At 40.8% G+C, this 57,671-nt stretch carries 56 protein-coding genes and 1 other RNA gene (1 of these 57 running past the window's edge); 23 read left to right on the top strand and 34 right to left on the bottom strand.

The window, feature by feature from the left end:
• The first annotated feature begins 13 nt into the window (after positions 1–13).
• Positions 14–202, top strand: coding sequence for a hypothetical protein (locus HG267_RS08670; RefSeq protein ID WP_045872940.1), 189 nt, complete (start codon positions 14–16; stop codon positions 200–202).
• An 80-nt stretch (positions 203–282) separates the two neighbouring features.
• Here the strand turns inward: HG267_RS08670 and ctpC are convergent, their stop codons facing one another.
• The 4 genes from ctpC to HG267_RS08650 all read right to left on the bottom strand — a co-directional run bounded on the left by ctpC (position 283) and on the right by HG267_RS08650 (position 3,654).
• A complete protein-coding gene (ctpC, locus tag HG267_RS08665) occupies positions 283–1,572 on the bottom strand; it encodes a carboxyl-terminal processing protease CtpC (protein WP_045872939.1) in 1,290 nt (429 codons plus the stop codon).
• Between the two features lie 144 nt (positions 1,573–1,716).
• The gene (gene ispG / locus HG267_RS08660; RefSeq protein ID WP_045873028.1) at positions 1,717–2,943 is read right to left on the bottom strand and encodes a (E)-4-hydroxy-3-methylbut-2-enyl-diphosphate synthase; all 1,227 of its coding nucleotides are present in this window, start codon (positions 2,941–2,943) and stop codon (positions 1,717–1,719) included.
• A gap of 413 nt (positions 2,944–3,356) precedes the next feature.
• Entirely contained in the window at positions 3,357–3,497 is a 141-nt protein-coding gene (locus tag HG267_RS08655; protein ID WP_155539508.1) for a hypothetical protein, read from the bottom strand.
• Between the two features lie 31 nt (positions 3,498–3,528).
• The gene (locus HG267_RS08650; RefSeq protein WP_255325306.1) at positions 3,529–3,654 is read right to left on the bottom strand and encodes a hypothetical protein; all 126 of its coding nucleotides are present in this window, start codon (positions 3,652–3,654) and stop codon (positions 3,529–3,531) included.
• A gap of 235 nt (positions 3,655–3,889) precedes the next feature.
• Between HG267_RS08650 and HG267_RS08645 the strand changes: the two genes are divergently transcribed.
• A complete protein-coding gene (locus HG267_RS08645; protein ID WP_045872938.1) occupies positions 3,890–4,927 on the top strand; it encodes an isochorismatase in 1,038 nt (345 codons plus the stop codon).
• Between the two features lie 9 nt (positions 4,928–4,936).
• On the opposite strand, the gene HG267_RS08640 is transcribed toward HG267_RS08645, so the two are convergent.
• Positions 4,937–5,812: a LysM peptidoglycan-binding domain-containing M23 family metallopeptidase gene (locus HG267_RS08640; RefSeq protein ID WP_045872937.1), complete on the bottom strand. Its 876-nt coding sequence runs from the start codon at positions 5,810–5,812 to the stop codon at positions 4,937–4,939.
• Between the two features lie 230 nt (positions 5,813–6,042).
• On the opposite strand from HG267_RS08640, the gene HG267_RS08635 reads away from it, so the two are divergent.
• Positions 6,043–7,251: an HhoA/HhoB/HtrA family serine endopeptidase gene (locus tag HG267_RS08635; protein WP_045872936.1), complete on the top strand. Its 1,209-nt coding sequence runs from the start codon at positions 6,043–6,045 to the stop codon at positions 7,249–7,251.
• Between the two features lie 111 nt (positions 7,252–7,362).
• On the opposite strand, the gene HG267_RS08630 is transcribed toward HG267_RS08635, so the two are convergent.
• The 3 genes from HG267_RS08630 to ispD form a co-directional block, all read right to left on the bottom strand.
• On the bottom strand, positions 7,363–7,707 hold the full coding sequence (locus HG267_RS08630; RefSeq protein WP_045872935.1) for a DUF760 domain-containing protein: 345 nt from the start codon (positions 7,705–7,707) through the stop codon (positions 7,363–7,365).
• Between the two features lie 358 nt (positions 7,708–8,065).
• Positions 8,066–8,608 carry an SMC-Scp complex subunit ScpB gene (scpB, locus tag HG267_RS08625; protein ID WP_045872934.1) on the bottom strand — a complete coding sequence of 181 codons (543 nt, stop codon included), beginning with the start codon at positions 8,606–8,608 and terminating at the stop codon, positions 8,066–8,068.
• Between the two features lie 221 nt (positions 8,609–8,829).
• On the bottom strand, positions 8,830–9,510 hold the full coding sequence (gene ispD / locus HG267_RS08620) for a 2-C-methyl-D-erythritol 4-phosphate cytidylyltransferase (protein ID WP_045872933.1): 681 nt from the start codon (positions 9,508–9,510) through the stop codon (positions 8,830–8,832).
• Between the two features lie 107 nt (positions 9,511–9,617).
• Here ispD and HG267_RS08615 point away from each other — a divergent pair, with 107 nt between their 5' ends.
• The 3 genes from HG267_RS08615 (at position 9,618) to HG267_RS08605 (ending at position 12,575) form a co-directional block, all read left to right on the top strand.
• On the top strand, positions 9,618–9,776 hold the full coding sequence (locus tag HG267_RS08615) for a hypothetical protein (protein WP_155539506.1): 159 nt from the start codon (positions 9,618–9,620) through the stop codon (positions 9,774–9,776).
• A 31-nt stretch (positions 9,777–9,807) separates the two neighbouring features.
• Complete coding sequence (locus HG267_RS08610; RefSeq protein ID WP_045872932.1) at positions 9,808–10,767, top strand: glycosyltransferase family 9 protein; 960 nt, start codon at positions 9,808–9,810, stop codon at positions 10,765–10,767.
• Between the two features lie 1,046 nt (positions 10,768–11,813).
• Positions 11,814–12,575 carry a hypothetical protein gene (locus HG267_RS08605; RefSeq protein WP_045872931.1) on the top strand — a complete coding sequence of 254 codons (762 nt, stop codon included), beginning with the start codon at positions 11,814–11,816 and terminating at the stop codon, positions 12,573–12,575.
• 69 nt (positions 12,576–12,644) lie between these two features.
• Here HG267_RS08605 and HG267_RS08600 read toward each other — a convergent pair whose 3' ends face one another.
• Positions 12,645–13,118, bottom strand: a complete 474-nt coding sequence (locus HG267_RS08600) for a CRR6 family NdhI maturation factor (protein WP_045873027.1) — start codon at positions 13,116–13,118, stop codon at positions 12,645–12,647.
• Positions 13,119–14,452: 1,334 nt separating this feature from the next.
• Here HG267_RS08600 and HG267_RS08595 point away from each other — a divergent pair.
• The 3 genes from HG267_RS08595 to HG267_RS08585 all read left to right on the top strand — a co-directional run bounded on the left by HG267_RS08595 (position 14,453) and on the right by HG267_RS08585 (position 17,751).
• Complete coding sequence (locus tag HG267_RS08595) at positions 14,453–14,899, top strand: Fur family transcriptional regulator (RefSeq protein WP_045872930.1); 447 nt, start codon at positions 14,453–14,455, stop codon at positions 14,897–14,899.
• A 263-nt stretch (positions 14,900–15,162) separates the two neighbouring features.
• Positions 15,163–16,962: a DUF3685 domain-containing protein gene (locus HG267_RS08590; protein ID WP_045872929.1), complete on the top strand. Its 1,800-nt coding sequence runs from the start codon at positions 15,163–15,165 to the stop codon at positions 16,960–16,962.
• 75 nt (positions 16,963–17,037) lie between these two features.
• Entirely contained in the window at positions 17,038–17,751 is a 714-nt protein-coding gene (locus HG267_RS08585; protein ID WP_045872928.1) for a diacylglycerol/polyprenol kinase family protein, read from the top strand.
• Between the two features lie 2 nt (positions 17,752–17,753).
• Here the strand turns inward: HG267_RS08585 and HG267_RS08580 are convergent, their stop codons facing one another.
• From HG267_RS08580 to HG267_RS08565, 4 genes are all read right to left on the bottom strand, one after another.
• Positions 17,754–17,957, bottom strand: coding sequence for a hypothetical protein (locus HG267_RS08580; RefSeq protein ID WP_045872927.1), 204 nt, complete (start codon positions 17,955–17,957; stop codon positions 17,754–17,756).
• Between the two features lie 61 nt (positions 17,958–18,018).
• A complete protein-coding gene (locus HG267_RS08575; protein WP_045872926.1) occupies positions 18,019–19,488 on the bottom strand; it encodes a dihydrolipoyl dehydrogenase family protein in 1,470 nt (489 codons plus the stop codon).
• Between the two features lie 212 nt (positions 19,489–19,700).
• Positions 19,701–20,777, bottom strand: a complete 1,077-nt coding sequence (gene cobD, locus HG267_RS08570) for a threonine-phosphate decarboxylase CobD (protein ID WP_045872925.1) — start codon at positions 20,775–20,777, stop codon at positions 19,701–19,703.
• Positions 20,778–20,803: 26 nt separating this feature from the next.
• On the bottom strand, positions 20,804–21,088 hold the full coding sequence (locus tag HG267_RS08565) for an HU family DNA-binding protein (RefSeq protein WP_009457351.1): 285 nt from the start codon (positions 21,086–21,088) through the stop codon (positions 20,804–20,806).
• 280 nt (positions 21,089–21,368) lie between these two features.
• Here HG267_RS08565 and HG267_RS08560 point away from each other — a divergent pair, with 280 nt between their 5' ends.
• Positions 21,369–21,617 (top strand): hypothetical protein, encoded by a 249-nt coding sequence (locus HG267_RS08560; RefSeq protein ID WP_155539504.1) that lies wholly within the window; start codon positions 21,369–21,371, stop codon positions 21,615–21,617.
• Here the strand turns inward: HG267_RS08560 and HG267_RS08555 are convergent.
• Positions 21,603–22,097 carry a pentapeptide repeat-containing protein gene (locus HG267_RS08555; protein ID WP_045872924.1) on the bottom strand — a complete coding sequence of 165 codons (495 nt, stop codon included), beginning with the start codon at positions 22,095–22,097 and terminating at the stop codon, positions 21,603–21,605. The two genes, HG267_RS08560 and HG267_RS08555, sit on opposite strands and share 15 nt — an antisense overlap.
• 204 nt (positions 22,098–22,301) lie before the next feature.
• On the opposite strand from HG267_RS08555, the gene gcvT reads away from it, so the two are divergent.
• Positions 22,302–23,435 carry a glycine cleavage system aminomethyltransferase GcvT gene (gene gcvT, locus HG267_RS08550; protein ID WP_045872923.1) on the top strand — a complete coding sequence of 378 codons (1,134 nt, stop codon included), beginning with the start codon at positions 22,302–22,304 and terminating at the stop codon, positions 23,433–23,435.
• On the opposite strand, the gene HG267_RS08545 is transcribed toward gcvT, so the two are convergent.
• Entirely contained in the window at positions 23,418–23,555 is a 138-nt protein-coding gene (locus tag HG267_RS08545) for a histidine kinase (RefSeq protein WP_155539502.1), read from the bottom strand. The genes gcvT and HG267_RS08545 overlap by 18 nt on opposite strands.
• Positions 23,556–23,710: 155 nt before the next feature.
• Between HG267_RS08545 and gcvH the strand changes: the two genes are divergently transcribed.
• From gcvH to gcvP, 3 genes are read left to right on the top strand one after another with little or no spacing between them, the layout of a single operon-like run.
• Positions 23,711–24,100: a glycine cleavage system protein GcvH gene (gcvH, locus tag HG267_RS08540; RefSeq protein WP_045872922.1), complete on the top strand. Its 390-nt coding sequence runs from the start codon at positions 23,711–23,713 to the stop codon at positions 24,098–24,100.
• 6 nt (positions 24,101–24,106) lie between these two features.
• The gene (locus tag HG267_RS08535; protein WP_045872921.1) at positions 24,107–24,319 is read left to right on the top strand and encodes a hypothetical protein; all 213 of its coding nucleotides are present in this window, start codon (positions 24,107–24,109) and stop codon (positions 24,317–24,319) included.
• A gap of 25 nt (positions 24,320–24,344) precedes the next feature.
• Entirely contained in the window at positions 24,345–27,263 is a 2,919-nt protein-coding gene (gene gcvP, locus HG267_RS08530) for an aminomethyl-transferring glycine dehydrogenase (protein ID WP_045872920.1), read from the top strand.
• A 271-nt stretch (positions 27,264–27,534) separates the two neighbouring features.
• Here gcvP and HG267_RS08525 read toward each other — a convergent pair whose 3' ends face one another.
• Together HG267_RS08525 and rppA are read right to left on the bottom strand one after the other, a co-directional pair.
• Positions 27,535–28,800 (bottom strand): sensor histidine kinase, encoded by a 1,266-nt coding sequence (locus HG267_RS08525; RefSeq protein ID WP_045872919.1) that lies wholly within the window; start codon positions 28,798–28,800, stop codon positions 27,535–27,537.
• Positions 28,801–28,844: 44 nt separating this feature from the next.
• On the bottom strand, positions 28,845–29,531 hold the full coding sequence (gene rppA / locus HG267_RS08520; protein WP_045872918.1) for a two-component system response regulator RppA: 687 nt from the start codon (positions 29,529–29,531) through the stop codon (positions 28,845–28,847).
• 357 nt (positions 29,532–29,888) lie between these two features.
• Here rppA and HG267_RS08515 point away from each other — a divergent pair, with 357 nt between their 5' ends.
• On the top strand, positions 29,889–30,476 hold the full coding sequence (locus tag HG267_RS08515; protein WP_045872917.1) for a hypothetical protein: 588 nt from the start codon (positions 29,889–29,891) through the stop codon (positions 30,474–30,476).
• Positions 30,477–30,627: 151 nt separating this feature from the next.
• Positions 30,628–30,759 carry a hypothetical protein gene (locus HG267_RS08510; protein WP_263420038.1) on the top strand — a complete coding sequence of 44 codons (132 nt, stop codon included), beginning with the start codon at positions 30,628–30,630 and terminating at the stop codon, positions 30,757–30,759.
• Between the two features lie 112 nt (positions 30,760–30,871).
• On the opposite strand, the gene HG267_RS08505 is transcribed toward HG267_RS08510, so the two are convergent.
• The 3 genes from HG267_RS08505 to HG267_RS08495 all read right to left on the bottom strand — a co-directional run bounded on the left by HG267_RS08505 (position 30,872) and on the right by HG267_RS08495 (position 35,076).
• A complete protein-coding gene (locus HG267_RS08505) occupies positions 30,872–31,165 on the bottom strand; it encodes a hypothetical protein (RefSeq protein WP_045872915.1) in 294 nt (97 codons plus the stop codon).
• A gap of 303 nt (positions 31,166–31,468) precedes the next feature.
• Positions 31,469–32,965 (bottom strand): RtcB family protein, encoded by a 1,497-nt coding sequence (locus HG267_RS08500; protein WP_045872914.1) that lies wholly within the window; start codon positions 32,963–32,965, stop codon positions 31,469–31,471.
• A gap of 797 nt (positions 32,966–33,762) precedes the next feature.
• Positions 33,763–35,076 (bottom strand): dihydrolipoamide acetyltransferase family protein, encoded by a 1,314-nt coding sequence (locus tag HG267_RS08495; RefSeq protein WP_045872913.1) that lies wholly within the window; start codon positions 35,074–35,076, stop codon positions 33,763–33,765.
• A 438-nt stretch (positions 35,077–35,514) separates the two neighbouring features.
• Here HG267_RS08495 and HG267_RS08490 point away from each other — a divergent pair, with 438 nt between their 5' ends.
• Both HG267_RS08490 and pstS read left to right on the top strand, forming a co-directional pair.
• Positions 35,515–36,063 carry a hypothetical protein gene (locus tag HG267_RS08490; protein WP_045872912.1) on the top strand — a complete coding sequence of 183 codons (549 nt, stop codon included), beginning with the start codon at positions 35,515–35,517 and terminating at the stop codon, positions 36,061–36,063.
• A gap of 359 nt (positions 36,064–36,422) precedes the next feature.
• Positions 36,423–37,475 carry a phosphate ABC transporter substrate-binding protein PstS gene (gene pstS / locus HG267_RS08485; protein ID WP_045872911.1) on the top strand — a complete coding sequence of 351 codons (1,053 nt, stop codon included), beginning with the start codon at positions 36,423–36,425 and terminating at the stop codon, positions 37,473–37,475.
• Here pstS and queF read toward each other — a convergent pair.
• The 5 genes from queF to HG267_RS08460 form a co-directional block, all read right to left on the bottom strand.
• Complete coding sequence (queF, locus tag HG267_RS08480) at positions 37,472–37,876, bottom strand: preQ(1) synthase (RefSeq protein ID WP_045872910.1); 405 nt, start codon at positions 37,874–37,876, stop codon at positions 37,472–37,474. The two genes, pstS and queF, sit on opposite strands and share 4 nt — an antisense overlap.
• Before the next feature lie 110 nt (positions 37,877–37,986).
• On the bottom strand, positions 37,987–38,379 hold the full coding sequence (locus tag HG267_RS08475; RefSeq protein ID WP_045872909.1) for a hypothetical protein: 393 nt from the start codon (positions 38,377–38,379) through the stop codon (positions 37,987–37,989).
• 134 nt (positions 38,380–38,513) lie between these two features.
• The gene (locus HG267_RS08470) at positions 38,514–38,906 is read right to left on the bottom strand and encodes a phasin family protein (protein WP_045872908.1); all 393 of its coding nucleotides are present in this window, start codon (positions 38,904–38,906) and stop codon (positions 38,514–38,516) included.
• 25 nt (positions 38,907–38,931) lie between these two features.
• Positions 38,932–39,028: signal recognition particle sRNA small type (ffs, locus tag HG267_RS08465), an RNA gene on the bottom strand.
• A 38-nt stretch (positions 39,029–39,066) separates the two neighbouring features.
• Entirely contained in the window at positions 39,067–39,333 is a 267-nt protein-coding gene (locus tag HG267_RS08460; protein ID WP_045872907.1) for a YciI family protein, read from the bottom strand.
• Between the two features lie 52 nt (positions 39,334–39,385).
• On the opposite strand from HG267_RS08460, the gene HG267_RS08455 reads away from it, so the two are divergent.
• Positions 39,386–39,571, top strand: a complete 186-nt coding sequence (locus HG267_RS08455) for a hypothetical protein (RefSeq protein ID WP_045872906.1) — start codon at positions 39,386–39,388, stop codon at positions 39,569–39,571.
• Positions 39,568–40,113: a 2'-5' RNA ligase family protein gene (locus HG267_RS08450; RefSeq protein ID WP_045872905.1), complete on the top strand. Its 546-nt coding sequence runs from the start codon at positions 39,568–39,570 to the stop codon at positions 40,111–40,113. Before HG267_RS08455 ends, HG267_RS08450 begins: the two co-directional genes overlap by 4 nt.
• Positions 40,114–40,208: 95 nt before the next feature.
• Here HG267_RS08450 and HG267_RS08445 read toward each other — a convergent pair whose 3' ends face one another.
• The 3 genes from HG267_RS08445 to HG267_RS08435 form a co-directional block, all read right to left on the bottom strand.
• Positions 40,209–40,796 carry a Uma2 family endonuclease gene (locus HG267_RS08445; RefSeq protein ID WP_045872904.1) on the bottom strand — a complete coding sequence of 196 codons (588 nt, stop codon included), beginning with the start codon at positions 40,794–40,796 and terminating at the stop codon, positions 40,209–40,211.
• A gap of 128 nt (positions 40,797–40,924) precedes the next feature.
• A complete protein-coding gene (locus tag HG267_RS08440; protein ID WP_096622090.1) occupies positions 40,925–41,491 on the bottom strand; it encodes a hypothetical protein in 567 nt (188 codons plus the stop codon).
• Positions 41,492–41,617: 126 nt separating this feature from the next.
• Entirely contained in the window at positions 41,618–42,256 is a 639-nt protein-coding gene (locus tag HG267_RS08435; RefSeq protein WP_045872902.1) for a PD-(D/E)XK nuclease family protein, read from the bottom strand.
• A 113-nt stretch (positions 42,257–42,369) separates the two neighbouring features.
• Between HG267_RS08435 and HG267_RS08430 the strand changes: the two genes are divergently transcribed.
• Complete coding sequence (locus HG267_RS08430) at positions 42,370–43,764, top strand: 1-acyl-sn-glycerol-3-phosphate acyltransferase (RefSeq protein ID WP_045872901.1); 1,395 nt, start codon at positions 42,370–42,372, stop codon at positions 43,762–43,764.
• A gap of 131 nt (positions 43,765–43,895) precedes the next feature.
• Here the strand turns inward: HG267_RS08430 and HG267_RS08425 are convergent, their stop codons facing one another.
• The 4 genes from HG267_RS08425 to HG267_RS08410 all read right to left on the bottom strand — a co-directional run bounded on the left by HG267_RS08425 (position 43,896) and on the right by HG267_RS08410 (position 46,044).
• Positions 43,896–44,270: a hypothetical protein gene (locus HG267_RS08425; protein ID WP_045872900.1), complete on the bottom strand. Its 375-nt coding sequence runs from the start codon at positions 44,268–44,270 to the stop codon at positions 43,896–43,898.
• 518 nt (positions 44,271–44,788) lie between these two features.
• Positions 44,789–45,223 carry a phycobilisome linker polypeptide gene (locus HG267_RS08420; protein ID WP_052335331.1) on the bottom strand — a complete coding sequence of 145 codons (435 nt, stop codon included), beginning with the start codon at positions 45,221–45,223 and terminating at the stop codon, positions 44,789–44,791.
• 164 nt (positions 45,224–45,387) lie between these two features.
• Positions 45,388–45,867, bottom strand: a complete 480-nt coding sequence (locus HG267_RS08415) for a cupin domain-containing protein (protein WP_045872899.1) — start codon at positions 45,865–45,867, stop codon at positions 45,388–45,390.
• 42 nt (positions 45,868–45,909) lie between these two features.
• Positions 45,910–46,044 (bottom strand): hypothetical protein, encoded by a 135-nt coding sequence (locus HG267_RS08410; protein ID WP_255325303.1) that lies wholly within the window; start codon positions 46,042–46,044, stop codon positions 45,910–45,912.
• Between HG267_RS08410 and HG267_RS08405 the strand changes: the two genes are divergently transcribed.
• The gene (locus HG267_RS08405) at positions 46,043–47,998 is read left to right on the top strand and encodes a response regulator (protein ID WP_045872898.1); all 1,956 of its coding nucleotides are present in this window, start codon (positions 46,043–46,045) and stop codon (positions 47,996–47,998) included. The two genes, HG267_RS08410 and HG267_RS08405, sit on opposite strands and share 2 nt — an antisense overlap.
• Positions 47,999–48,940: 942 nt before the next feature.
• Here HG267_RS08405 and HG267_RS08400 read toward each other — a convergent pair.
• Together HG267_RS08400 and pbpC are read right to left on the bottom strand one after the other, a co-directional pair.
• A complete protein-coding gene (locus HG267_RS08400) occupies positions 48,941–49,108 on the bottom strand; it encodes a hypothetical protein (RefSeq protein ID WP_168161020.1) in 168 nt (55 codons plus the stop codon).
• Positions 49,109–49,574: 466 nt separating this feature from the next.
• The gene (pbpC, locus tag HG267_RS08395; protein ID WP_045872897.1) at positions 49,575–51,908 is read right to left on the bottom strand and encodes a penicillin-binding protein 1C; all 2,334 of its coding nucleotides are present in this window, start codon (positions 51,906–51,908) and stop codon (positions 49,575–49,577) included.
• A 430-nt stretch (positions 51,909–52,338) separates the two neighbouring features.
• Between pbpC and HG267_RS08390 the strand changes: the two genes are divergently transcribed.
• On the top strand, positions 52,339–57,671 hold the 5' portion of the coding sequence (locus HG267_RS08390) for an alpha-2-macroglobulin family protein (RefSeq protein ID WP_045872896.1). Its footprint extends 391 nt past the window's final position; only the first 5,333 of its 5,724 coding nucleotides appear in the window; it begins with the start codon at positions 52,339–52,341; its stop codon lies off the right edge, out of view.

Raw genomic sequence — 57,671 nt, 5'->3', positions numbered from 1 at the left:
TAGTTTGATTTTTATGACTAACTCAACAGAAAATTGGTATGTTGTCAAGCGTCCTGCTGGTAATTGCGAGATAGTCTCTAACTTAGATGCAGGAACTTCCGAGCCAGAAATTATCGAAAAGTGGGGGCCGTTTAGTTCCCAAGGAGATGCGATCGCACGTCGTATAGGATTAATTAGGGCTGGCAAATGCCAACCCCAATAACAGAAAAATGGGGACTGGGGATTAGGTATTGGGAATTACCCAAATCCTGAGGCAATAGCATACCAGTCACAGACAGTTATTTAATTTTTATCAGCACTTGTGGTTGTGGTACCTTTAGCCGCAATTTGTTTGTTTAACACTTCTACAGCTTTGGCATATTGCAAGTCTTCTAAGGTTGCGAGTTTGTCACGTTCGCGGAGCCACAAATCTTGTCTTTGAGCATCGGTCAATTCGACTTTGACATCGGGATCAATGCCGTGTTTGTTAATATCTTTACCACTGGGGGTATGGTACTTAGCAATTGTTACCGCTAATCCCGAGCCATCTTCTAGGGGGCGTACTGATTGTACTAAACCCTTGCCAAAGGTCTGCGTGCCTACCAAAGTAGCGCGCTTGTTGTCTTGTAAGGCACCTGAGAGAATTTCACTAGCACTGGCGGAACCTTTATCGACTAAAACCACCATCGGTTTATCTGTTAAAGCACGCCCATTGGCTACTTCTCGTTCTTGTTCACCTTGGCGGTCGATAGTAGAAACAATTGTTCCTTTATCCAGCCACATCCGGGCAATTTCGACACTGGAGAACAGTAAACCACCTGGATTGCCGCGTAAATCTAATACGTAACCAACAACTTTTTTGGTTTCTAAATCCTTGATGGCTTGTTGCATTTCCTTGCCAGCATTAGCACTGAACTGGTTCAGGCGAATGTAACCAAGGTTACCTGCAGGGCTAGTTTTTTGCGAATATTTAACGGGATGAATTTCTATTCTTGCCCGTGTAATTTCAAAATCTTTAGTTTGACCGCTACGCCTAATAGTTAATTTTACTTTTGTCCCAGCCGCACCTCGAATTAGAGATACAGCTTGGTTAGTATCCATTCCTTGAGTACTTTTACCATCAATTTTGAGAATCTCATCTTTAGATAAAATCCCGGCTTTAAAAGCTGGGGTATCTTCTATAGGCGCAATCACGACTAACTGTTTAGTTTTTTCGTCTTGACTAATTGTGATACCAATACCTGTAAGTTCCCCAGAGGTATCGACTTGCATATTTTTAAATTCATCTGGATCCATAAACCGGGTGTAGGGATCATCTAGCTTTTTGAGCATTTCCCGGATGGACTTATAGGCTTCTTTTTTACTACTGTAAGACTTACTTAAATATTCTTTCCTTACAGCCTGCCAATCTACCTGATTAAAAGTACCGTCTACGTATTGGCGCTGAACAACTTGCCAAACTTCGTCTATCAATTCCTTGGGACTGTTATTTAAAGCCTGACCTCGTGAGTGAATCCCAAGACTTGTAACAGCAATAGTTGAGAGCGTCACTGCCGTAGCACCCAAAACCAGCTTACTTTTTGTAATCACCATAATGACAGCTGCGCCAGAGGAAAATTTGTATAGTCAGTATGCCCAATCTAACACAGGGTATCACTGTAACAGACGAGCATGTATTCTTATTACAGCAAAATACTTGGCAATCCGGCGACCTTTGTGGTCGCCGTTACGCAAATCTTAAGGATCTACCCAACGCCCATCGGATTTGATGAGGTTAATTAATTCCTCTACTCCCTTATCTTCTGGGACTTTTTTGATTTCTTCTCTGCCACGATATAAAGAAATATAACCAGGAGTCTTGCCTACATAGCCATAGTCTGCGTCTGCCATTTCACCGGGGCCATTTACAATACAACCCATCACTGCAATGTCTAAACCGGTTAAGTGTTTGGTTGCTTCTCGAACTTTGTGTAGGACTTCTTCCAAGTTAAATAAAGTACGTCCGCAGGAAGGACAAGCTACGTACTCTACCATAGTTTTTCGCAGGCCTAAGGCTTGCAGTATGCTATAGCAGACCGGAATTTCCTTCTCTGGTGATTCTGTGAGTGAGGCTCGAATTGTGTCGCCAATGCCATCAGCCAGTAATGTGGCAATACCTGCTGTAGACTTGATTCGTCCGTATTCACCATCCCCGGCTTCTGTGACACCTAAATGCAAGGGATAATCCATACCCAGCTCATCCATGCGCTTGGCCATGAGACGATAGGCAGCTACCATGACTGGTACGCGCGAAGCCTTCATGGAAATTACCAAATTGTGGAAGTTGAGAGATTCACAAATACGGATGAATTCTAAAGCTGATTCCACCATCCCCTCTGGGGTATCGCCATAGGTAAATAGCATTCTCTCCGCGAGAGAACCATGATTTACCCCTATTCGCATAGCTTTCCCTTGATCTCTTAAAGAAACCACCAAAGGTTCTAGGGTTTCACGGATTTTGTCACCAATTTCATCAAACTCTGTTTTGGTGTATTCGCCTCTATTAGTATTTGGCTTTTCAAACACATATAAACCGGGATTAATCCGTACTTTTTCGATGTGCTTGGCAACTTCCAAAGCGATTTTCATACCGTTGTGATGTACATCAGCAACTATAGGTACATCTCGGTATGTTTTAATAAGTTTTTGCTTAATTTCCGCTAAAGCTTTGGCGTGAGCCATACTAGGCACAGTAACGCGGACAATTTCGCAACCAATTTCGTGCAAACGACGAATAGCTGCTACTGAACCATCGATATCTAAGGTATCTTCGTTGATCATCGACTGTACTACCACAGGGTAGCCACCCCCAATGATGACATCCCCCACTTTTACCGGACGAGTTTTACGTCGCTTAATTGTGGTATCAAAGTTAGGTTCGCTAGATGTGGTGTTTACAGTTGTAACTGTGGGCAGAGTTTGCATAACCTCATTAGGTAAATTTGCTGTAGCGAAAATATCAAATTTCAAAATCTCTGTTTCTCAGATTGCCACAGCTGGGGCGCTTTTGGTCAATTACTGTGCAAAAAAAAAAGAATGTGAGATAAGACTAGAAATAAAGAAGATTTATCGATTTTTTTTGTCAGGGGAAATAGCCTATTTACTAGCCTTTGCTAGTTGATAGGAATCACTTTATTACTGAGTTATAAATGATAACACTAATGCTAATTAGTTTATTAAATCAGCTTACATAATTTTTATCTATGAGATGCATCAAGCAGCAGCTTTCATTACTACGGCATTTTACGAGTATATAATTAACTCATTCCCCTTCAGAGGATGAAATAAATCAACAAATTACTATTCATTAATAGTTCAAATATTGATATTTATCTCATTTAATATAGATGCTCGACTTCTGGGGGAAAGCCAAATATTTCTGCTTCATCTACATTTTGATATTGCAGAATATCTTTAACTTTATTTTCTGGCATTTTGGGATTACAGAATATAGCATCAGCCCTGTATATCTCACTCAAATCAGTTTCTCTTTCGTCGGTATTGGAGAAATTAGCCTAATTCATCTTGGTTGATCAGGGCGATCGCACAATCTGGCTTTTTATAATACAAATATACTATCAAGACTATGGACGAGCAAAAGACGAAACGCGATCGCAATACTACTCGGTTAAGCATTGTGAACTCAAAATTGGTTTTGGGGAAAAGGTTAAAGGTTAAGGGTTAAAGGTTTTTTCTTTCCCGTTTCCCATTCTCCTTTTTACCCTTAAACGACAAGTATTGAAATGCGATCGCTCTTGGTTAAGTTAATGACAATTATCTACTGCTGAAGTTGTGTAAGTCGGATAAGCTAGGGAGTTACAGAGGCGATCGCTCTCACAAATTGTTACATTAAACTTAATCTAACTTCAATATGAATACTCAAAGCACAACCCAACTGCCAATTCCCCCATACTATCAACCTGAAAAAGTGGGTGAAGTTTGGCGTGTACCCTATCAAGAACGCGCAGCACAGGCTGAAGCATGGGCAAAACAACATCATGTCCAGCCAGCAGCTTTAGATAAGCGTCGTATTTGTCTGCTATTAATTGATGTGCAAAATACTTTCTGCATCCCAGAATTTGAATTATTTGTAGGCGGAAAATCTGGTATGGGAGCAGTAGAAGATAATCAACGCTTATGTGAATTTATTTATTGCAATTTAGGATTCATTACTAAAATTACTCCTACCTTAGATACTCATACAGCTACCCAAATTTTTCACCCGATTTTCTGGATAAATTCGGCTGGAGAACACCCCATACCAGCAGCAACAAATATTACTCTCCAAGATGTAGAGCAAGGTATTTGGCAAGTTAACCCTGCAGTTGCTTACAGTATTACTAGAGGTAATTACGAATTATTAGAAAAGCAGGCTTATCACTATGTGAAACAGCTAAGTCAAAATGGGAAATATCCCCTCACCGTTTGGCCGTATCACTCAATGTTAGGCGGGATTGGTCATGCTTTAGTTTCTGCAGTAGAAGAAGCAATTTTCTTCCATTGCATTGCACGTCAGAGTCAAACGCAATTTGAAATTAAAGGCGAGAATCCCTTAACCGAAAATTATTCGATTTTACGTCCAGAAGTATTAATAGGGTTCGATCAAAATCCTCTGGCGCAAAAGAATACGCATTTAATTCAGCAACTTTTAGAATTTGATGCTGTAATTATTGGTGGTCAAGCTAAAAGCCACTGCGTCGCCTGGACAGTTGACGATTTATTAACAGAAATTCAACAGGTAGATGCTACCCTCAGTCAAAAAGTTTATCTCTTAGAAGATTGCACTTCTCCTGTTGTAGTTCCTGGCATTGTTGATTATACAGAACAAGCTGATGCTGCTTTTAATAAGTTTGCCGCAGCCGGAATGCATATTGTCAAATCTACCGACTCGATCCAATCCTTTTTTTAAAGTACTACTCTATTTTTTTAAATAAGCTTTTGGATCTTGAGCTGTCCAACCAAGAGATGAGCTGGAACGTACTTCAAAATGCAGGTGGGGTTGTTTAGCTGCTGGTTGTCCAGTCGTTCCCACAGTTCCCAGGACATCACCTTTTTTCACTTGCTGACCAGCAGTCACCTTGATGGTGTCAAGATGGGCGTAGCGGCTTTGCAACCCACCACTGTGATTAATAATGACCAACTTGCCATAGCTACCTTGTTCCTTAGCAAAGGCGACAACTCCGGGTGCGATCGCTTCCACGGGTGTACCAACGGCGGCTACCAAGTCTACCCCACTATGGAAAAAGACTTCACCGGAATGAGGATTAATTTGCCAGCCATAAGGTAACGCCACAGTAGTGGCTGCTGATAAAGGATACCCACTTAGTTGGGTAGGCGGCTGATTAGTCTGAGGAGGCGCAGCGACAACGCGATTTGATGCACCATTCACCCCAGGAACAAATACAACTCTAGGGTCTTTTTGACAACCATTGATTTCAAACATAGCATCAGCACGCACTTTGTACTTTGCTGCTACTTGTCGCCAAGTTTGACCTTGAGGCACTTCGACTACAATTCCATTGTAGGGAGGAATCTGAAGTTCACTACCAACCGTCACTGCGCCGTTTTTCACAGATGGGTTCATCACGGCGATAGTTGCTGGAGCTAGTTTATAGAGTTGCGCTATACTCTCTAAGGTTTCGCCACGAGCAACTGTATGGCGCTGGAAACGAGACAAGGCTGGAGTTGGACAACTCTCTACAGCAGATGTGGAGCTTGGTGATGAGAGTATAGATCCTAGCCCCAAAGTGCTGACTAAACTACAGATAAACACTAAACGGTAAGGACGAGTCATGCCTACTAGTTAAAGAGAGTTTTAATTTTTAATTTTAAACTTGGGTATTGGTGAGTAGAAGCTGATGGGAAGCTAGTAGTTCCCTGAAAATGTTGTGGAAGGTAGAAGAATTACTGAAGCTTCTCCGATTTTTTGTTGACTGTTCTGTTAAATTGCTCTGTCCACTCGCTGTTTGCTTGACTAAACTTATAAATTAGTAGCCGCATTGCTATCTTTAGAGCGAAATTATTATGAAGTTATCTTTAAAGCAACTGGCCGTCTACATATCTTTACTGGTAATTGGCGGTGGTGCAGGTTTGTTAGGTAGTGGTTATCTCCTACCAAAGCGTTATTCGTTTCAAGAACTAAAAAATGTTACCGCAGCTTTACCTTCAGAATCAGTAAACCCTCCTGCTTATAGCGGGCCAATTGGGAATACTGGTGGTGATAATGTGAATTTTATTGCTACGGCTGTACAAAAAGTTGGGCCGGCTGTAGTGCGAATTAATGCTACCCGCAAAGTGGCAAATCCCATTTCTGACGCTTTAAAAAATCCTTTGCTGCGCCGCTTTTTTGGTGAGGATGAGCAACCAATGCCAGAAGAAAGAATTGAGCGAGGTACGGGTTCAGGATTTATTTTGACAGAGAATGGTTTATTGCTGACTAATGCTCATGTAGTAGCAGATACCGATACTGTCCAAGTAACCCTCAAGGATGGGCGAACTTTTGAGGGCAAAGTGCAGGGCGTAGATGCAGTTACAGATGTAGCTGTAGTGAAAATCCAAGCAAAAAAATTACCTACAGTCAAGCTAGGTAATTCACAAAATTTGATACCAGGGCAGTGGGCGATCGCAATTGGTAATCCTTTAGGTTTAGATAATACTGTCACTATTGGCATTATCAGCGCTACCGATCGCACTAGCGCTCAAGTTGGCGTACCAGAAAAGCGCGTCAGCTTTATCCAAACTGATGCAGCAATTAATCCCGGTAATTCTGGCGGCCCTTTATTAAACGCCCAAGGTGAAGTTATTGGTGTGAATACAGCAATTCGTGCTGATGCTCAAGGTTTGGGTTTTGCGATCCCCATTGAAACAGCTGCCCGCATCGCTAACGAACTGTTTACCAAAGGGCGTGTAGATCATCCTTTTTTGGGAGTAGAAATGACAGATTTGACTCCCACCAAAAAAGAGCAGATTAATCAAGAAAATAAGCTGAATATTCAACAAGATGCTGGTGTGGTCATTAAAAGTACCCTGGAAAATTCACCAGCAAAACGCGCCGGACTGCTTCCTGGCGACGTGATTCAAAAAATCAATCGTAAACCAGTTAAGACAGCAGCCCAAGTTCAAAGACTAGTCGAGTCTAGTTCTGTAGGAGACACGCTAGAAATTGAAGTTAGCCGCGAAGGTAAAAATCACATCTTCAAAGTACAACCAGGGGCTTATCCGCAAAAGAAGTAGCTAGAGGTAAGGGCTAGGGGCTAGAGGTAAGGACTAGGGGCTAGAAAGTTAGAGAAAAATAATTTAATAACTGATAATTCTAGCGGCCGACTCTTGACCCTTGACTTTTACCTATTGACTAGACAAATGGTCTAACTGCATCCTCTGTTCCATTTGACGCAGGAAATAACCAGTCATCATTGCTGACGCTAAAAGGCCTGCAAGGTTTTCCCTATCTGTTGTGATTTGCACGTTAAAATTTTCCGGGGGTAGCATTCCCACTAGCCCTTGAACATTCTGCGAAATTATTTGTTTAATTTCAGGACTAACGGACTGGGCAACGCGGGCCATAACTTCCGGCGACTGATGCTGTAGATATTTGAGCAACTGATTGGGATTTTCCTCAAAATAGTCGTTTAGAAGCTGGTTAGGGTGTTCCTCAGAGTTGTCATTCAAAAAGTCAGGATTAAACTCCATTGGCAGTTTTTTGTAGCTTAGTTGCTGATTCTACTCTAAACCATAGTCAAAGGGTAATGCATTCCCCACGGGTATAACCTGTTGATTCTACCCTCAGGAAGGCGGCTACCTGATTTCTAGCAGAGCAAGTCCCTGTAATAAGGATTTACAACTATTTTACGCTGAACTTTAGTGGCTAGCGGTGGTTTTGATATTGGTAAATGTTTCAGTATCAGTACCCAATACTGCTCGGTTAAGGATTTTAAACTCTTAATTTGGTTTGGGGAAAAGGTGAAAGGGTAAGGGTTAAAGGTTTATTTCTTGCCCCTTTTCCCCTTCCCCTTTTCCCCTTAACCGACAAGTATTGTATCAGTACCATCTATTCTGCTACTGCTTCTGCTTTCAGTTCTAGATCTAACTCTAGTTGTTGTTCTTGTTGATTTTGGGCAAGTATTTGTGGAAGTTGCTCAATTTGAAAATACTGATGAAATTTAGGTGTTACTTGTAACGAATACGAGCGAGAATCGCTATCTCGGCGCTTGCGAACAAAACCAAGTTCCACAAGTTCCGGGACATGTTGATATACTCCCGAACCCCGTAAGTTAATTAAGTCGCTTTGGAGTATGGGGCTATTGAGGGCGATCGCAGCTAAAGTGCGTAGTGCACCTAAACCTAATTCAACGGGAATTAGCGTTTGCACTAAGTCATGAAAATCAGACCGCAGTTGCAAACTATATCCATTGGGTGTCTCTACGACTTCTAGGGCGCTGTCTCGACGGGCATAATCGTCAATGAGTTCCATCATGCCTTCTTCAACCGTAGCGCGATCGCACGCGGCATACTCGGCGATTTCACCGAGCGACAAGGGCTTACCCTTCAAATAGAGAATTGCTTCTATCTTCGTCGCTGTGGCTGTATTCATTAGTCGTTAGTCATTAGTCATTAGTCATTAGTCATTAGTCATGTGTATTTGACAACTGACACCTGACGCAAGACGAGTTCTAAGTGAGTGGGATGCTATCATAAATATTATGATTTGTCAATAAATATTGGGCATGGGGCATTGGGCATGGGGCATTGGGCATTGGGTAATCAATAATTACTTTTTCCCCCTCATCTTCCCCAGTCCCCAGTCCCCAGTCCCTATTCCCTACCTTTAAGAATAAATTCTGCGATCGCCAAATCTTGGGGAGTGGTGACTTTGAGATTTGTCTCTTCACCCTGAACAATTCGGACTTCAATGCCACATTTTTCAAACAAAGCAGCATCGTCTGTGACTTCCCAACCTTGGCGTACACCTTCGGCGTGGCACTGTTTCAACAGCTTGACATCAAAGCCTTGAGGTGTTTGTGCTGCCCACAATTGACTTCGGTCAGGTGTACTTTGGATAATGCCATTCTCGCCGACGACTTTAATCGTGTCTTTGACTGGTATTGCGGCAATTAACCCAGGACAGTGACGAATAGCTTCCGCACAGGCGTTGAGTAAATCTGGGGTGGCTAAACATCTCGCCCCATCGTGAATTAAAACTTGCTCTGCAGCTTCTGGAAGCGCCTGTAAGCCATTGTAAACAGATTCCTGCCTGGTTGAGCCACCAGCAATTAATTCCACTGGTTTATTGAGCTTTAAATCAGCGAGGATAGCTTTTAAGTCATCCCAGTCAGTGGGTTGGGAAATAATTCCAATCCAACTGATGCTACTAGCTGCCTCTGCAGCTTTGAGAGTCCAAGCAATAATGGGTTGCGATCGCACTGTCAAGAGGAGTTTATTGCGGTCACTCCCCATTCTTTTTCCTAAACCTGCTGCGGGAATTAGTAAATACACAGAACTTCTTAAATCGTAAAACTGGGGATTGGGGACTGGGGACTGGGGACTGGGGACTGGGGATTGGGGACTGGGGAACTCGGGGCCCCCTCTGGGGATAAGGGGTAATGGGGACTAGGGATCGGGGACTGGGGATGAGGGAGATGAGGAAGCAGGGGGAGAAATTTTTATTAACAATTACCCATTACCCATTACCTATTACCTATTACCCAATGCCCCATGCCCAATTCCCAATTCCCGATTCCCTAATACCTATATTCCCCTAAAATAGGGAGCGAGTAAGCGTAAATAAATATTATGCGAGTAGTAGCCCTTGTACCTGGCGGAATTGGCAACCAAATTCTTATGTTTCCGGCTCTAGATGAACTGAAGCGCTATTACCCAAACGCTCAGATAGATGTCGTGGTGGAACCCCGGTCAAAGGCAGCTTACCGGGTTAGTAAGTCGGTGAATGAGGTATTGACCTTTGATTTTAAAGACCGCAACAGTTTGGCGGATTGGGGTAACTTAGTGGGCATTATTCGCGATCGCGAATACGATGTGGCCATTACAGTAGGACAAAGCTGGTTAGTAGGACTGTTTCTGTGGTTAACAGGAATTCCTACCCGGATTGGCTATCAAGGTAAGGGTGCAGTTTTTCTCACTAATACTTTACCTTTCCAGTCATCTCAGTATTTAGCAGTGGGTTATCACAATTTACTGCAACCGTTAAACATTCAAACTCCTTGTCCAGAATTGTCCTTAAATGTCCCCAAACCCGATATTGAGTGGGCACAACAGGAACAAAAACGCTTAGGTGTGAATGAAACGGGCTACATCTTGATTTATGCTGGCTCTAGTCTGTCAGCTTCAGCTAAAAGCCGAAATCCCGTTTATCCTGTAGAAAACTGGCAGCAGATAATACAAGAGTGCCAACGCAAGCAACCAGATTTGCCTATAGTGATTTTTAAAGGCCCTGAAGATGAACAAATAGTGCGATCGCTTTTGGATTCCTGCCCAGATATTAAGGTAACTTCCCCTGATAATATTGGTAAGCTAGCCACGATTGTTACTGGAGCAAGTTTGATGTTGACTACTGACAGCGCACCTCTGCAACTAAGCGTGGCAGTTCAGACTTATACAATTGCGCTGTTTGGCTCTACAGATCCAGCACAAGTGTTACCAAAAAGCGAGAAATTCCTGGCTATTAAGTCTCCTACAGACAAAATTGGCGATATTTCACCCAAAGTAGTGTTAGAGAAAATCTGGAATGGTTAAACCAGCATTTTTCTGAGACGGCGATGGTATATGAGATCCAATTAAGGCAATTCTGTTAATCATGAATCCCTGCAATTAAAGCCTGTTTGTTCGTGATCCACATCTTTTCAATATCTCCCTGCGTTGGCTAATCGCCTGGAAAATTGTCTTCCTAGGCGATTAGCTCCATTAATCTCACGCTGATTGCGTAAATGGTGTTATTCCTAATTAATTAGATTTTTACGTTTAAGCAACTACTGAAGTGCTAGGTAGGATTTAGCTAATTATGACATTTGCTGCAAAGAAAATATGTGGTAGCGGCAAAGGTTTTAATGTTAATAAATTTTAAAAAATTACTTTTTAAAAAAAATAACTTTATTTTTTTTAAAATCGTTAGTTTCAATGTAGTTTTGGGCAAAGTAAAAATTAGATGACTCTAATCATCTGTATTTGACCTAGGCTAGAGCAAATCGAGATTGAATCAATTTCCTTGCTATTAAAGAGGATAAAGAGCAATTAATCGTTAAGGCTGAAGTTTTTACCAAGTCTCTATTGCTCATCAGGTTTTACTCAGTTCCCAATGCCTAGAAAATAAATAGTAACTTTAGGCATTTTGCTTTAATCAAGGAATTTGCAGTTGTGTTACGAAATAAATTACCCACAGTCTAAGATTTACATGAAAACCGAAAAGATTCAGCAACTCAGTAAATAGAACTGAGAATAAGCAATTGCTGGGCGATCCCCGCATTATCATCAGCAACAGATATAGCAGATGTAGTTTGGGCGAAGCGCAGCGCAACCCAACATGAATCTTGAAAGCTTAATCTATATTTTTGTGCTGGGTTTCCTTACCTCAAACACCAGTTGCTACAACGAGGGGAATCGGTGCGTTGCTAGGGTTCCCCAACCTACGTATCTGGTGAGATGGCGATCGCACGGCTGTATGATCACCTAATCTTTTTAGCAGGTAAATATAATTCCCTATATTAGTGTTCCCTAGTGACCGTATTGTCTTGAGGCAGATGCATTTTCCATGACTGACGTTGAGTTATAAAAAGGAAAAATCAATGGCGATTCGATTACATGGCTTTCTTAATAGTTCCAAGCGTTACTTTCAAGTAGAAAGTCAGCCGCATCATATCACTGGAATTTTTAAGAGAATCATGCACTCTCAAAGCTTATATCGCTGCGAATTTACTGATGTCCATAGCGCTTATTATGAAGATGAAGCGGACGGAACTATAACTTTCTACCAAGCAAATCAAGATAAAAACAGTCAGCCAGGTATTTGGACTTATCTTGTTTATGAATGTCTAGAAAGTGAAGAAAAAGTATTTAGTGATACTGTAATTGATACAAGTATCAGCCATTTGCTGGTACTATTAGCTGGTCAAAAGCTACCGCAAGTTACTGTTAATATTTGTGAATATCTTAATTATAAAAATTATGACTGCGAATATTTAGATGTGCAGCTGCCTTCTGAGTTGAATAATCAAACAGGGAGAGAAATTGCTCATCTTTTGTTAGAGGAGATGAAAGCTTTCAAAGCATCATCTATTTTTAAAGAAGATATAGGGAAAAAATACCAGCAAGCTGTATTAGAAGGATTTATGCAAGCTGCACGGGAAATTTTAGCTAAAAATGGTACAGCTAAAGATTTTGAAACTGCTCAATATGATGTGCTAAATAAAATCCCTATTGATGATGTAGCCAACTTAATTATTGCTTATAACGATTATCGAATATGGCAGGCTGCTTTACCCAGTAAATCTAAAGCAGTCGAATTTGCTTTTAAAACAGCATTAAATTTAATTTGTCAGATTAAGTAATCTCAAATCTATGCAATTAGCTGTAGGGAATTTACATATAACGTCCCTACAGCTAATGCTTTGATATGTTTAAAATGCCTCAAAGAAAGCATCATCTAATTCATAACCAAGCATTTGCGCTAGGGATTTGAGGCGTGATTGACTTGGTAAACCCTGCTGTTTTAACCAATCACTTAAAATAAATATTTTGTGCATCAGAAATATTTCTAGAGCTTCGGGATTAAACTGAATCCCTTCTTTAGCACTAAACTGGTGTGGTACCAGCATGGCGGTGTAACGGGCAAATTCTCCAGCCTTCCAATCTAAGAGAAATGGTAGCCAGGGATATTTAGCATCCAGGCGAACAAACCACAGCCGCACTTCAGGAACCTCCGAAAGTTCGCGGGGATCGCTGGGTTCTAAGGCATATTTGATATCGAAGCGTAGTTGCTGTTCTTGGGATACAATCGCTTGCTCTTGGAATATTTTTTCAATTACCGTTGAGACGGGCGACAGATCCAGATTGTTAATGGAATCAGTATTAATTGCGATCGTGATTGTCATTGACTCAGCAGCCACTTTATTTATGCTCAACTGTAGGCTTGAGAATACACAGTAGCAGCTTTCAGGTATCGTTGGTATATTTACCGCGAATTTACCCAGATTTTCAATTGCAAAATTAAAGACGCGAATAATATCGCGTCCCATAACGTCTTTGTCTATTTGCCGAAATTTAAAGGAATATCATCTTTCTAAGAGTTATTGGCATCCGTTTCCCTGCTAGACCTCCTGTTGCAAAGATGAGGTAGTCTGTGGCTAAGAATGACATATTGCCATTTGCACTTTGTGTTTGCCTAAAGTTTATACCTATTAACATTAATGCATTCATATTTAATACCTAAAGGTATAAATTCTATGATTTGCATATTCTCATCCTTGAAATTTTTATTTGCTCTAGTTACTTACTCCATACAAATTACACATTAAATACTGAATACTGAAAGTGAAGAAAATCTTAATTTTGATTTGCGCGATATCAATATTAATTTTCGGATTTCTGTATTCACCTGTTAGACATTATGTAAATTTGCGGACGTTATGTTAATACGTGGATATGCTGAAATTTTAGGGTATGGGACAATGATTTCCGTGTTAATTACATTACGATTTTTGATTGGCGATGCTAAAAGAAAATCTCTTGCTTTTTCTGTAGTTAAACCACTCGACTGATGTTTTGCGCTAGAGGGTTTATTAGCAAGGATTTAGGGAATTTAAGCTCTTACTGATAAATTCCCAGGTACCCAAATATTAAAAAAAGTTGAAAATAAAACCTATTTATAAAGTAAATATTAAATTATCTCAGGTAGGTTAAGCTCACTATGATGTTTCATTTTTGAATGATTCAAATATTTTTTGCATGATGATACATGAATCAATCGTTCACGATTCCTAGCAATCCTGATAAATTGAGTTGATTTGTACCAAGTTACTGAAAAAACTATTTTAAATTAGGGCTAGTTGCTACTCTTACTTATCGTATTTTTATCATATTGAATGTAGCTTATACAACTTTAACACTGAGAATATTTCTGCTAAAAAGGTCAACAGACAATCAATATTTCTTGACCTTGCAGGCAAAAAAGAGACGAAAAAGCTTGCCCTTAGTGGACATTACTCACTATTTTAAGCTAAAGTTGTAATGAGTTTGCTTTAGACTAGGATGTGACAAAACGACAGTCAACAAACAAAAAAATTTTTGCCCTAGCCTGTGATTTTCGCAGCGTTCAAAAGCAATCGCCCAGGTAGAGGTGCAAAGTAATAGGAATATCCTCGCATATACGAATAACCAATTAACCTTGAAATGGGAAAATTAGCCCAATAGTTAACAAACTTATAATATGCAAAAACAAACAATATCTACCAAACCAATTCGTTCTCTAGAAGATGCGCTGGAGCAGTGTCAACTGCTAGGAATGCGGGTTAGTCGCCAGCGGCGCTTTATTCTAGAGCTGCTTTGGCAAGCTAAGGAACATCTATCTGCTAGAGAGATTTACGATCGCTTAAACCAACAAGGTAAAGAAATCGGTCATACTTCTGTTTATCAAAATTTAGAAGCTTTATCTAGCCAAGGTATTATTGAGTGCATTGAACGTTGCGACGGTCGTTTATACGGTAATATCAGTGACTCTCATAGTCATGTTAACTGTCTAGATACTAACCAGATTCTTGATGTGCATATAGAGCTACCAGAAGATTTTGTCCGCCAAGTTGAACAGCAGACTGGAGTACGGATTACTGATTACAGTATCAACTTTTATGGTTACCGTAACCCGCAAGCAAGCTGATTGGATATAGTCAATTGGACGGGGGAACAGGGAATAGAGACGAAAGTTGACTGTAATTGACGAAATGAAGTATTAGCTCAGTAGTCTAGATAACTTTGACAGCTACGTAGTTAGCATTTTAGTTATTGAATCAAAGCTGCAGAGGTTGCTTGTAATAACTATGATGCTGGGTACGAAAACAAGTCACAATGGGTAGGACTAACCAAAATACCAATGCTGTTTTCTCACTCAGGTAAAACAGCCTATCTGTTGTTGAACAGACTATGAGCGATCGCCCTTTAAAATTATTGTTAATTGACCAAGACCCTATTTTCCGGTTGGGACTGCGGGTAGCATTGGCAGAAATTCCGAATTTGCAAATAGTATCGGAAGTTGAAACAGATACGGCTGCTTTGCAAGTTTTAGCAGAAATCGCCCAGCAAGAACCGAATTATGTCAATTTAGTGGTTTTAGAATTAGGTAATCCTCGCTTTCCTCAGCTTCAGCAGCAGGGATTACAATTTTGTAGACAAATAAAAGCTTTATACCCAAATTTACCTCTACTACTCCTCAGTTCGGTTACAGAACCGGAACTACTTTTAGCAGCCAAAGCTGCTGGCGTAAATGGATATTGTCCTAAAGGAATTGCTGTTTCTGAGTTGCTTACAGCTATGCAAGCACTAGCGCAAGGTGGTTCTTTTTGGTTTACGGTTGGACTAGTTCAAAACTCAGTACTCCCAACTCAGAACTCAGTACTTACTCAAAATTCCCCACTTCCTTTTGCGAGGTTGCGAAATAATTGGCGTTTGTCTGGGATTGCTTACATTGAAGCTAGCCTGAAGTCAGTGACAGCACAATTGCAAGTGCCAGGATTACCAGTGATGGATCAGGCGATTCTAGCAGGACGGCGACGAGAATTATTAGCAGCGCGTTGGTTGCTGAATCGGTTGCTAGCTGCACCACAAGAAAGACAACCAGAACCGCAAGTCATACCTGATTCTATGCAATTACCGCCTCCTATGACTTCGCCGAGTAATGCGATCGCTCCATCAAATACATCAAATTTAATACAACTACAAGATTCTTTACCTTCATTTAGCCCTAGAACACTGCAATCTAATTTATTTGCAGCTTGTATCACCAAATTACAGTTACCTTTAGAAAATGTTACAGATATACCTTTAGAGATTGATATTCTGCGTGCTAGTAAAAAGCGAGAATTGCTTTATTTAATTCTGCAGAAACTTGCTAAACAGTTGGATGAATTACGCGTTGCTGAGATATCAATCAATCAATTATATGATTTAAAAAAATCTCTGATATATGATTTATGGCAATCCACAGTCGCAGATTTTTTTGGGAGATTTTCTCGTTTGCAAGTAGGCGATCGCAACTTAGAAATAGTTAATATATTGCTACAAAATCCGCAACCAATCCAAACAGTAATTCTGCAAAAAATCCCTTTAGTAATGGATTTATTTACATATTTGCTATTTCAGAGAGATTTGCAAATAGATAATACTTCTTACCCAGCAGATAGCCCAGAAGCAGAGTCACAGGCATTAATAATTTTAGAGAACTTCTTAATTCAAGTAGCTAATGGGGTAATACAACCGCTACTTAATTATTTTGCTGATGTAGAAGTGATTAAACAAGATTTTTATGACCGCAGATTAATTTCTACCAGAGAAATTGAACGGTTTAGAAATGATTTGTCTTGGAAATATCGTTTAAATAATTATATTAATGAGCCGACGGCAATTTTTGAAAGCCGCTATGAGCTATTTGTATTTGCACCGCGTGGGATTGCGAAAACCTCAATTTATGCGCCTCGTAATCAGGAATTAACCCAACTATCTGGGATGCCACTAGTGGTAACATTACTTTTAGAATTTCGGGATGCGATCGCGCCTCGGCTAAAATCACTATTAGCGATTTTTGGTAGTGGTATTGTCTTCATTCTCACCCAAGTTATTGGTCGAGGTTTGGGTTTAATTGGTCGCGGAATTCTTCAAGGAATTGGCACGGTTTCGTTAACAGAAAAAAATCTGAGGCGTAATAGCGATAAGGGGCAGAGAGGATAAATAATTCAAAATTCAAAATTATGTTTGTTCTCTGTTAGCTATTACAAACAGCAAACGCCAAATGACCACTGACAAATGACCAACAATGATTTTATAGGTTTAGCAGCCTCTTATACTTATGCGATCGCACTGCTTCTCTTTGGTGAGGGATTAGGGAGGCTATTTCATGTCCCACCAAATTTGACTCGTAAAATTATCCATGTGGGTGCAGGAATGTGGGTATTTGGTATCCTGCTGCTGTTTCACAGTTGGGAAATAGGCATTGTACCGTTTGCTAGCTTTATTCTCGTCAACTACTTGCTTTACCGTTACCGAATTGTGAAAGCAATGGATACTGATGACAGTTCACCAGGTACAGTTTATTTTGCCATTTCCGTAACGCTGCTGTTTGGATTGCTGTGGCGACCATCTGGGCCAGTAGATAATGTTGCGATCGCGGTGGCTGGAGTCATGGCGATGACTTGGGGAGATGCACTAGCAGCATTAATTGGTAGGCGTTTCGGACAGCATAAATATCAGGTGGGAAGTTCTGTCCGTTCTTGGGAGGGTTCAGTAACGATGTTGCTTGTGAGTACGACAGTAATTTTTTTAGTATTGCTGTTATTACCAAGTTCATCACTGAGTCCTTTAGCAGTAACTTATAGTTTTGAAAAAGCTGTTTTAGCGGCTGTTGTTAGTGGTGCTTTTGCAACCTTAGCTGAAGGTGTTTCACCTCACGGTACAGATAACCTCAGCGTTCCCTTAGTAACCGCAAGTGTTATTTGGTTATTTAACTATTTTTATGTCTAACTTTAAGCTTCATCATTGCCAAAAGTGACACAAGGACTGTCAATTTCTTGTGCTGGACTAAATGAACTACAAAACATTACTCTAGTGCAATTAATACCTGCTTCTTCGGGATGAATACATTCGATAGCGTCTTCTACTTTGATATGAAAAGCGCAGTCATGACAGATACTTTGAGATGGTGGTGTTGGCGGAGATTCCTCATTCATATTGGTCAAGTATTTGAAGATAAAAATTACTCCAAAACAGCAAATAATACTAAAAAATATTTTATAAATTCCAATCGCGACGCACAGCCAAGAAACTTTCGATAAATTCTTGCCAAGCAATGTTACTATTTGACTTTTGTTGATGCCAATCTCTGGCGCATTGCTCAATAATTTCTGTAAAACTAGGATATAAGGGAGACAAATTTTCTAAATGCTGAATTTTAGTATTTTGAGACATTGCTAAAGCAATGAAATTAATTAATTCTCCTGCTTTTGAGCCAAATATTTCTGCTCCTAAAATTTCTCCGTTGCGTAAAACAATTAATTTACAAAGACCTGTAGTTTCGCCCCGAATTTGGGCTGATGCTAATGATTTAAAATATTGTCGTAAAACTAAAATCTCATTGGAATTATATTGCTGTCTTGCTTGTGTTTCTGTTAAACCTATTTTCGCTAACATCGGTTGCAAAAATATTCCTAAAGGAATGCACCGATAATTAACTTGTAATCTTGAGAAAAAGAGGGCATTTTTGATGGCGATTCTCGCTTCATAATTAGCGACATTAGCAAAGTCATAACCACCAATCACATCACCACAAGCATAAATGCGGGGGTTGGTAGTTTGCAGTTTATCATTTACCACTAAATGCCGTTTATACCATTTCACATCTACTGCTGCTAAATTGAGGGATTCAACATTTGGTTGCTGTCCAGTTGCCACTATAATTTCATCAGTTTCTATTGCTTTATCTCCAGCTTGAATCCACTTTTTATCATCAATTCGCATGACTTGAGTGACGGGTGTGTCTGTCAGGACACGCACACCATCAATTTCTAACTGTGCTTGCAATAGCTGGGCAATTTCTGGATCGATATCCGGTAGAATTTGCGGACGTTTGACAACGAGTGTCACATGACAACCCAAGCGCGCTAAGGTTTGCGCTACTTCTATACTTTGGGGAACACCGCCAAGAATAATCCACTCTTTAGGCAATGATTTCATGGCTTTGCAGCGTTCATCAAGGAATTGCCAAATATTCCCTAAAGTCAGGTAATCGGTAGTTGATAATCCTTCAATTTCGGGTATGGCTGGACGAGAACCACTAGCTAGCAAATAAGTGCGTGCGCGTAGTAGACGTTGACTAACGGCAAATACGAGATGAGGGGAAGATTGAAATTGACCACTCTCACAAATAACATCCACTCCCATAGCCGCCAGTTGAGGAAGAGAATGTTGTGCTTCTAAATTAGCGATCGCACTTTTGGCATATAGTATCGCCTCTGACAACACCACAGATATTGGTGTTTGTTCTGGAGTTTCAACTTTAGAGGAATGAATATTCAGCCCAACTTGATTATTGAGATGCTGTGCTAAGTTGCCGATTTCGCTAATCGTTTGGTGATACACAAACCCATAGTTAACTTTGGGTTCTACCAAAGCGACTTTAGCACGTAGTTGGGTAGCAACTAGGGCAGCGTAGCGTCCAGCCAGACTCCCACCAATAATTACAACATCGTAGTCAATAGTCATTAGTTAATCAGCTATTACGCTTTTAAATTACACAATCACTCGTGAGGTTTGTTGACTGCTGACTGTTGACTGATAACTGTCAGCAATTAGCAAGAAAAAATATGTGGTGTTAGATAAGGAAAACTTAGTTAATAGTAATTATTCATAAATTATTTAGTGAGTGGCCAGTGGAAAATTAAAAATCACTGGCCACTAAAAACTGACAACAGAACTCAGCACTCACTACTCATAACTGAGTTTAACGCTGTGAGTAAGCGTTGATTATCGACTTGAGTACGTACAGCAACTCTAAAAAAGCGATCGCCTAGTTCTTTAAAACTCAGGCAATCACGAATTAAAACCTGATGATGCTTGAGTAATTGCTGCTGTAAATCAGAAACAGACTTTTTTGACTCTACCAGTAAAAAGTTAGCAGCACCTTTTCCTGGTGTTAATCCTGGGATGGCTTCTAAACCCCCCAAGAGTTGATTTCTTGCAGGGGGTAACCATAACCAAGTTTGCTGTTGAAATTCCCTATCTTGAAGTGCCGCAATTGCCGCCGCAGCCGCTAACGTGTTTACTGGCCAGGGGTCACGCCACAATTGCCATCTTGATAGGCGGTCAGGATGAGCGATCGCATATCCCAGTCTCAGCCCCGGGAGACTGTAAAATTTTGTGAGCGATCGCAATACTACTAAATTCTCGTATTCCTGTATCAGCGAAATCAGACTTTGTTCCTCTTCGGGAGGTAAAAAGTCCATAAACGCTTCATCTACCACTACCAAACCAAACTGATCCAGATAGGGAAGAATTGATTGCCGCAAAAAAAGTTTTCCTGTTGGGTTATGGGGATTATTAAGGAGTAGCCCTACTTCTTTTAAGTTTTGTGCTTTGTCAAGAAACAATGACAAATACTCCTCAGATTCCCAATTAACAGGGAACTCCAGTAATTGAGCGTTATATGCCGATAGAGTTCGGTAGTAGTCGCCAAAAGCTGGAGTCATAACAACTGTTGCGGCTAATTCTGCCAATTCCCGACCTACTAAAGTCAGTAATTCTGCCGAGCCGTTACCTGGCAGAATAAACTCAGAAGGCAGTTCATGAAAGTGACTGAGAGCTAATCTCAGTTCACTGTAACTAGGGTCTGGATAGTGCCTAAGATTACCAATATGGGACTGAATAGCCGCGATCGCGCTATCAGGTGGCCCCAAAGGGCTAATACTGGCAGAAAAATCCAGAATGGCATCAGGGGGACAGCCAGCCAGCGCTGCTGCCCAAGCTAAATTCCCCCCATGTGCAGGTTGCCGCATCAAATCTAGGTTCCTAAGCAGAAAACCTATGATTTTGGGGGTGCAACCTTTTCCCTAAACAACTTCCCAGCAGAGAAAGCTGGAACTTTAGTAGCGGGAATTTCCATCTTTTCATTAGTTTTGGGGTTACGACCTTCACGGGCTTTACGTTCCCGTGATTCAAAGGAACCAAAACCAACTAGGGTTACCTTATCGCCAGAGGAAACAGCTTCGATAATTGTTTCCAAAGCAGCAGTTAAAACTGCGTCTGCTTGCTTCTTGGTAACGCTAGCCTTTTCAGCTACTGCATCAACTAATTCACCTTTGTTCATATAAACTCCTTGAGGTTTACTTGAGATTCTCTACAGATGCACCCTGATGCATCTTTACCAAAATCTCTGTTTTGGGGGATACAAAAGCCTACCTTTGGGAGCATTTTTACTCAAAATGCCTGCAAATCCCATTGGCTCGACTTTTCAATGAATCATTCTAAGGTGAACTAGCCAGATGTGGATATATGAAACCATTAATTTATATAGATTTCAGGATTTTTTGTGATTTTAGGGTCAATGTTGCCCTCGAAACCACCCATTTTGTAGGAAAAAATACTTAGTGAAAACTCTGGTGTCGGGGGTTGGGGACTGGGGACTGGGGATTGGGGACTGGGGATTGGGGATTGGGGATTGGGGACTGGGGACAAGGGGACAAGGGGACAAATTAAACCCCAAACACCAAACACCCAAACACCCAAACACCCAATTACCAATTACCAATTACCAATTACCAATTACCAATTACCCATGCCCAATGCCCAATGCCCCATGCCCCATGCCCCATGCCCATTTCCTACTTACACCCTAAAGACTCGCGGGTATCTACGCCAGTTTTGGGATTTACGCCGCTAGCTTTAGTGCAAAGTTTTTTAACCTGGATGCCATCTAAGACGGCGTTGGTAAAATCTGCGCCTGTGATGTCTACATCATCGAAGGTGGAACGTAACATCATGGCATCTGTTAACACGGCATCGCTTAAATTAGCGCTTCTGAATTTTGCTAAGTAGGCAATGCCGTTACTAAAATCAACACCATGAAAATTGACTCCCTGTAAGACGGTACCGTTAAACACGCCGCCTCGGAGGTCAGCATTGCTGAAATTAGCGTTTTCTAAGTCAACGTTGGTAAATTCGCTGCCAATCAAGCTTTGCCCTGAGTAATCCTTGCCTTTGAGTTCATCGCCAGCAGAACGGGTAATACTGGAAGAACTTGCAGCTTCGGCTGATAGGGGAAACAAAAAAAGAACCAAAGCTAAGACAAAGCTAGCTACTAGTTGCCAATATTTCATAATTTCTGCTTAATAAATCTCAACATTTACACCTTTAAATATTAAACAGCACTGGAATGAAGGATGAAGTGTGAAATTTTCAGCCCACCCTAAGAGAATTCCCAGAGTCAAATCCTTTAGCTTTTAGCCTTCAGCCGTCATCCTTCAGCCTTTCTCGTAGGATATATACAATGTGAAAGTGCGATCGCAAAAGCAAAAGTACCTGTGGCTAATCAAAAAATAGAAATTGTTCCATCTTTGCTGCGAACCCCTTTATACCAGTTGGGGTTGAAACTCAAAGCCCGCTTTACTAACTTTAGTGGTTGGGAAATGCCAGTGCAGTATTCTGGCATTACTCGCGAACATGAAGCTGTAAGAAATGAAGCAGGAATGTTCGATATTTCCCACATGGGTAAATTTACTCTTCAAGGTAAAAATCCTATTGAGCAGCTACAGAAGCTAGTTCCATCAGAATTAAACCGCTTAAAGCCGGGTCAAGCACAATACACTGTATTATTAAATCCCCAGGGTGGAATTATTGATGACATCATTATTTATTACCAAGGAGAAGACAGTACTGGTAAACAGCAAGTAGCGATTATTGTTAACGCTGGAACTACAGATAAAGATAAAGCCTGGTTATTACAACACCTAGATTTGAATGCTGTGGAATTCCAAGATTTGTCACAAGACAAAGCTTTAATCGCTGTACAAGGGCCAAAAGCGGTTCAATATCTTCAATCTTTTGTAGAAGCGGATTTAAATCCAATTAAAGCCTTTGGTCACCTCCAAGCACCTGTACTAGGAAAAACTGCCTTCCTCGCCCGCACAGGTTACACAGGAGAAGATGGATTTGAGGTCATGGTCGATCCAGAGGTGGGTATAGAATTGTGGCAAAGTCTTGCTGATGCTGGGGTAATTCCTTGTGGGTTGGGTGCGAGAGATACTCTGCGACTAGAAGCAGCAATGGCACTTTACGGGCAAGATATCGACGACACCACCACCCCCCTAGAAGCGGGTTTGGGTTGGTTAGTTCACTTAGATACCAAAGGTGATTTTATTGGTCGTACTGTTTTAGAAGAACAGAAAGCCAATAAATTAAAGCGCCGTTTGGTAGGTTTACAGATGCAAGGCAGGAATATTGCCCGTCATGGTTACCAAGTATTATCTTCAGGTAAAGTAGTAGGGGAAGTTACCAGTGGGACGCTGTCGCCTACTCTCGGTTATCCTATTGCCTTAGCTTACGTACCTTCCCAGGTTGCAACTATTGGTCAGCAACTGGAAGTAGAAATTCGCGGTAAAGCTTATCCAGCAGATGTAGTTAAACGTCCTTTTTATCGCTCAAAAAATCGGGCTTGAAAGGGTATTGGGTATGGGGCATTGGGCATTGGGCATGGGGCATTGGTAATAGGTAATAGGTAATGGGTAATCAGAATTTTCTCCCTCATCCTCCTCATCTACCTCATCCCCAATCCCCATTGCCCCTTATCCCCAGAGGGGGCCCCGAGTTCCCCAGTCCCTTTTTCAAAAATAATCTGTTGTGAATTTGTAAATCTACAGTATGGTTAATTACCAGATATGCCTTGGAATCATGTATTAGCCATAATGTTTTTGATGTGGAGGGGTCAGTAAATATGTCTTTTGAATATCCTCAGGATTTAAGGTACCTGGATACTCATGAATACGTACGCTTAGAGGGCGAAATTGCTACCATTGGTATTACTGAGTTTGCTGTCGATCAATTAGGTGATGTCGTATTCTTGGAATTGCCAGAAGTTGGTGATGCTATTACCAAAGGTGATACCTTTGGCTCGATTGAATCAGTCAAAGCTGTAGAAGAACTGAATGCACCAGTTACCGGCACAGTTATAGAACGCAATGATGATTTGATTGATTCTCCAGAACAAGTAGCTGAAGACCCCTACGGCGAGGCTTGGTTTGTTAAAGTTCGGGTCAACGATCCTGATGAGGTTCATGATGCCTTAAGTGCAGATGAATATCGCGCCCAAGTAGAAGGGGAGTAATGGGGATTGGGGACTGGGGATAAGGGAGATGAGGGGGGTGAGGGAGATGAGGGAGATGAGGAGGAAATTACCGATTACCAATTACCAATTACCGATTACCCATTACCAATGCCCAATGCCCAATGCCCCATGCCCCATGCCCCATGCCCCATGCCCAATTCCCCATGCCCAATTCCCCATTCCCCCAACTTATTTACATTAGTTATTGCAAAATATTAAATAGTAATATCGGGAGAGCAATTTAGTGGTAAGCTACGCCCCTGTTCCTAAGTCTAGCGATCGCCAAATCGCGACTGAAGGGAAACAAGATTTAAATAATTTTAGAAGAAGGCATATTGGGCCTAACTCTGATGATATCGAGCAAATGCTTGGTGTCTTAGGCCTTCCCAGTCTAGATGTGCTGATAAACAAAACTGTGCCCCAAGCTATTCGTTTGCAAGGGGCATTAAATTTACCAGAGGCACAGACTGAGTACGCAGCCCTGGCAAAATTAAAACAAATTGCTGATAAAAATCAGGTTTTTCGCTCATTTATTGGGATGGGATATTACGATTGCATCACGCCTGCGGTGATTGCCCGTAATATTCTGGAAAATCCTGGTTGGTATACTGCCTATACTCCCTATCAGCCAGAAATTGCCCAAGGACGCTTGGAAGCGCTGTTGAATTTCCAAACGATGATTATTGATTTAACGGGTTTGGAAATTGCCAATGCTTCATTACTCGATGAAGCTACAGCTGCAGCAGAAGCTATGAGTTTGAGCTACGGTGTTTGTAAAAATAAGGCAAATACCTATTTTGTCTCCCGTGATTGTCATCCTCAAACTATCGATGTGCTGCAAACAAGGGCTGAACCTTTGGGGATAAATATTATTATTGGTGATCATCAAACCTTTGATTTTGAGCAACCAATTTTTGGGGCAATTCTCCAATACCCTGCTAGCGATGGCACAATCTACGACTACCGCGCTTTTATTGAAAAAGCCCATGCTAAAGGTGCATTGGTGACGGTAGCAGCTGATCCTCTCAGCTTAACTTTGCTGACACCTCCAGGTGAATTTGGTGCTGATATTGCTATTGGTAGCACTCAGCGTTTCGGTATTCCTTTGGGATTTGGCGGGCCTCATGCGGCTTATATGGCAACGAAAGAAGAGTATAAGCGGCAAGTGCCAGGGCGAATAGTTGGTGTATCAAAAGATGCCCAAGGAAAGCCTGCATTACGCCTGGCTTTACAAACCCGCGAACAACACATTCGTCGGGAAAAAGCTACGAGTAATATTTGTACTGCCCAAGTCTTGTTGGCTGTGATGGCGAGTATGTACGCAGTCTATCACGGGCCAGATGGACTGAAGGCGATCGCAGAAAATATCCACAACCTCACGGGAATTTTGGCAGATGGGTTAAAACGTCTGGGTTACAAAATTAGTTCCGAATCTGTCTTTGATACTCTACGAGTGGAGTTAGGGACAAACAACCTAGAAAAAATCTTGGAAGGTTGCCAAGAACGTCATATTAACCTGCGGATTTTTGATGAGACTGCTGTGGGTATCTCCTTAGATGAGACAACTACAGTAGATGACGTTCAAGATTTGTTAGAAATCTTTGCCTTGGGTAAAGATTTATCTTTCTCCATCGCCGAACTAACTGCTGCACCCCTTCCTCTATCCCGCAGTAGCAGTTACCTCACCCATCCTGTATTTAACCGCTATCACTCGGAAACTGAGTTATTGCGTTATCTACACAAGCTAGAAAGTAAGGATTTGTCTTTAACCACATCGATGATTCCCTTGGGGTCATGCACGATGAAGTTAAATGCCACATCTGAGATGATACCAGTCACCTGGGCAGAATTTGGCAAGATTCATCCTTTTGCACCGCCATCTCAAACACGGGGTTATCAAATCCTCTTCCAGCAACTTGAGGCTTGGTTAGCAGAAATTACTGGCTTTGCGGGAATTTCGCTGCAACCAAATGCTGGTTCCCAAGGCGAATACGCCGGACTTTTAGTGATTCGTCACTATCACGCCAGCCGCAACGAAGGACACCGCAACGTCTGCTTAATTCCTACCTCCGCACATGGAACAAACCCCGCTAGTGCGGTGATGTGTGGCATGAAAGTTGTCGCTGTTGCTTGCGACGCTGACGGTAATATTGATATTGCTGACCTCAAGGCGAAAGCAGAAAAGCATAGTCATGAACTAGCAGCCTTGATGGTGACATATCCTTCAACTCATGGCGTTTTCGAGGAAGGAATTCAAGAAATCTGTGAGATTGTCCATAGTCATGGCGGACAAGTTTACATGGATGGCGCGAATATGAACGCCCAAGTCGGAATTTGCCGTCCGGGTGATATTGGCGCTGATGTCTGTCACCTAAACTTACACAAAACCTTCTGTATTCCTCACGGTGGCGGCGGCCCAGGTATGGGGCCCATCGGGGTGGCTTCCCATCTCATCCCCTTCCTCCCTGGACATGTTTCTATCCAAAACAACAATCCAAAATCCAAAATCCGAAATCTAAAATCGACTGGCGCTATAGCTGCTGCACCTTGGGGAAGTGCCAGTATTTTGGTGATTTCTTGGATGTACATTGCGATGATGGGTGCAGATGGATTGACAGAAGCCACCAAAGTAGCAATTCTCAACGCCAACTATATAGCTAAGAGACTTGAGGACTATTATCCCGTTTTGTACAAAGGCAAAAATGGCCTAGTTGCCCATGAATGCATTTTAGATTTGCGATCGCTCAAAAAATCTGCGGGTATCGAAATTGATGATGTTGCCAAACGGCTAATGGACTATGGCTTCCACGCGCCGACTGTTTCCTGGCCTGTGGCAGGTACAATCATGGTGGAACCCACAGAAAGCGAATCGAAAGCAGAATTGGATCGTTTCTGTGAGGCTTTGATTTCTATTCGCCAAGAAATTGCCGAAATTGAAAATGGCAAGATGGATGCTCAAGATAACCTCTTGAAAAATGCACCCCATACGGTAGAAAGCTTAATTACTGGAGAATGGCATCATTCTTATTCTCGCGAACAAGCCGCCTACCCAGCACCTTGGACAAAAGAACATAAATTCTGGCCTGCTGTTGGGCGTATTGACGCTGCTTTTGGCGACCGGAATTTTGTTTGTTCTTGTTTGCCAATGGATGCTTATTCCTAGCAATAGCTGCTGTTAAAAATTAATCATTAAAACTCACGCAAAGGCATAAAGTCTTTGCGTGAGTTTTTATTTTTGAATGAATACCAATTTGAAGAAAGAATGCGACAAATGAGTAGGGGCACGGCACCAGTAAGATATTTTATATGCCAAAAGATTGCGGATGCCGTGCCCTTATAGAGAATTTATCTGTCGCAAACATTATTTGAATTAATATTACATTTTCAATTTTTAAAAAACTATCCTTTGCAGTATTAATAATCATGTTATAATTTCACACCAAAGGTAGAAAAATTTGAAAATTTGACCCCTGTCCGACTACACTAGAAACGTTAATTTGTCCACCATGAGCTACTACTATTTGTTGAGCGATCGCTAGTCCTAATCCAAACCCACCAGTTTTACGGGAACGCTCCTTATTCACGCGGTAAAATCGCTCAAAGATATGGGCTAAATCACTTTGTGAAATACCAATACCATTATCTGCAATTGCAATCACAGCTAGATGATGTTGGGTAAATAACTGTAATTTGACTTCACCACCAGCAGGAGTATACTTACAAGCATTATTGACTAAATTAGTTACTGCTTGACGCAGTAACTCAGCATTTCCATAAATATTTACACGCTCTCTAGTGAGTTCGATTTTAAAATTTAAATGCTGTGCAATCTCATGTTTTACATAATCATCAATTAATTGCTGTACTAAATTTTTTAAATCAAATTTTTGTAAATTCTCTTCAGATAATCTACCTTCATGACGGGCTAAAAATAGTAAATTATCTACCAAATTACTCATTGACTTGGCAATATCAACTATTTTTTGAAAGCGTTGCCGTTGTGCTGCTAAATTATGAGTATTAGACAATGAACCATACTGAGCATTACTAATTACTGCCGCTAAAGGAGAACGCAGTTCATGGGAAGCATCTGCAGTAAATCGCATCAGTTGCGAGTAACTGTGGAGAATTGGTTGCATGGCTAATCCTCCCAACCACCAACCTGTTAGTGCAATAACTCCTAAAGTTGTTGGTACTGCAATAGATAAAACTAACCGTAACTGAGCCAGATTCTCTTCCATTGCTGTCATTGGTATTCCTGCTTGTAAATAACCAATTAACAATCCATTTTGGTAAACAGGTAAAGTGACTTGACGCAGCCAAATGTGAGCATTTTCAGTTTCTAATGTATGGAAACCATTCGCAATCGGTATTTGTTGTTTTGGCAGATCTCCAAAAAATTGGACTAATTGCTTTTGCTCATCATACCAACGCACATAAACAAATTGGCTATCTGGTGGTAGTTGTGCCCGACTTCCTAATAAGGGTACATTTTCTAAATCTACTTTCTGTTGAGCATTGTTAAATTTATATTTAACATTAGCTGCCATTACTGTGGTTTTTTTATAAATTAATCTATCAAGTTCCTCCAGTTCATCTTTAACCTCCATGGAATAAACTATCGCCGCAAATGCTATTAAAATACTCCCCATTGCCAGGGTAAACCAAGTTGCAATATTGCGACGGCTACGATTAAACATAATTGAAATTGGGCATTGGCGAAAAGGCAGATAATAATATTTTTTCAACCTGTTATTGTTTCAGGCGATTTTAAACTGTATCCCATACCGTAAACAGTTTTAATCCAATCTCCTGCACCAATGATTTGTAACCTATGCCGCAATTTACGTACTAGCACAGTTAAAGCATTACTTTCTGGTTCTGCACCCCATTCCCATAATGCTTGTTCAAGTTGGTCACGGGTTAAAATTTGATTGGGATGTCGCATTAAATATTCTAGTAATTGGGCTTCGCGGTAAGATAATTCCACTGTCTTAGAACCGCGCTCCAGAATTAAACTATTTAAATGTAATTGTAAATCTGACACAGATAGCGAATCTCCTTGCCAAGAAGGAATTCTTCTTCCTAATGCACGTACTCGCGCCAATAACTCTATTAAATCTGCTGGTTTAACCAAATAATCATCGGCTCCTGCATCTAAACCCATGACTTTATCAATTGTAGTATCCTTAGCTGTCAGCATGAGTACAGGTGCATTTTTCCCAGCACGTCGATACTGTTGGCAAAGACTCAAACCGCTAACATTTGGTAACATCCAATCTAAAATTAATAAATCATAATCTTTGTTCGCCAATAACCACTGAGCTGTTTCGCCATCTTCAACACCATCAACGGTATATCCAGCTTCGGTTAAAATCCCTTGTAATGGTTCTAACTGTTCAAGGTCATCTTCTACAAGTAAGATTCGCATATATCCGTCGGGTGAAATTTATTTATGTCAATTTCTTCTCAGAAAATCATAAAAAAGCCTCAATTTTTTTACATCTTCCGATGGTGATAAAGTATATTCATTCTTAATGTTGATATTTAATACTGATGCGTTACGCTGTCGCTAACGTATCCTACTGCTCTGTTAAGGATTTTAAACTTGGAATTTGATTTGGGGAAAAGGTAAAAGGGTAAGGGTTAACGGTTTTTTATTACCCCTTTTCCCTTTACCCTTTTACCCTTTACCAACAGGTATTGATATGAGTTATATATACGCAATATAAGGTAGCTGATATAAATTAGATTTGTTGTTAATTCAGTTTAATTTTTAAACGTAAACATGCCGAGTTTTCATGTTAGATATTTACTAGTTATACTGCCTTTGGTAATGATTGGTATTGCTTTTTGGTTGTTTAGTGGTGTAACAACCAAGCAATTATTGCGGCGCAGCTACGGAACAGTAGATCAACTAGAAGCTGATACTAGACCACAAGTGCATTTAAAGTTAAATTTAACAGTAGTTGCGACAGAAATTGACAAAGAGCCAAGTTTTACTCAGGTTGAAGTCAAAACAGAATCCTCTAATTATAAAAAATTAGAATTTGAATTATCACATCAAGCATTAACGCTAGAAGAAGCCATAATTGCACAAGAACTGGGTTTAGCTAATTCATCAGCTAAAAAGTTTAACGGTAAGAAGCAAATTTTGATAGAACTACCAGTTATTTTGCGAGTTATGAAAGCTGAAATTGATCGAGCTAACAATTTAACTGAGATTGAAGTGAGTACTACTAATTCTATCCTTACCAAATTTAACTTAGAGTTTACCTCTATAGATATTGGCCAGGTAGAGGCAATGATTGCTCAAGAATTAGGATTATCTTTAGCAGAAGTTAAAAAATTGATTCGCTATCGAATTAAAAAATAAATACCGCTTGTTTCTGCTAAATTAAGTGCAAAAGTGTAAGGGAAAAAGGGGCAAGAAAAAACCTTTAACCCTTACCCTTTCTCCTGCGGAGACGCTACGCGTAGCTTGCTTCCCCGTAGGGGTACACCTTTTCCCCAAACCAAATTCCGAGTTGAAAATCCTTAACCGAGCAGTATTGGAACTGCACAGTTGTCTGTCTTCCTCTACACAAGATATTCCACAAGGTTTTATGATGAATAAAACCAGTGCGATCGCTCATGATGAATATTTTGATGTTGGATGACTTGCAACTTAATTTATCTAGTAATTGGCAAGAATGGGTAACTGTCTTCGGATACTTAGGTTTGACAGCTGTTGTGATCTGGGGTGTGTTTACCGCACAGAAGAAATGAAAACTACTTCTTGAAGAAATTGCATATCAGATTACCAGGGTCTTGAGGCGCAAATGGCACAGTTTCTCCATCTTCTAAAATTTTAACTTGAGCGCGGCAGTTATAAACTGCCATAGGCTTTTTCACACCATCCACACTAATGGCTGCTCTATATTCCCAGTAATTTTTAGCGCTGCGTTGAATACTGAGAACGCAAATTTGATGTCCGTTGTAATTTCTGCATACAGACGCAGCTGCTGGAAAGGCTATTGACAAAGAAAGTATCAATACCGCCAAAAGAGTTATAGATCTGCTCATGCTGATCTCAAATGTTATTTGCGGGCAATCATATCACTTACCCAATCCCTCCCGAAAAAATCTTGAGCTTAAACCGAGCCTATGTCCGAGAACTATGAGGATTTATGGCAAATTTTGTATCACTTCTAACATATTTTTAATTTTATTGAAATTAACGCATTCTTATAATGCATTTTTTGAATATAAGGGTGTTAATATGACCCTAAAAAATGCGATCCTCGTGAGTGGGAATAAAGATGAACGCCCCCGGTAATTACCGGGGGCTTTTTGTTTGCTTGTGCAAAAGCGCTACACTGAACCCTATTAAGCTTTAAAAGTCAATACAGGACTCAACCTTGCAACTACATCCACCATATTGGCTTCTACCTGCACATCAATTACAGACTGAATAGGTTTGTAAGCGGCTGGTGCTTCCTCAATTCGGCGTTCTTCGCGTAAGGTAATGCAATCAACTCCAGTTAATCCCAATTCGGCTTCAGTGTGGGATGCGCCTTTGCGGTTCAGTTCAAAACGCGATCGCACTCTTCCTGCACCATGTGATGCAGAATGGCAAAATGCGGGATTACCTTTACCTACCATCAGGTAGGAATAAGCGCCCATAGAACCAGGGATAATTACTGGTTGTCCTGCATAAGCTGGACAAGCACCTTTGCGCGTTACCCACCTAGCGATTTTGGATTGGGAATTGGCTTCTTCTTCCGATTCTGCTGAAGGCAAGGTAATGTTGTGCGGTAAATCGTAAACTAAGGGTGCTTCTATATCACCGTATACTTCTCGCAAACGCAGACGTAGTAGTTCTGCTAACAGCAGGCGGTTAATAAAACCATAGTTAGCAGCCGTTGCTTCCGCTTCTAAATAACTGGCGACTAGTTCCGGGTGAGAATGAGCAGAAAGGGGAAATATCTGAGACTCAGGGTATTTTAAACCTTGCGGCCAAGCAGCCTTGGCTCTATCTCGCCACATTCCGCCAATGTACTTACCTACATTCCGCGAACCAGAGTGAATCATAAAGGCTAATTGTCCCTCACGCACACCCCAAGCGTGAGCAAGAGCGCGATTTTCGACTTTGTCCACTCGTTGCACTTCGACAAAGTGATTTCCCGAACCGATGGTTGCTAGTCCGCCATCACGTACCAATCCATCATCAGGAACCAATTCTGCTGGCGCAAGTTTCCAGTTACCATTCATCGAACCATCCAAGAAAATGCGATCGCTCTCTTGGGATAGCTGCTGTAAATCAGACTTAACTACACTCCCCGTAGCGTTATCTAGCATCGCATCCAACCAACCGGGAACGCCATGCTGAAATAATGCACGCATTGCATGAGCAGTCATAGTGACATCGCGAGTACCAAAGAAGTAATCGCCTTTCATGCGTTCTACAAATAAATCGCGCTTTTTGAGGAATTCATCGATTGTTAAATCCGCAACATGGAGGCGCATCCCACAATTAATGTCAGAACCAACAGCACCAGGAATAACTTGATCGACAGTTTCCACCACTGAACCAATAGCAACCCCAGCATCACCAGGGTGAAAATCAGGGGTAGCACAAGCACGACAGACACATCCACCCGCAGGATGGCGCATGTTAGCAAGATTTGCTAATTGTTTGAGTGCTTTAGCTTCTACAGGAAAGCCTTCCGGTAACAGAACTTCTGCTGCTGGGGTATCAGGAGAATTAGCAAGCCGAACAGAATAGGTGCGTAGGCGTAGCCCGTCGTAGACATCGCTGTAAGTAACATCTAAACCTTGTCGTCCTAAAGCACGCAAGAGACGTTGAAGATTTTTTGGCTGCATGAAAAATTTACGGGAGTCTTGAAAAAGACTCTTGAGATTGAAGAGATGAAGAGACTGGGGTTCAGCAGCCGCGTCTCAAGTGTAGTAGGAGGTTCTTCCCAGGTTTTGGGGAAAATTATATTGTAATTCTTTTGAGAATTCAGAGTCAATCAGCATAGGGCATAGTGGTTCAACTTCGCCTCGTGATCGCTGTGAATTTACATTTAGCAGAGTAGCTTCTTCCTTGGGGAGGATGCAGAAAATGTTACCTTACCTACCTTATAAGATTAGCGATCGCACTCTAATATTCCAAATACAGCAGATTTGATTGAAAAAAGTAATGAGTAATAAGTAGTGAGTAATAAGTAAATTTTCTACTCATTACTCATGATGTACCTCACTTACCTCAAAAGTGTTGTATCAGCCTGTGATTTTTCATGGTTTCACAAAGTGAATAAGGATTTTATGATGACAACTGAAACCAACAAATTAACGGCATATCACTTTGATATATGCAATATTTTATATTCTCTTTGTACCAGGATTAGTGATATTAATTTCTGGTGATTGGCTTTGGATGGAAGGATGGATTTTTGCAATTTGGTTTTTGGTGCTATCGTTAACGACAATGATTTATCTGTATCGCCAAGACCCAGGATTATTGCTAGAAAGATTAAATACCAATATAGAAACCAAATACTTCATTTTAGACTGTTGATTTTCATCCATCCTCATGTACAGTTCATTAAAAATAAAAGACTTGGAGTTAAATAATCTCCAAGTCTTAAACCTAAATTTCTTTTTTTAAAGAATCTTTGTTACATAGTCAAAGATTGTGGATTTGTCTCAATTAACTTAGCTAAATCTTGCAAGAATGCAGCAGCATGAGCACCGTAAATAATGCGATGGTCTGAGGTAATATTTACCTGCATTTGTTGACGTACACCAAACATACCATCAGGGGTGGCTACAACTTGCGGGCGGGATGCGCCAATCGCTAAAATCGAACCTTGTCCAGGGGGTAAAATTGCGTCAAATGTATCTACGCCAAACATCCCTAAGTTAGACAGAGTAAATGTACCACTGTTGTATTCGTCTGGTTGCAGTTGTTTGGCTCTAGCACGTTCTACCAAAGATTTCCAACTGCGGGATAGGGAATAAAGATCTACTAAGTCTGCATTCTTTAATACAGGTGTAATCAATCCGCCATCATCCATTGCTACAGCTACGGAAATGTTGATGTCAGAATGATAAACAATTCCTTGATCGGAATAGCTAGCATTGATTAGTGGGTGTTTTTGCAACGTTACTGCTACGGCTTTTGCCAATAGCGCTGTCATTGTTACCCCTTTTGACTTAACTTGCTTATACAGCTTGTCTAGTGCATCGGTGGTAATTGTATAACCCACACGGAAAACAGGTACAGATAAGGTAGCTACCATGTTCCGTACCACTGCATTTTGGAAGGTAGTTAGAGGTACTACCTGACCAGGAACAGCGCTAGCTGCTGCGGGAACAGGTGCAGGTGCAGGTGCAACTGTCTTAGATGGTGGTGCAGCTGGGGCGGTTGTTGGTACAGATGGTGGCGGTGTAACTGGTGCGCTAGCGGCTGGCTTACCTTTATTTGCAGCAGCTTCCACATCTTCAGCCACAATACGACCGTAGGGGCCACTACCTTGAAGCGTCTTTAAATCGATTTTTAACTCTTTTGCCAATTTACGGGCTCGTGGAGAAACTACGAGCCTTCCTTCTTGATGGTTTGAGCCGTTTTGAGACGCTAAGGCTGGTGTTCCAGCAGAAGCAGCGGCGGCGACTGGTTGAGGCGCAGCAGGAGCAGGACTAGCAGCGTCACTAGAACTAGCAGCCGCCTTAGCAGCTTCGATTTCAGCTTCCGTTTCTACAATAAAAGCGATCGCATTTCCTACAGCCGCAGATTCACCAGCTTCCACTAAAATGTGAGCCAGATATCCTTCATAAAAGGATTCCACATCCATATCTGCCTTATCTGACTCGACAACCACCACTGTTTCGCCTTTTTCCACTTTATCGCCTGGAGACTTCACCCAAGAGACAATTTTGCCTTCGGTCATGGTGGAACTCAGCGCCGGCATAAATACTTCGTAAATGCTCATAGGGTGGTTTCAGAATCAATGAATTTTATGGACTTTAACAGCTTTCACCAGATCGAATTGTATCTTGGTGTGAGAATTTTCGGTTCAGGATTTTTGGGGATTGGGGATTGGGGAACTCGGGGCCCTCTCTGGGGATAAGGGGTAATGGGGATTAGGGACTGGGGACTGGGGAAATAACAAACACCAATTACCAATTACCCATTACCCATCCCCAGGAACTTAAAGCCAAGATGAAGGTCTACATATTAATGCAATTCTCAAGGGTTCCTGTATGATGCAATTGCGATCGCCTAAGTTGGTTATATATCTTAATTTTCTGCGGAATCGCTCACTAGAGCAAGGAGGATGTCCACAATCTTCAGGTAGAAGTTCAGCATTTAGGCTTCCATTTACAATCTAAAATTGATAATTTACTGTTTGAAATTTTTGTTTAATTTTATGTCAGTAAAGTGGAAATTGTTCTTGATTTTGATACTCAGTATGTTTGCCACTGCTGGCGCTGGAGTTTATCTCTCCCAAAACCAGCCATTTGCAACCAGTATTGATATAACTCATGGTCAAACTCAGCAGGTAGCAGCAACTCAGATATCTCAGAATATTGCAACTGAATCAGAGCGTATCCACTATAAAACTATACCCCTTGAAAGTATTAACTCTAATCTTCAAGGTAGCGATCCAGCTACATTAGCTCTGAATGCATTTGAAGACACAGCATCAGATGTCGGAACACGTAAAGTAGAGGTAGTTTATCCACAGCGCAATCAGGCTTTAGTCACCATTACGCAAATTTCCCATAGTAATAATTTAGTTGGTGCAGTTAAATACCGATTTGAGATGACTACCTTCGGGCGATCGCTATTAATCACTTCGCCTCCTGTATGGCAAATTGTCTGGGCTGGTTCTCAAGTGCAATGTTTAAGTGGAAATCGTTCCAGAAAGAATTTCAACCAAAATTGTCAACCATCTTATCGAGAAATCAGCAATTAGTAGTTAGTTAGTCGTCAAAATTGCGCCTAGCTTCTTTATTTTGAGAAATAAAAAACTAATTTTGCAAAAATCGCTAAATCGGTGCAATTAGAGCGATATAGTTTTATTTTGGAAAAAACTATGAAATAACATAATATTTTCAGGTATTTGTTAACTTTGCATAGTTTTTTTGTTGTCTACGTTTACCTGAAAAAATTAGCAGCTTGATTCATTACTGAACTACAATCCAAAATTGATTGACTCTACAGCATCTGTGGCATCTAAATTATTAAGTTCAGTATTAATCTCTATTTGAATAGTCAGCTACACATCACGAGAATTGGCTAAACTATTCATTCAAGCTCAAAACTCACATTTCTATGTCTGCTCAACTTCAATTTAAGCGATCGGCTGGTTTGTTAGCCCTAATTGCTGTTTCGTTGAGTATTTCTTCTTGCGCGGCTGATTCTAAAAGCGTCAAAGCTGTTTCTGTTGTGGGTGCTGGGGCCAGTTTTCCTGCACCTTTATATCAGCGCTGGATTGCAGATTACCACCAACGAAATCCCCATGTAGAAATTAACTATCAGTCTTTAGGAAGCAGTGTAGGAATACAACAACTCATCCAAGGTACTGTAGACTTTGCTGCTAGTGATGTAGGAATTACACATGAACAAGCCGCTCAAGTCAAAAGGGAAGTGGTTGCTTTACCGATGACTGCCAGTTCGATAGTGTTAGCTTACAATATTCCGAATCTGCCAACTACGCTGAAGCTATCACGTTCAGCCTACACAGATATCTTTTTAGGAAAAATTACCAATTGGAACGATCCAAAAATAGCAATAGCTAATCCAGGGGTAAATTTGCCGAATCTGCCAATTCAAGTTATCCACCGAACCGATGGTAGTGGTACAACTAGCGTTTTAACACAACATCTCAGCGCTATTAGCCCAGAATGGAACAACAAAGTTGGGGCTGGTAAATCTATACAATGGGCAGTAGGGATTGCAGCTAAAGGTAATGAAGGCGTTACTGCTCAGATACAACAAACCCCAGGAGCTTTTGGTTATGTCGAGTATGTCTATGCCATACAAAATAAATTATCTGTGGCGACTTTAGAAAATAAATCTGGTAATTACATTCAGCCGACACCTGAGTCAGTAGCTAAAACTTTAGAATCGGTAAAATTGCCTAGTGATACATTAATTGCTTTTATCGCCGATCCCACAAATCCTCAGTCTTATCCAATTGTCACTTATACTTGGCTGTTAACTTATAAACATTATGAAGACTCAGCCAAAGCCCAAGCACTGAAAAATTTTGTTGACTGGGCTGTGACTGAAGGGCAAAAGTCTAGTGCAGAACTGGGATATATTCCTCTGTCTCAAAAAGTTGTAGTTCAGGTGAAGTCAGCTGCGAAAAACATATCTCACTAAAAGATATTATTTTGCTGCTTTTGATGACGCACTTCCACTACTGTATGCACATTCCCACGGGGAGTAAAATCTGCTTTTACTGTAGCTTCTAAAGGGTCACAAGCTGCGACAAAATCATCAAGAATTTGATTAGCAGATTCTTCATGGGAAATATAGCGATCGCGGTAACTGTTAATGTAAAGCTTGAGTGCTTTCAATTCCACTACACGCTCATCAGGTACGTAGCTAATATAAATTGTGGCAAAATCTGGATAACCAGAAAACGGACATTTACAGGTAAATTCCGGCAATGTAATACTAATGTCATATTTTCTACCCACACGCGGATTCGGAAATGTAATTAGCTGTCCTTCCGCAATCTCGCGTTCGCCGTATTTAATTTCTGTAGTGTTATTTGTCATTTGTTATAAGGTAATGGGTAATTGGTAATTGGTAATGAAAGTTTATCTCCTTGTCCCCATCTCCCTCATCTTCCTCATCTTCCTCATCTCCCTTATCCCCCTCATCCTCATTACTGTTCCCAGTCTGGACAATTATTATCATCCCAGCCGTGAGGGTGCATAGCACAGACTAATAAGTTACCACCATAAACTTGTCCGTGGTAGTTAGTGCAACCAATACAGGCGGGATTTTTTTCGGGTGTGGGTTCTACTGGATAAGGAAAACCGGGATCTACATCAGCCATGACATCTTCTAGTTCCCAATAAACTTCCATCATGGGTTCAGTGAAGTCATGTAAATACTGGTCAACTTCAGTGGCTATTGTAGTCTGTACTTGTTCTGTAATTTCTTCTGTCAGTTCCAGAAAAGCGTCTACCATTTCACTCATTCCTAGGAAAAAGTGCTCTACTTCAACAGCCACAGTTTCAATGATGTCAATTAAATCTTTTTGCCACTCGTCCATAAAATTTACGTCTTTTCTGGCTATAAATAGAGCATTCAGTACGTCTTTACTGGAAGCAAGAGACTATACCCTAGGCCAAGTATATTTAAAAAATTGCTATGTTTTGCTTTAGTAATAAACTGCTGCTAGTTTTTTTACTCGTCACGTTGCAGCCGTTTTAACTCTTCTTGCAATTCTAAGACTTGAGCGCGCAATCCATCTACATCATTAGTTGCAGAGGTTGCAGTGTTTTTCACCGTTGGCTCTTCATCGTCTTCTAAAATTTCAATACGGCGGGGTTCAGCAGGTGGTTTTTGCTCTGCATCTGTACCAGATGTTGGCGGCTGTTGAGCTTGCTTCATCATATCTTCGACAAAGCGACGGGCTTCATCTGTCGTCATTTCGCCCTTTGCCACCATTTCATCTGCCAGTTTTTGGACTTGCGATCGCAGTTCGGCTAATTTTCCTCCTGCTTTCTCACCTGCGTAAGAAGCTAACCCAACACCGAGGTAAAAAGCTTTTTGAACAATATCTCCAAAACCAGGCATTGCTGCTGAACGCTCCTAAAAATAGGGCGACCCGGAGACTACGCCTACCACAAGCATCCCGTATTGCTGCTACCTTCCGGTCCTGACAAGATTTGGGCGTTGAAGTCGCATAGGTCCAGGTCTATAAATCATCATAACATTAAATTACTGAATTTTAATGTTATTCCATAACAATTCGCCATTCGTGTAGCTGATATTTTACACAGCCGTTTTTTACCAAGGGGTCAAGGGCTACAATAGCTTGAGCTTCCGCCATCGATTCTGCCTCAAACACCATCATTCCGCCTCCCAATTCTGCCCAATAACCAGTCTTGGCTTTGTGTCCCTTGGCAATTAAATCCTGAACGTAAGCTTTATGGGCAGGTATATATTGATCAAAGGTAGGTTTATCAACTGTACCTTCTTCAATCTTCACAAAAGTTGGCATTTACTTGTGACCTTTAGAATTTTCTGTATCGTAATCTAGTAGGGATTGGGGATTGGGGACAAGGGATGAGGGAGATGAGGAAGATGAGGGGGACTGGAAAAAGCAAGGGGGCAGGGGGCAGGGAGCAGGGGGAGACATAATTAATGACAAACACCCAATTACCAATTACCAATTACCAATTACCCATTACCCAATGCCCGATGCCCGATGCCCGATAACCTTTGACTCTTGTAAATGAATCTCTTTTTTATTGCTTTGCTACCACCGCAAGATATTCAAGATTACGCTAACCAAATTAAGCAATATTTTGTTGATAATTATGCCAGCAGACACGCGCAAAAGTCTCCTCCACACATTACTTTGCAACCACCCTTTCAATGGGCTGATAGCGAGATGTCACGCTTAGAAACATCTGTGGGGGAGTTAGCGATGGGAAAACAGCCAGTACCGATTACCCTCAAAGGGTTTGCTGCCTTTGCGCCCCGTGTCATATATATAAATGTATTGAGAACTCCAGAATTGTTGAATTTGCAAGCCGATTTAATGGCTCATGTCGAAGCAACTTTGGGTATTGTGGATGAGGTTGGTAAAACTCGTCCCTTCGCACCCCACATGACAGTTGCATTTCGAGACTTAACAAAGCAGAATTTTAAAGCAGCTTGGCCAGAATTTGAAAATCGTCAATTGCATTTTGAATTTATTGCCGACAAGTTAACGCTATTAATGCATGACGGTAGAAGATGGAATATTAAATCTGAGTTTGCTTTATTAACAGAGTAAATACCAAAGTTAATCAGCTAATACCTGTTTAATATAAAATATTTTCGTGATTGCTTGAGCGTAAATGTTTGCTGGCGATCGCATTTATAATTCAGTTACATAATTTGCTGTAAATGCAATACAAATCCAGGTAGCACATCTTCACCTGATAAACTTTCAGGGTTATCTAATATCTCTACATCTTTTCCTGGACGATAAATTTCCACACGCTTATTTTTCCGATCAATTAACCAACCTAGTCGAGCGCCATTTTCAATATATTCCCGCATTTTATCCTGCAAATCTTTGAGAGAATCGCTAGGGGAACGCAACTCGACTACAAAATCAGGACAGATGGGGGCAAATTTTTCTTGTTGTTCTGGGGTTAAAGCATTCCACCTCTCAATTTTTACCCAAGAAGCATCTGGAGAACGATCTGCACCATTGGGTAATTTAAAGCCACCATTAGAGTCAAAAGCGATTCCTAAATCATTGGTGTCTACCCAATTAAACAGCTGTTGAGTAAGCCTACCATTACGATTGCTAGTTTCTCCACCAGTTGGTGCCATAATTAATACTTCCCCTGATGCTGTGCGCTCAAATCGATAATTGCGGTTTTTCTGACACATCTGGAAGAACTGCTCATCAGTCAAGTCGATTTTTAATTTTAGGGTAGAAGGCAAAGTGATTGTCGCTGTGTCCATAAACTTACCCCAATATATTACTTTCTAGTTTAGTGGAGTGTGGGGAGCGATCGCACAAAGGTAAGCTCAATTATACTAAGCGATCGCACTTTGCAAACCAATACAAAGGCGATCGCTAAATCTCATTCTCACGCTTTAGTATCTACAGAGATATCTGAGATAATTAAATGATCTATATTTTCATGGATTATATTTTCTATCTTTACAAAATCATCTTTAAGAAAACTTTCCCAAAAGTCTTGGACTTTTTTCATTAATTTTTCAACATCAGCATCATCATAATCTTTCTGATTCAAAATATCCTTTTGATAAATAGTTATCCATTTTTCTGCCCAATTACTTTTCTTAAAAATTGTCGAATTATCTCTGGATACTTGATGAATTCTTTCCCTAATATTTTTATTGTCGTAAGGGCAAATGAGTAGTCTTATTACAAGATATGCAGAACCATTTTCAAAATGGAACGCAAGTGGTAGGTTTTTATCACGCCATTCTTGAGAACCAAAGCCTATGTATTTTTTACTGTATCGGTCTAAAAATATTTTTTTAGATGTGATATATTGACTAGCTAATTTAATTATATTATCAGCTATTTCCAACTGTAAATCTGGACGATGTTCAAAAATTAAATCCAGAGCTTGTTTATGTTTACCATATATTTTACGGCAGAGTTCTGCAATTTCCGAATCAGTCATAATATGTCTCTTAATTAATATAGAATAATGATTTATTAATGTATAAACATCTGTGCCAATAGTAGACTTATAATTATTGCAAATATTATCAAGTATCTCAGCCACGTTAGAATATGTATATATTCTTCAATTTTCGTCAGAGACTTTATCAGTTTCTGGTGATAAATAAATTAATACTTTTCGATAATTGCTATATTCAATATCAACAATTTCGCGATATCTCCATAGTTGATTTGAATGTTCACCAGAATCAACCTTATTTTCTATAGCACATACTAATTTGTTACTGGGTGATTGGATTAGAATATCAATATTTTGCCACTCTCGTCTAACCTCAGCATCTTTTAAATCAGCTATATCAATATCAACCGCGCTAATATCTGCATACTTTTCATCTTTAGGGTTCTCTGTCTCTAGCAATACTCGCTTAAGAAATCGCTTCAGAAAAATATCATCCAGTCTGTGATTTTGAGATGGATTTAATAAGAATGCTAGAAAGTTGGAGTGACGTATTTCCTGACGTACTACGCCAATTGCTTCAAAAATATTGAACTGTGCGAGCTTTGATTCCAGTTCCTCTAATTCTTCATTATCAACAATAAATTTTTCTAGTAATGCTCGGTCTTTTGTTGTTATTGTCATTACTAATGAATTTTCTGATGAACAACAGTTGTATTGTTCCCAGAAATGAAGCCAAGATAACTTTGATACCAAAAATCCGGGTTTTACCGGATTATTGACAGAATAGTGCGGTAAAAATGACATAACACTTTTTCCGATTGATAGTCTCCGCTCAGGGGAAAAAGTGTCAGAATCGAGGAAGCGATCGCAATTTTCTATGATCGCACTGTTCCTCAAGGCAAACTCTGGAGGGTAACTTGCCTAAATCGATTCAATCTGTTCAACCACCGCTTAAATTTATTCCCCAACGCTTGAACCGCATTGTCCTCCAGATTGCTCAGTGGTTGTTACCATTTTTTTTACGGTTTCGGACTCGCCCTTGGTTAGTGGCGGGTATTGTTGAGATTGAAGCGAAGAATGCTGAGGTGTTAGCCCAGCTTTATCAACAGTTTCAAGCTGGTAAAGTTCGCTTTTTGTTGGCGTTTCGACATCCAGAGGTGGACGATCCTCTCTGTATGTTATATTTACTGTCTCGGATTGTACCCAAGGTTGCGAAGGAAAAAGGGATAGCGTTGCAATACCCCGTTCACTCCCATTTTCTTTACGATCGCGGTATGACTTTGTGGGCTGGAGACTGGTTGGGTTGGTTTTTTTCGCGCATGGGAGGTTTGCCAATTCATCGGGGTAGGCGATTAGATAGACAAGCTATCCAAACAGCACGGGAGTTGTTTGCTAATAGCAATATACCGATCGCAGTAGCACCGGAAGGCGGAAATAATGGTCATAGCCAGATTGTTAGCCCCTTAGAACCTGGTGTGGCTCAATTAGGGTTTTGGTGCGTAGAAGATTTACTCAAAGCTCAACGTTCTGAGACTGTTTTTATTGTCCCGGTTTCTGTTCAGTATCGCTTCGTTAATCCACCTTGGACAAAACTGCATCGATTGTTGAGAAAATTAGAAATTGATAGTGGTTTATCAGTGCAGTCAGTCGATCAATTGGGTAGTGATCAATTCCCAGAAATTGATTATCAACGCCTCTGTAGGTTAGCAGAATATGTAATTTCTGAGATGGAGGAATTTTATCGCCGTTTCTATCATCAACATTTGCCAGCTACACCCGAACTAGAAATTATTGAGCGACTACATCGCCTGATGGATACTGGTTTAAAAGTAACTGAGCAATATTTTAATATCCAGTCGCAGGGAAATTTTATTGATCGCTGTCGCCGCTTGGAAGAAGTTGGCTGGAGTTATATTTACCGAGAAGATATAGCTGATATTCATGCTTTACCACCCTTCAAACGGGGATTAGCTGATTGGATTGCTGAGGAAGCAGATTTGCGGATGCGACATATGCGTTTGGTGGAAAGTTTTGTTGCTGTTACCGCTAGCTATATTCAAGAACAGCCAACTGCGGAACGGTTCGCGGAAACATTATTAGTCATCTTCGATATGCTATCTCGAATTGGCGATCGCAAAAAAATGCCCGCCCGTCCCCGATTAGGATGGCGAAAAGCCCAAATTACCATCGGTGAACCAATTTCGGTAAGCGATCGCTATTTCAATTCCCAGGGCGATCGCCAAGCATCTAGACAAGCTGTCAGTCAGTTAACCAAGGATTTAAAAACTGAATTAGACCGATTGATTGAGTAATTGGTGATTTGTCGTTTGTCATTTGTCATTTGTCATTTGGTGTTTGGTGTTTGGTAATTTCCCCTCATCCCCCTCATCTCCCAGTCCCCAATCCCTTGCTGTTTTTCTAACCACTAATCAAAGCTAAATTCTCAACTAGTTTGTCTTTTCCAGGTGAAGTAAGAATTTAAATCTCTACTGGTAACTATATAAATTAGGATGATGATACTCAGAACTGCCATAATCAAACTTCCGATGCTGAGAAAAAGGGAAAGTTTGTCACTCAGTAAAATAACCATTGTGACTAGAATTACAGCCAGGAAACTACAAAGACTCATCATCACCCATTTTGCCCATTTATGCCCTTGCAGCACAAAGTACATGACTACAATTGTGAGTAAAATACGTCCAATAGCCCATCTATCTCGTGCAGCGATCACCAGCGTAGTATCTAAAATACAAAGCAAGATAAACATAGCCAGTAATGTGTTTCGAGCTTTTAAGGCAGCTTGACCTATCTGGAGCATGGCTTTTTTCTGGTAATAGGATATAGAGCGAATTAATTAAATATTAATTTAGCGCTACAAATTGATGCAAAGCAGAAAAAAAACTATCGCCGCATTTCTACTATGCTCATCAGCGAATTGCTTTCAAAGCTTGCATGAATTCACTTTAAAAAATTAGCTTTAGCTAATATTGTTGCATATTATGACAACTTGTATACAAACATCTCGTTAATTGATATGAGACCGCTTAACATCTACAAAATTCGCGATGTTGCCCATCAAATTTGAAATTTTAGATTTTGGATTGAACATTCACAACTTCAGATTTAAAAAAGTCTGGTTGCTTGATCACAGTATCAGAGTAAGCAAGATTAAGTGAGTCGATGGAAATAAATAAAACTATGTTACGAAATCTAAATTGGTTTGAAATTTTTACCAATGAAAAATGACCAATGACAGCCTCAGCCAGTTATCTTTAATTTCGCCGACCTACTTATTTGTGAAATAAATCCAAAATCCAAAATTGACTGGTTGAGTTATCACCATTCTTCTGTAAAGGTGTATTCTCCGGAACTGAAAACTGGAATCGGTTGTGGTTCCTCTTTCATAGGAGTTGGTGGTTTAATCTGACAACTTTCGCTAGAGTGGTTCTGTTCTTGATGGTGAAGCGATGAAAAGGGAGATTCAGCGTGATGTGCTGAAGTTTGGACATCGCGTTCAACAATGTTGGATTGTGGTTGAACTAACTCAATATGTGCGACTTGAGTATGGGAAGGTGATAAAGTAACGCGGGTAATCTTACCACCGAGGCGATTAATACCCTGAATCGTTTGCGACAGACAACTATAAGGAATTGTCTTGATGTACTTAGCCTTCCGCATTAATGCTCGATGACAGCCCCCTGTCACTTCAATTGTCACTTGGCGATCGCTATAGTCACTAAAATCGCCAGGATCAATTATTGTGGTCGCCATACAAATCACCTTGAATTTCGATGCTGTTAGCAACTTATCATCAACCTGAATCGATGGACAACCGAAGTATTAAGTAAATGAATTACATACTGTAATTAAATGGGAACAGAGAAATATCCCTAATTAAAATTAGGCTGTAATTAAATACAGGTTCTTGATTTTTCTTAATAAGGTGTGCCGTCTTTATGGGTAAACTGCCACTTACCTTCTACAAGTAAAGCTTGAATATCATCATCGGGATATGTTCCTTCATCCCCTGGTGTGCGATCGCCTATTTCTAAATATAAAACTTCCTCTGAGGTTTCGTTGATCAGGTTGTGGGCGTTTCCAGTTCCCGCCTTGAAACCTGCACACATCCCCGGCGAGAGCGGAGTTCGTCCTTCATCGGTTTGTAGGGTAGGGTTCCCCTTTAGAATATAGATAAACTCGTCTTGCTTAGAGTGAGCATGACGCAGGGCGGAAATTGCGTGAGGAGCTAATCTTGTGAGGTTGACACCAAAGTTCGTCAGACCAAACAAATCGCCCAGTGGATGTTTCTCTCTACCCGCTATGCGAGAAGCAAAAGGCTCTGGATAGTTTGTCGGCTTAGTGCGTGGCGGTGCTTCAGTTGCGTGGATGGCGATGGGATTGATGGGTGATGCCATAGAAACGCTCTCTTAACAGAAGACAAGGGTTAACTATAATTATTATGCGTAAACAAGCAACCTCGAAAGCGATCGCCATGATTGACTGTCTGAATTTTCAAGTTGAGAGGTTTTGGTTAAGAAGCTATCCAAACTGACTACACCCAAAAACCATTCTTCATTGGTAGCCGCATCCATGAAAATCTTGCTTGTAGAAGATGATGATGTATTAATTAAAGTTCTGACCAAAAATTTGACAACCCATCACTACATTGTAGATGTTGTAAAAGATGGGGAAATGGGCTGGACTTACGGCTCTACCTTTGAGTATGACTTGATCATACTGGATATCATGTTGCCAAATTTGGATGGCATCAGCTTATGCAAGCGTTTTCGGGCACAGGGTTATACGGTGCCAATTCTGTTACTGACGGCTCAAGATAACATTACTGCCAAAGTACAAGGATTAGATGCAGGTGCAGATGACTATGTTGTCAAGCCTTTCGATCCCATAGAATTAATTGCCAGAATTCGCGCATTACTGAGGCGTGGTAGTAACAATCCTTTTCCCTTACTAACTTGGGGGGATTTGCTGCTTAATCCTAGTACTTGTGAAGTAACTTACAATGGCTGTCCCCTGAACCTGACAACGATGGAATATGATTTACTAGAACTTTTGCTGCGAAACTGTCAGCATGTGTTCAGTAGTGAAGAACTTTTAGATAAATTATGGTCTTCAGAAGATTTTCCTTCTGAGGCTACAGTACGTTCTCATGTTCGCAGGTTGCGGCATAAGTTGGTAGCTGCGGGTGCGCCCCATGATTTTATTGCTACTATGCATGGACGGGGTTACTATCTAAAAGCACCTAGCACAGAAGAAGTAAATAATTTATCAGTAACCCCAGAAAATAATTCCCATAGTGCTGCTGTCATAGTTAAATCTAGAGAAACTGAGAGCGATCGCCCACAGCATTTAATACCGTCGGATTCGCAACAGCAATACTTGGCATTTCTCAACGAGACTTGGACGAGGACTAAACCACAAAGTCTCGACCAAATGGGAATTTTATTACAAATCGTCAGAGACTTACAAACCAATCAACTTACACCCCAGCAACAAACACAGGCGCAACATGTGGCTCACAAACTCGCAGGAACTCTGGGAATTTTTGGGCTAACCAAGACAATGCATATTGCTCGTCAACTAGAGTATTGGTTAGGCGGTAGGGAGCGACTGCAACCAAAACACGCACCATTGATGAAAACTCTGGTAACGGCTCTCCAGCAAGATATAGATCATACTACACTGATCCAATTGTCCCAGATTCCGGCTGGCCAGTCACCACTATTGCTAATGATCAGTGCAGACAATGAATTCAACCAGTCAATAGTAGCTGTAGCAGCCAGCCGGGGAATTCGCATTCAAATTGCGCCTACACCGGATATAGCGCCAGCAATGCTTACCAATGAGCCTGTCTTGGATGGTTTCGGTGAAGATCCTGATGTTATCCTGATGCGGTTACCCTCAATGCCATCAAGAGCAGAAGTCATCGAACAGCCTAACTCAGAGTTAAGTAACATTTGGAAGACATTGCAGACATTCGCCGAACGTTACCCGAAATTACCAATTGTGGTGATCGGCGATCGCGGCGAGATGAGCGATCGCTTAGAAGCAATGCGGCGGGGTGGAAAATTATTTTTGGTAACGCCGACTCCACCAGAACAAATAGTTGACACTGTCGTGAATTTGCTGCGAGATCCAGAAATTCCCAACAAGGTAATGATCCTTGATGACGATCAAGATTGGTTACGTACTCTCCCCACCTTACTGAAACCTTGGGGATTTAAAGTAACTACCCTTGCCGATCCGCAACAATTTTGGACAGTACTCCAAGCAGTTACTCCCGATGCTCTAGTATTAGATGTCAATATGCCACAAATCAATGGATTTGAACTCTGCCAACTTCTTCGCAGCGATCCGCATTGGCAGCGGTTGCCAGTATTATTTTTGAGTGTACTCACAGATCCTACTACCCAGAATCAAGCTTTTGCAGTTGGCGGTGATGATTATCTATGTAAACCCGTGAAAGGGGTAGAATTAGCCAACAGAATTTTGAGGCGGTTACAAAGAGTTAGAGCTTGGGCAAATTGATTATAGGGCATAGGGCATAGGGCATTGGGTAATTGGTAATTGGTAATTGGTGATAGGAATTTCTCCCCTCATCTACCTCATCTACCTCATCTCCTCTTAGTGTTTGGTAATTTGTCAGCAAAAAAATCATTTCATCTCCCCATTGTTTCGGACTTTTGGAGGGACAATGACAACATCTTTCCCATGCCCTATGCCCTATGCCCTATGCCCAAAAACTCCATCTCCTTGTGCGTGGAGTTTTTCATTTAGTAAATGAACTGATAATTTCGTAAGGCTAAAAAATGTTACTTAAAGTTTACTGAACATTTAATGTAGCAATTTTTGAGAGACAATAATCTTATAAGGAAGCTGAGATTAAAAACTTAACCTCAGCTTTTCCTTACCAATCTCCTTAAATGTTTTTTGTGTTGCACAGACACACACATGGAGGTAAAAATGTTACACGATATTTTAGTACCAGATCCCGGCACTTACCTCATCATCAAAATTTCTGTGTTGATTTTGGCACTGTTAGTATTGATGATTGTATCTGCGGCCCCAGTTCTTTAAGAATTAACTCAAAAATTTAGGTTCTCACTCCGATATCTCACAGATGTGAGTAGTCTTTGCTGCTTTATTGGCAAAATAGTTAATTGCTTAAAGATGACTGTATCTGCTTTGGGGTACAGTTGATGGCAATCGAATCGCAAGTGAAGCGGTAGCGATATTATGGGCGTGAAATCAGCAGAATAAAATACCTGAATCTGGATTTAATTTAGGATTCACCAGAAATCTGACAATTAGCCTAAGAATGGTCTTTCGTACTACCAAAGATGGAGAAGATACGATTGAGAGGATTCTATATCGCAATGCTTAGTGAAATATCGATGGATGGAATCAATATAATGTCCTCGGATGACAACTGCTAATCAACTGTGTAAGTGGGATTTGCATGGACTAGATTTAACTAGCGTGTTCCCAGTCGCTGAGTAACTCATGCTGTTGTGGTTTTGTCTGACGTTTCTTGAGGGGGACTCTGGGAGAACCGATATCAACCTTGGGGAAAGACTGTTGTTTCTTGTTAGGAGACTGGTTACCTTGGGTTTTGGAATTAGTCGGTGTGTTTGTCATGGCTTTATGAACCTGTAATGAAAACTTCAGCACTACTTTATATCATCAATTTTAAAACTGCAAATTTCGGAAGAAATATTTTATTTTTTTCAGTATTCCTACGGGAATAACAATCTCTTCATTTGTTTAATGCTTATTCACTATTTTTTCACATTATCAGCACAAATATAAGATACTGTTAACAACTGCTTAAGAATTAGTTCACAGTAAAATTCCTGAGACGCAGCGTTGAAAAGTAACATTACATAGAGATACAAGCGTTGCGTGAGAATATGCGCGATCGCACTTAAGGCAATACTACTCGTTTAAGCGTTTTGAACTCAAAATTGGTTTTGGGGAAAAGGTGTACCCCTGCGGGGAAGCAAGCTACGCGTAGCGTCTCCGCAGGAGAAAGGTTAAGGGTTAAAGGTTTTTTCTCTACCTTTTCCCATTCCCCTTTTTTCCCTTAACCGACAAGTATTGACACTTATGGCTGTTTATTCACCTGAGAATTAACAATTGAAAAACCTCTTCTTGTAGATTTGCTTTTGGCTACCTGCACTTGAAAGCTGATTTTGTCGCTTTTCTCTCCACTTTTCGCTTCCAATGTCCATTTACCAGGACGCAGATGCCAAAATACAGAATTAGCTGAATCTATAGCTAGCTTTTCACCATTTAACCGCCACTCTATAGGCTCAACTACCTTTCCTATTAGCTTAAACTCTAGTTTCTGGCTTGTTTGTTCCCCTGGATACAGCAAAAATAAATCGCCATTGTGAGGAGATAGAATTCTCAAATTGCTAGTATTAAAAGTTGCTTGTTGCTGTCTAGCTAACCATTCATCATATTCTGGCGATAAATTGCCTGGTTGTTGATTTTCGTAAGCAATTTTGTCTTCTGGATAAAAGTATTCCTGCACCACAGAAGCGCAATCTGGTGTAGGTTTTAACCCAGAAATTGCACAGATGGGTAATTGCACTAAACCTTGAGGTGGAAGAAAATTTTCAGGTTCTTGATGTTCGTGCAAATGTAACATAATCCGATTCCACAAAGGCGCTGCACCAGTCACCCCTGATACTTGGCGCATTGGTTCGCCAGTGAAATTTCCTACCCAAGTAGCGACGGTATAATCTGTAGTGAAGCCTACAGTCCAAGTATCGCGGAAATTTGAAGAAGTCCCAGTTTTAACTGCTGCTGGGAAAGGAAGATTTAATACAGAATCTACACCAAAAGCTGTGGCACGGGCGTGGTTATCGCGCAGCATATCGGTGATTAATTGCCAATTTGTCGGGTTGGTATTTGGTGTTTGGTGTTTGGTGTTTGGTGTTTGGGGAATTGTTGTGATTAGTGATGCGGCTTCACCTTGTTGGGCTATGGTGAGGTAAGCCTGGGCTAATTCCCAAAGGCTGACTTCGCCACTACCAAGAGTTAAACCTAAACCATAATATTCGGGGGTTTGATTGAGGTGTTCAAAGCCTAATTGACGCAGATGTTCGAGGAAAGCTGGTACACCTACCTTTTCTAATACCCTGACAGCAGGGATGTTGAGGGAGTTTGCCAAAGCTACCCGCACCCGCACTGGGCCGAGAAACTTTTGAGTATAATCTGTAGGGCTATAAAGTTTGGCACCGGGAATGGCGTAATGTGCGGGGACATCTGCCAAAATTGTATTCGGGCGAATTATACCTTTTGCTAACGCCAATTCATAAACAAACGGCTTGAGGGTAGAACCTGGTTGACGTAGGGCTTGTACTCCATCATTGCGTCCGAGTTTGGCTTCATTAAAGTAATCGGGGGAACCGACATAAGCCAAGACTTCCCCTGTGTGGTTGTCAATTACCAAAGCTGCTGCATCGTGGACGTTATTTGTAGCCAGGGAAGAAAGTACTTGCTTTACCTGTGCTTCGACAAATTGCTGTAAAGGTCTATCTATTGTAGTGTGAATCTGACCTTCCCCTTGTGGGGTGCTTTGCTGATTCGCTAACCAAAATAAAAAGTGGGGTGCAGCAATAATTCCTCGTTGGCGAGATTGAAATACTACCTTTTCTGTATAGGCGCGTTCGGCTAGCGAGGAAGTAATATAACCATCCTGTACCATACGGTTGAGGACGTATTTTTGTCGCTGTTTCAGCCGTTGCCAATGGGCTAACGGGTCAAAATATGTGGGATTATTGGGAATGGCAGCTAAGAGAGTAGCTTGAGCAAGATTTAAATCACTGGCTGGGAGAGAAAAATAAGTCCGGGATGCGGCTTCCACACCATAGATATTTCCTCCCATTGGTAAGCGATTAATATATGCAGAGAGGATTTCATCTTTATTCATCCCCGCTACTAATCGCCAAGATAGCCAAATTTCTTGTAGCTTTCCTGAGAGATTGCGTGGAACAGGATCTAACATCCGCGCTAACTGCATGGTAACTGTGGAAGCACCAGAAACAATTTTTTTGGCGTGAATTGCTTCTTTAATAGCGCGGGCTACTGCTTTTAAATCTAATGCCCCATGATGATAGAAGCTGCTATCTTCAGCCGCTAAAATTGCCTGAATAAATTGGGGAGAAACTTGATTTAAGGGGACGACGGCTGTATGCTCTTGGTCACGGGTGAGTAAAGTTCCTAAGGGTAGCCCATTGCGATCGCTAAATTGCAACGCTAGCTGATTTTGCAAAATATCTTTAGCCCGAACTGGCGCAAAATAGGGCATAAGGCGCACTGACAAGCATATTAGCAGCAAAGCTAAGATTACCTTACCCTTTTTGCTGCGATTCAATACCCGCCAAAATTTTTGCGTAATTTGGATTAGCCTGCGTGAAGTTACTTTCATTAGCGAATGCGCTACCCTGTCAAACTTACTTTAATTTTGACGTAGCGATCGCACTGTAATCAGGAAATATTACTAACAATTTACAACTGATTTGTCATTTGTCATTTGTCATTTGTCATTGGTATGTATTCACAAATTTTTATCTATAAAAAATCAATACTTCTTAATATAATTTTCTCCTCTTCTTCCTCTCTGTGTCCTCAGCGCCTCTGCGGTTCATCACCTCTTCTCTTCTTGTCCTGCGTGGCTTCTGGGCGAGATGCTTTGCGAACGCGGTTTATTTAAAAAAATCTCACAACTCCCGCCAGATTGCCATCATTAAGAATTGTAGTAATTGATAGGAACAATCATATTCTATTGGTTATCTATATAATAATCTCACGCAGAGTCGCAGAGGCGCAGAGAGAAAAGAGATATCTATTTTAAATTTATGATAATTAAAGTTTTAATTAAATTTCTACTTAGCTTAACACTGATGCTAGGCATAGCTGGGTGTGGCTTGTTCGGCATTAATTCAGGTAGAGAACAACTACCAACAGTTGCGCCTCTCGCACCGCCAAAATTACCAGATTGGATTGAACAAATTAGTCCCATTGGCGATGCAAAACCTCTTAATCAAATTCGCATCCGATTTAAAGAAGCTTTAATTCCAGTAGAAAGCTTAGATAGTCCAGAACAGCAGAATTTGCTGCAAAAATTTGAACTAACACCACCTTTACCCGGCAGATTTCGCTTTTTGACACCGCGCATGGTGGGGTTTCAAGCAGATAAAGCCTTACCGCAAGCTACAAGATTTCAAGTTACTCTCAAATCTGGTTTAGCAGATTTAAAAAAACATCGTTTAGATCAAGATTTAGCTTGGACTTTTAATACTGAACCGATTAAGCTGACTAATTTACCAGGGGTTAACCCAATGGAGAAGGCTGACGATCAACCAATTGATTTACAGCCGAAATTACAATTTACATCGAATGTGGAACTAGATGTAAATTCTGTACAGAAACATTTACAGTTAATCCCTGAAGGTAAAACCGATGGTGTTGGTTTTAAAGTCATATTAGATAAAGAAGATCAGCCACAAGAAAGCGAAGATCCGTTAGAAAAATTTGACCCTTCACAACGTAACTGGGTTTATCAACTGATTCCGCAATTAAATCTCGCACAAGCAACTCATTATCGGCTAAGTTTTGCACCTGGTATTCTTCCTGCTTATGGTAATTTAGCAAGTGAAAAAGAATTTGCGAGTAAATTAGTCACCTATTCACCTTTAGCATTTCAAGGAATTAATTTTTACGGACAACCAGACGCAGGGGGAACCTACGGGAGATTTGTTAAAGGTAGTCCCCAGTTAGAATTTAATAACATCTTAGTTCCAGATTCCGCGATAGAAAATATTAAAATTGAACCGAAGCCAAAAGAGATTTCGCGAATTATTCAAGTTAATGATGAAGATAGGATTGTCAATATTAATCCTTATGCCTTAGCACCAGCTACGAGTTATACAATTACTGTTGGTGCAAATCTCAAAGATAAATTTGGACAGACTTTAGGTAAACCCGTCAGCCTGAAATATGACACTGGTGATTTAGCTGGTGATATTTGGGTTCCTTCAGATTTAAATATTTTTCCTGCTGGTAAAGATTTACAGCTAAATATTAATACTATAAATTTGCCAGAGGCGAACTATAAAGCTGCTTACAAAGTAGTGCAGCCAACAGACTTGGTTTACGATAATTATGCCAGTAATTTATTACCTAAACCAGTTGAATGGCAAAGTTTCTCGTTAGCTAGGAAGAATAATCAAGAAGTTGATATTACTGTTCCGTTAAGAGAAAGGTTATCTGCTTCTACCGGGATGTTAGCTTATGGTGTGCAAGCACGGACTAATAAATATCAGGAAAATGGTAAAGAACTGTGGCGAGAACCCACAACTTACGGCTTAGTACAATTAACAAATTTAGGTGTATTTTCTCAGTGGTTTCCTGATTCCGGTTTAATTCGCGTTCATCATCTCAGCGATGGTTCGCCTGTGAAAGCTGCGGCTGTAGAAATTTATCAATCACAATTAAATACAAAATCTCGTGCGCCAGTTTCGCCTTGTGTAACTGGAAAGACTGATGATAGTGGTAATTTAACTATTAAACGCGAAGATTTGAAGCAGTGTTTAGGAAGTAATCCAACCTTTACTAAAGCACCAGAACTATTAATAATTGCCAGAGAAAATCAAGATTGGGCATTTACCCGCACTGAAGAATATAGCGGTGTTTATGGTTATGGTATTGATGCAGGTTGGCAAGATGGTAAACCAGAATCCAGAGGTGTGATATTTTCAGATAGACAGTTATATCAACCAGGTGAAAAAGCTTGGTTAACTGGTTTCGCTGATTACTTACAAAATGGCACAATTCAACAAGATAAAAATGCGGCTTACCAAGTAACTTTAGTTGATCCTGATGGACAAAATACTAATTTAGGTACAAAAACTACTAATGAATTTGGGACATTCTCTTTAGAGTTGCCAATTAGTAAAACGCAACGCTTAGGATATTATACAGTCCAAGCCAAGGGTAAAAGTGGGCAAGAAATTTCGGGAGAATTTCGAGTTGCGGAATTTAAACCGCCTAATTTTAAAGTTGAACTGAATTTAGATCAGGAATTTGCCTTAATTGGCGATAAAGTTGAGGCGAAGGCTGCAAGTAATTATCTATTTGGTGCGCCTGTACAAGGAGGCGAAGCCAAATATTTCGTAACTCGTCAACAAGCTAACTTTGTACCCAAAGGTTGGGAAGAATTTAGCTTTGGGAGACAATGGTTTTGGCCGGAAGAAAGTCCAACTTTGACTAGCGATGTTTTGCAAACTACTTCTGTATTAGATGCTAACGGTAAAAGTGCACAAAGTTTAACAGTCGCAAAAGATTTACCCTACCCCATGACTTATCAGGTAGATGTGCAAGTCGCCGATGTTTCTAATTTATCAGTGGCGAATTCCCAAACTTTTACAGCTTTACCTAGTAATCGCTTGATTGGCTTAAAAAGTAATTTTGTAGCTGATGCTGGTAAGCCATTTGCTATTGAAACTATTGTTACTGACCCTACAGGAAAACCTCTTACAGGTCAACGGCTACGTTTAGAATTACAACAGATGAAATATAGTAGCGTTACCAAATTAGTAGAAGGTAGCCGCACACCAAAAAATCAAGTTGAGTATAAAACAGTAGCAAAAGCAGAAGTCTCATCTGCAAGTAATCCTCAATCGGTAACTTTAACACCCAAAGAATCCGGTTCCTACAGAATTAGGGCAAATTTTAGCGATACCAAAGATGAAATCAGCGCTACAGATTTACAAATTTGGGTAACTGGAGACAATCAAGTTTATTGGGGTTCGCCAGAAGAAGATAAATTAGAAGTTAAGCTAGATAAAAAAGAATTTAAGCCTGGTGAAACTGCAACTGCATTAATTCAATCTCCCTACCCAGAAGCCGAATTGTATTTTGCAGTCATTAAAGATAAACCTCTCTATCAACAAATTATCAAAGTTAAGGGAGGCGCACCCCAAATTCAGTTTCAAGTTACGCCAGAAATGTTACCAAATGCAGCAGTACAAGCTGTATTAGTCAGACAAGGTAAACCACTCAATCAAGTGGAACCGGGAAGCTTAGATAAATTAGTGAAAATTGGCTTTGCACCTTTTAAAGTCAACTTGCAGGATAAATATTTAAAGGTGGAAGTTAACCCACTGCAAGCATCACTCGCACCTGGTGCTGAGGAAACTGTACAACTAGAACTCAAGGATAATCAAGGTAATCCCACCCAAGGACAAGTTACAGTCATGGTGGTGAATGAAGCAGTACTGCAACTATCTGGCTATCGTCCACCAGATTTAGTAAATACAGTATACGCCGAACAAGCGATCGCAACTCGTTTTAGTGATAATCGTCCCGATGTCGTCATTCAACCCCAAGATATCCCCAAACCCAAAGGCTGGGGTTATGGCGGTGGCTTTTCCGCAGGTGCAGCTAATACACGTGTGCGTACAGATTTTCAAGCCTTAGCTTATTACAATGGTGCTGTCCTCACAGACGCTACAGGGAAAGCACAGATAACCTTTAAACTTCCCGATGACTTAACCACATGGCGAGTCATGGCTGTAGCTACCGATGGTAATCTGCGTTTTGGTAATGGCGATCGCACTTTTATCACGACAAAACCATTGCTAACTAATGCCATCTTGCCACAATTTGCCCGTCCAGGCGATCGCATCCTCGCTGGTTTATCAGTTACCAACAACACAGGAAATAGCGGAAACCTCTCAATTAACGGCGAACTTAGCGGTACGGTGAAGTTTGCAGAGAATAACCCCACGACAACAAATTTACAAACCCCAGCGGAAACCAATACCCAAGCTTATCGCTTCCCCATGCTGGCGGAGAATGTCGGAGAAGGGAAAGTCCGCTTTACCACGCAGTTAAATAATGCAGCTGATGCATTTGAAGTACCTTTAGAAATTAAGCCGCTAGAAATTACTGAACAAGTTGTAGAAACAGGAATTACCGAAAAGCAAACCAAGATACCTTTAAATGTTGATAAAAATACCATCCCCAATGCGGGAGGTTTAGATATTCAACTGGCGAGTACCTTAGTCCCAGAAATTACAGCACCAGCTAAACAAGTTTTAGGCGATGATGAATTACCCTTCGCCGAACCAGCAGCCAGTCAGTTAATAATTGCGGCAAATTTGCAAAATATTTCCCAAAAATATGGACAGACATTTGCTGAATTTAACAGCAATCAACAAGCCAATCAAGCAACGGAACAACTGCAAAAACTGCAAGTAGCTGATGGTGGTTTTGCTTCCTATCCCGGACAAGAAAAATCTGATCCTTGGGTATCTTCCTATGCGGCGGAATCTTTAGCAAAAGCTAATCAAGCTTTCCCCGGTGTGATTAATTCCGCCATGCTTTCACGCCTCAAAGGTTACTTAGAAAAAGTCCTGGCTAACCCCGGACAGTATGACTTTTGCAAACAGCAAATTTGTAAAACTCAACTACAACTCAACGCCTTGATAGCGTTAGCAGAACTAGGCGATAAACGCAATAGCTTCTTAGCAGATATTTACCAACAACGTAATAACTTTGATGTCGTCAATCAAATCAAATTAGCACGGTACTTATCGCAATTCCCGGAATGGCAAGACGAATCGCAAACCATGCTGAACCAGTTACAAAAGAATATCTATGAAACTGGTCGTACAGCCGTTATTAGTTTACCTAATAGCTGGGGATGGATGAGTTCGCAAACAACAGCACAAGCCCAAGCTTTACGGTTATTTATTGCTAATAAAGCGAAACCGGAAGTTGTTGATAAATTATTCCAAAGTTTGCTAGCACAACGTAGAGATGGCACATGGCGAACTAGTTATAACAACGCCCAAGCACTCACCGCCTTAGTAGAATATAGTCAACTTCAACCCACACCACCTAATTTTGTTTCTTCTGTACAATTAGCTGGTAAAAAGTTAGGAGAACATCGCTTTGAAGGCTACAGCAACCCTAGCTTACAGTTAAATGTACCAATGGATAAATTACCTCGCGGTCGCCATGATTTAGTCTTACAAAAATCAGGTAGAGGTAAATTACATTATCTGGTTGCTTATAATTATCGTTTGCAAGGTAACCAACCAGGTAAGTTTAACGGTTTAAGAGTTTCCAGAGAAATTCAGAAAGTTGGTGAAGCAGAAAGTCTTCTGCAAAAATTCGGACTTTA

Source organism: Tolypothrix sp. PCC 7601 (assembly GCF_025677855.1).
Taxonomy (GTDB): Bacteria; Cyanobacteriota; Cyanobacteriia; order Cyanobacteriales; family Nostocaceae; genus Aulosira; species Aulosira diplosiphon.
This window is presented reverse-complemented; position numbering and strand designations above follow the sequence as displayed.

Excerpts from the sequence above, each read along its gene's own strand:
- HG267_RS08450 (WP_045872905.1), top strand. The coding sequence starts at position 39,568 with ATGAATCTCTTTTTTATTGCTTTGCTACCACCGCAAGATATTCAAGAT.
- HG267_RS08595 (WP_045872930.1), top strand. The coding sequence starts at position 14,453 with ATGCAAAAACAAACAATATCTACCAAACCAATTCGTTCTCTAGAAGAT.
- HG267_RS08490 (WP_045872912.1), top strand. The coding sequence starts at position 35,515 with ATGTCAGTAAAGTGGAAATTGTTCTTGATTTTGATACTCAGTATGTTT.
- HG267_RS08555 (WP_045872924.1), bottom strand. The coding sequence starts at position 22,097 with ATGAAATATTGGCAACTAGTAGCTAGCTTTGTCTTAGCTTTGGTTCTT.
- HG267_RS08615 (WP_155539506.1), top strand. The coding sequence starts at position 9,618 with ATGGGGACTAGGGATCGGGGACTGGGGATGAGGGAGATGAGGAAGCAG.
- HG267_RS08425 (WP_045872900.1), bottom strand. The coding sequence starts at position 44,270 with ATGCTCCAGATAGGTCAAGCTGCCTTAAAAGCTCGAAACACATTACTG.
- HG267_RS08565 (WP_009457351.1), bottom strand. The coding sequence starts at position 21,088 with ATGAACAAAGGTGAATTAGTTGATGCAGTAGCTGAAAAGGCTAGCGTT.
- HG267_RS08460 (WP_045872907.1), bottom strand. The coding sequence starts at position 39,333 with ATGCCAACTTTTGTGAAGATTGAAGAAGGTACAGTTGATAAACCTACC.
- pstS (WP_045872911.1), top strand. The coding sequence starts at position 36,423 with ATGTCTGCTCAACTTCAATTTAAGCGATCGGCTGGTTTGTTAGCCCTA.
- HG267_RS08545 (WP_155539502.1), bottom strand. The coding sequence starts at position 23,555 with ATGGGGATTGGGGATGAGGTAGATGAGGAGGATGAGGGAGAAAATTCT.
- HG267_RS08640 (WP_045872937.1), bottom strand. The coding sequence starts at position 5,812 with ATGACTCGTCCTTACCGTTTAGTGTTTATCTGTAGTTTAGTCAGCACT.
- HG267_RS08590 (WP_045872929.1), top strand. The coding sequence starts at position 15,163 with ATGAGCGATCGCCCTTTAAAATTATTGTTAATTGACCAAGACCCTATT.
- HG267_RS08585 (WP_045872928.1), top strand. The coding sequence starts at position 17,038 with ATGACCAACAATGATTTTATAGGTTTAGCAGCCTCTTATACTTATGCG.
- HG267_RS08405 (WP_045872898.1), top strand. The coding sequence starts at position 46,043 with ATGAAAATCTTGCTTGTAGAAGATGATGATGTATTAATTAAAGTTCTG.
- HG267_RS08670 (WP_045872940.1), top strand. The coding sequence starts at position 14 with ATGACTAACTCAACAGAAAATTGGTATGTTGTCAAGCGTCCTGCTGGT.
- queF (WP_045872910.1), bottom strand. The coding sequence starts at position 37,876 with ATGACAAATAACACTACAGAAATTAAATACGGCGAACGCGAGATTGCG.
- HG267_RS08575 (WP_045872926.1), bottom strand. The coding sequence starts at position 19,488 with ATGACTATTGACTACGATGTTGTAATTATTGGTGGGAGTCTGGCTGGA.
- HG267_RS08645 (WP_045872938.1), top strand. The coding sequence starts at position 3,890 with ATGAATACTCAAAGCACAACCCAACTGCCAATTCCCCCATACTATCAA.
- HG267_RS08440 (WP_096622090.1), bottom strand. The coding sequence starts at position 41,491 with ATGACTGATTCGGAAATTGCAGAACTCTGCCGTAAAATATATGGTAAA.
- HG267_RS08610 (WP_045872932.1), top strand. The coding sequence starts at position 9,808 with ATGCGAGTAGTAGCCCTTGTACCTGGCGGAATTGGCAACCAAATTCTT.
- HG267_RS08500 (WP_045872914.1), bottom strand. The coding sequence starts at position 32,965 with ATGCAGCCAAAAAATCTTCAACGTCTCTTGCGTGCTTTAGGACGACAA.
- ispG (WP_045873028.1), bottom strand. The coding sequence starts at position 2,943 with ATGCAAACTCTGCCCACAGTTACAACTGTAAACACCACATCTAGCGAA.
- gcvH (WP_045872922.1), top strand. The coding sequence starts at position 23,711 with ATGTCTTTTGAATATCCTCAGGATTTAAGGTACCTGGATACTCATGAA.
- HG267_RS08630 (WP_045872935.1), bottom strand. The coding sequence starts at position 7,707 with ATGGAGTTTAATCCTGACTTTTTGAATGACAACTCTGAGGAACACCCT.
- HG267_RS08475 (WP_045872909.1), bottom strand. The coding sequence starts at position 38,379 with ATGGACGAGTGGCAAAAAGATTTAATTGACATCATTGAAACTGTGGCT.
- scpB (WP_045872934.1), bottom strand. The coding sequence starts at position 8,608 with ATGAATACAGCCACAGCGACGAAGATAGAAGCAATTCTCTATTTGAAG.
- HG267_RS08650 (WP_255325306.1), bottom strand. The coding sequence starts at position 3,654 with ATGCTTAACCGAGTAGTATTGCGATCGCGTTTCGTCTTTTGCTCGTCC.
- pbpC (WP_045872897.1), bottom strand. The coding sequence starts at position 51,908 with ATGAAAGTAACTTCACGCAGGCTAATCCAAATTACGCAAAAATTTTGG.
- HG267_RS08410 (WP_255325303.1), bottom strand. The coding sequence starts at position 46,044 with ATGGATGCGGCTACCAATGAAGAATGGTTTTTGGGTGTAGTCAGTTTG.
- HG267_RS08515 (WP_045872917.1), top strand. The coding sequence starts at position 29,889 with ATGCCGAGTTTTCATGTTAGATATTTACTAGTTATACTGCCTTTGGTA.
- HG267_RS08400 (WP_168161020.1), bottom strand. The coding sequence starts at position 49,108 with ATGACAAACACACCGACTAATTCCAAAACCCAAGGTAACCAGTCTCCT.
- ctpC (WP_045872939.1), bottom strand. The coding sequence starts at position 1,572 with ATGGTGATTACAAAAAGTAAGCTGGTTTTGGGTGCTACGGCAGTGACG.
- HG267_RS08495 (WP_045872913.1), bottom strand. The coding sequence starts at position 35,076 with ATGAGCATTTACGAAGTATTTATGCCGGCGCTGAGTTCCACCATGACC.
- HG267_RS08435 (WP_045872902.1), bottom strand. The coding sequence starts at position 42,256 with ATGTCATTTTTACCGCACTATTCTGTCAATAATCCGGTAAAACCCGGA.
- HG267_RS08470 (WP_045872908.1), bottom strand. The coding sequence starts at position 38,906 with ATGCCTGGTTTTGGAGATATTGTTCAAAAAGCTTTTTACCTCGGTGTT.
- HG267_RS08635 (WP_045872936.1), top strand. The coding sequence starts at position 6,043 with ATGAAGTTATCTTTAAAGCAACTGGCCGTCTACATATCTTTACTGGTA.
- HG267_RS08525 (WP_045872919.1), bottom strand. The coding sequence starts at position 28,800 with ATGTTTAATCGTAGCCGTCGCAATATTGCAACTTGGTTTACCCTGGCA.
- HG267_RS08580 (WP_045872927.1), bottom strand. The coding sequence starts at position 17,957 with ATGAATGAGGAATCTCCGCCAACACCACCATCTCAAAGTATCTGTCAT.
- HG267_RS08600 (WP_045873027.1), bottom strand. The coding sequence starts at position 13,118 with ATGACAATCACGATCGCAATTAATACTGATTCCATTAACAATCTGGAT.
- HG267_RS08415 (WP_045872899.1), bottom strand. The coding sequence starts at position 45,867 with ATGGCATCACCCATCAATCCCATCGCCATCCACGCAACTGAAGCACCG.
- HG267_RS08445 (WP_045872904.1), bottom strand. The coding sequence starts at position 40,796 with ATGGACACAGCGACAATCACTTTGCCTTCTACCCTAAAATTAAAAATC.
- HG267_RS08605 (WP_045872931.1), top strand. The coding sequence starts at position 11,814 with ATGGCGATTCGATTACATGGCTTTCTTAATAGTTCCAAGCGTTACTTT.
- cobD (WP_045872925.1), bottom strand. The coding sequence starts at position 20,777 with ATGCGGCAACCTGCACATGGGGGGAATTTAGCTTGGGCAGCAGCGCTG.
- HG267_RS08420 (WP_052335331.1), bottom strand. The coding sequence starts at position 45,223 with ATGGCGACCACAATAATTGATCCTGGCGATTTTAGTGACTATAGCGAT.
- rppA (WP_045872918.1), bottom strand. The coding sequence starts at position 29,531 with ATGCGAATCTTACTTGTAGAAGATGACCTTGAACAGTTAGAACCATTA.
- HG267_RS08505 (WP_045872915.1), bottom strand. The coding sequence starts at position 31,165 with ATGAGCAGATCTATAACTCTTTTGGCGGTATTGATACTTTCTTTGTCA.